Annotated in this window: 53 protein-coding genes and 1 tRNA gene (2 of these 54 cut by a window edge); 13 read left to right on the forward strand and 41 right to left on the reverse strand. The window is 65.2% G+C overall.

The window, feature by feature from the left end:
• The 9 genes from rpsC to QNO10_RS11305 form a co-directional block, all read right to left on the reverse strand.
• Positions 1–525, reverse strand: partial view of a 30S ribosomal protein S3 gene (gene rpsC / locus QNO10_RS11265; protein ID WP_229947292.1) — the 5' portion only. The gene continues 318 nt to the left of window position 1, outside the view; the window shows 525 of its 843 coding nt (coding positions 1–525); the start codon lies at positions 523–525; the stop codon falls past the left edge of the window.
• On the reverse strand, positions 526–891 hold the full coding sequence (gene rplV / locus QNO10_RS11270; RefSeq protein ID WP_229947291.1) for a 50S ribosomal protein L22: 366 nt from the start codon (positions 889–891) through the stop codon (positions 526–528).
• Between the two features lie 38 nt (positions 892–929).
• Positions 930–1,211, reverse strand: a complete 282-nt coding sequence (rpsS, locus tag QNO10_RS11275; protein ID WP_104052734.1) for a 30S ribosomal protein S19 — start codon at positions 1,209–1,211, stop codon at positions 930–932.
• 12 nt (positions 1,212–1,223) lie between these two features.
• A complete protein-coding gene (gene rplB, locus QNO10_RS11280) occupies positions 1,224–2,063 on the reverse strand; it encodes a 50S ribosomal protein L2 (protein ID WP_229947290.1) in 840 nt (279 codons plus the stop codon).
• Between the two features lie 30 nt (positions 2,064–2,093).
• Positions 2,094–2,399 carry a 50S ribosomal protein L23 gene (gene rplW, locus QNO10_RS11285; RefSeq protein WP_229947289.1) on the reverse strand — a complete coding sequence of 102 codons (306 nt, stop codon included), beginning with the start codon at positions 2,397–2,399 and terminating at the stop codon, positions 2,094–2,096.
• A complete protein-coding gene (gene rplD / locus QNO10_RS11290; protein ID WP_229947288.1) occupies positions 2,396–3,010 on the reverse strand; it encodes a 50S ribosomal protein L4 in 615 nt (204 codons plus the stop codon). The genes rplW and rplD overlap by 4 nt, the downstream gene beginning before the upstream one ends.
• Positions 3,011–3,014: 4 nt before the next feature.
• Positions 3,015–3,671 carry a 50S ribosomal protein L3 gene (rplC, locus tag QNO10_RS11295; protein WP_229947286.1) on the reverse strand — a complete coding sequence of 219 codons (657 nt, stop codon included), beginning with the start codon at positions 3,669–3,671 and terminating at the stop codon, positions 3,015–3,017.
• A 16-nt stretch (positions 3,672–3,687) separates the two neighbouring features.
• Positions 3,688–3,996, reverse strand: coding sequence for a 30S ribosomal protein S10 (rpsJ, locus tag QNO10_RS11300; RefSeq protein WP_146361073.1), 309 nt, complete (start codon positions 3,994–3,996; stop codon positions 3,688–3,690).
• Positions 3,997–4,515: 519 nt separating this feature from the next.
• Positions 4,516–4,647, reverse strand: coding sequence for a hypothetical protein (locus QNO10_RS11305; RefSeq protein WP_269437800.1), 132 nt, complete (start codon positions 4,645–4,647; stop codon positions 4,516–4,518).
• A gap of 178 nt (positions 4,648–4,825) precedes the next feature.
• On the opposite strand from QNO10_RS11305, the gene aroA reads away from it, so the two are divergent.
• From aroA to QNO10_RS11320, 3 genes are read left to right on the forward strand one after another with little or no spacing between them, the layout of a single operon-like run.
• Positions 4,826–7,918, forward strand: coding sequence for a 3-phosphoshikimate 1-carboxyvinyltransferase (gene aroA / locus QNO10_RS11310; protein ID WP_229947284.1), 3,093 nt, complete (start codon positions 4,826–4,828; stop codon positions 7,916–7,918).
• Positions 7,915–9,162 (forward strand): acyl-CoA dehydrogenase family protein, encoded by a 1,248-nt coding sequence (locus QNO10_RS11315; RefSeq protein WP_229947283.1) that lies wholly within the window; start codon positions 7,915–7,917, stop codon positions 9,160–9,162. Before aroA ends, QNO10_RS11315 begins: the two co-directional genes overlap by 4 nt.
• Positions 9,163–9,170: 8 nt before the next feature.
• Complete coding sequence (locus QNO10_RS11320) at positions 9,171–11,177, forward strand: oxidoreductase (RefSeq protein WP_229947281.1); 2,007 nt, start codon at positions 9,171–9,173, stop codon at positions 11,175–11,177.
• A gap of 103 nt (positions 11,178–11,280) precedes the next feature.
• On the opposite strand, the gene tuf is transcribed toward QNO10_RS11320, so the two are convergent.
• The 18 genes from tuf to rpoB all read right to left on the reverse strand — a co-directional run bounded on the left by tuf (position 11,281) and on the right by rpoB (position 34,972).
• Complete coding sequence (gene tuf, locus QNO10_RS11325) at positions 11,281–12,471, reverse strand: elongation factor Tu (protein ID WP_227918747.1); 1,191 nt, start codon at positions 12,469–12,471, stop codon at positions 11,281–11,283.
• A 219-nt stretch (positions 12,472–12,690) separates the two neighbouring features.
• Positions 12,691–14,805 carry an elongation factor G gene (gene fusA / locus QNO10_RS11330; protein WP_229947279.1) on the reverse strand — a complete coding sequence of 705 codons (2,115 nt, stop codon included), beginning with the start codon at positions 14,803–14,805 and terminating at the stop codon, positions 12,691–12,693.
• Between the two features lie 110 nt (positions 14,806–14,915).
• A complete protein-coding gene (rpsG, locus tag QNO10_RS11335) occupies positions 14,916–15,386 on the reverse strand; it encodes a 30S ribosomal protein S7 (RefSeq protein WP_146361062.1) in 471 nt (156 codons plus the stop codon).
• 1 nt (position 15,387) lies between these two features.
• Positions 15,388–15,762, reverse strand: coding sequence for a 30S ribosomal protein S12 (gene rpsL, locus QNO10_RS11340; protein WP_146361060.1), 375 nt, complete (start codon positions 15,760–15,762; stop codon positions 15,388–15,390).
• A 340-nt stretch (positions 15,763–16,102) separates the two neighbouring features.
• Entirely contained in the window at positions 16,103–16,906 is an 804-nt protein-coding gene (locus QNO10_RS11345; RefSeq protein WP_442860238.1) for an IclR family transcriptional regulator domain-containing protein, read from the reverse strand.
• An 8-nt stretch (positions 16,907–16,914) separates the two neighbouring features.
• Positions 16,915–17,580 (reverse strand): 3-oxoacid CoA-transferase subunit B, encoded by a 666-nt coding sequence (locus QNO10_RS11350; RefSeq protein ID WP_229947275.1) that lies wholly within the window; start codon positions 17,578–17,580, stop codon positions 16,915–16,917.
• Positions 17,577–18,260, reverse strand: a complete 684-nt coding sequence (locus tag QNO10_RS11355; RefSeq protein WP_229947274.1) for a 3-oxoacid CoA-transferase subunit A — start codon at positions 18,258–18,260, stop codon at positions 17,577–17,579. The genes QNO10_RS11350 and QNO10_RS11355 overlap by 4 nt, the downstream gene beginning before the upstream one ends.
• A 29-nt stretch (positions 18,261–18,289) precedes the next feature.
• The gene (locus QNO10_RS11360; protein ID WP_229947272.1) at positions 18,290–19,489 is read right to left on the reverse strand and encodes a thiolase family protein; all 1,200 of its coding nucleotides are present in this window, start codon (positions 19,487–19,489) and stop codon (positions 18,290–18,292) included.
• A 57-nt stretch (positions 19,490–19,546) separates the two neighbouring features.
• Entirely contained in the window at positions 19,547–19,948 is a 402-nt protein-coding gene (gene pcaC, locus QNO10_RS11365) for a 4-carboxymuconolactone decarboxylase (protein WP_283995864.1), read from the reverse strand.
• A gap of 4 nt (positions 19,949–19,952) precedes the next feature.
• The gene (locus tag QNO10_RS11370) at positions 19,953–20,765 is read right to left on the reverse strand and encodes an alpha/beta fold hydrolase (protein ID WP_229947270.1); all 813 of its coding nucleotides are present in this window, start codon (positions 20,763–20,765) and stop codon (positions 19,953–19,955) included.
• Positions 20,762–22,183: a lyase family protein gene (locus QNO10_RS11375; protein WP_229947269.1), complete on the reverse strand. Its 1,422-nt coding sequence runs from the start codon at positions 22,181–22,183 to the stop codon at positions 20,762–20,764. Before QNO10_RS11375 ends, QNO10_RS11370 begins: the two co-directional genes overlap by 4 nt.
• A gap of 3 nt (positions 22,184–22,186) precedes the next feature.
• On the reverse strand, positions 22,187–22,753 hold the full coding sequence (gene pcaG / locus QNO10_RS11380; RefSeq protein ID WP_229947267.1) for a protocatechuate 3,4-dioxygenase subunit alpha: 567 nt from the start codon (positions 22,751–22,753) through the stop codon (positions 22,187–22,189).
• Positions 22,753–23,577, reverse strand: coding sequence for a protocatechuate 3,4-dioxygenase subunit beta (gene pcaH, locus QNO10_RS11385; protein ID WP_442860237.1), 825 nt, complete (start codon positions 23,575–23,577; stop codon positions 22,753–22,755). The genes pcaG and pcaH overlap by 1 nt, the downstream gene beginning before the upstream one ends.
• Before the next feature lie 126 nt (positions 23,578–23,703).
• A complete protein-coding gene (locus QNO10_RS11390; RefSeq protein ID WP_229947265.1) occupies positions 23,704–24,900 on the reverse strand; it encodes a 4-hydroxybenzoate 3-monooxygenase in 1,197 nt (398 codons plus the stop codon).
• 144 nt (positions 24,901–25,044) lie between these two features.
• The gene (locus tag QNO10_RS11395) at positions 25,045–26,319 is read right to left on the reverse strand and encodes an MFS transporter (protein ID WP_229947263.1); all 1,275 of its coding nucleotides are present in this window, start codon (positions 26,317–26,319) and stop codon (positions 25,045–25,047) included.
• 184 nt (positions 26,320–26,503) lie between these two features.
• The gene (locus tag QNO10_RS11400) at positions 26,504–27,271 is read right to left on the reverse strand and encodes an IclR family transcriptional regulator (RefSeq protein WP_229947261.1); all 768 of its coding nucleotides are present in this window, start codon (positions 27,269–27,271) and stop codon (positions 26,504–26,506) included.
• Positions 27,272–27,389: 118 nt separating this feature from the next.
• Positions 27,390–31,280, reverse strand: coding sequence for a DNA-directed RNA polymerase subunit beta' (locus QNO10_RS11405; protein ID WP_229947259.1), 3,891 nt, complete (start codon positions 31,278–31,280; stop codon positions 27,390–27,392).
• Between the two features lie 191 nt (positions 31,281–31,471).
• On the reverse strand, positions 31,472–34,972 hold the full coding sequence (gene rpoB, locus QNO10_RS11410) for a DNA-directed RNA polymerase subunit beta (RefSeq protein ID WP_284162225.1): 3,501 nt from the start codon (positions 34,970–34,972) through the stop codon (positions 31,472–31,474).
• 553 nt (positions 34,973–35,525) lie between these two features.
• Between rpoB and QNO10_RS11415 the strand changes: the two genes are divergently transcribed.
• On the forward strand, positions 35,526–36,755 hold the full coding sequence (locus tag QNO10_RS11415) for an acetyl-CoA C-acetyltransferase (RefSeq protein WP_229947253.1): 1,230 nt from the start codon (positions 35,526–35,528) through the stop codon (positions 36,753–36,755).
• A gap of 116 nt (positions 36,756–36,871) precedes the next feature.
• Here the strand turns inward: QNO10_RS11415 and rplL are convergent, their stop codons facing one another.
• The 8 genes from rplL to QNO10_RS11455 all read right to left on the reverse strand — a co-directional run bounded on the left by rplL (position 36,872) and on the right by QNO10_RS11455 (position 42,103).
• On the reverse strand, positions 36,872–37,246 hold the full coding sequence (gene rplL, locus QNO10_RS11420) for a 50S ribosomal protein L7/L12 (protein WP_229947251.1): 375 nt from the start codon (positions 37,244–37,246) through the stop codon (positions 36,872–36,874).
• A 61-nt stretch (positions 37,247–37,307) separates the two neighbouring features.
• On the reverse strand, positions 37,308–37,877 hold the full coding sequence (rplJ, locus tag QNO10_RS11425; protein WP_229947248.1) for a 50S ribosomal protein L10: 570 nt from the start codon (positions 37,875–37,877) through the stop codon (positions 37,308–37,310).
• A 320-nt stretch (positions 37,878–38,197) separates the two neighbouring features.
• Complete coding sequence (locus tag QNO10_RS11430; RefSeq protein WP_229947246.1) at positions 38,198–39,271, reverse strand: GNAT family N-acetyltransferase; 1,074 nt, start codon at positions 39,269–39,271, stop codon at positions 38,198–38,200.
• A gap of 137 nt (positions 39,272–39,408) precedes the next feature.
• Entirely contained in the window at positions 39,409–40,116 is a 708-nt protein-coding gene (gene rplA, locus QNO10_RS11435; protein ID WP_229947245.1) for a 50S ribosomal protein L1, read from the reverse strand.
• Positions 40,117–40,229: 113 nt separating this feature from the next.
• A complete protein-coding gene (gene rplK / locus QNO10_RS11440; protein ID WP_227918781.1) occupies positions 40,230–40,661 on the reverse strand; it encodes a 50S ribosomal protein L11 in 432 nt (143 codons plus the stop codon).
• 129 nt (positions 40,662–40,790) lie between these two features.
• Entirely contained in the window at positions 40,791–41,567 is a 777-nt protein-coding gene (gene nusG, locus QNO10_RS11445) for a transcription termination/antitermination protein NusG (RefSeq protein ID WP_229947243.1), read from the reverse strand.
• A gap of 97 nt (positions 41,568–41,664) precedes the next feature.
• Positions 41,665–41,946, reverse strand: coding sequence for a preprotein translocase subunit SecE (gene secE, locus QNO10_RS11450; RefSeq protein WP_227918785.1), 282 nt, complete (start codon positions 41,944–41,946; stop codon positions 41,665–41,667).
• 84 nt (positions 41,947–42,030) lie between these two features.
• Positions 42,031–42,103 (reverse strand) — tRNA-Trp (locus tag QNO10_RS11455).
• Between the two features lie 310 nt (positions 42,104–42,413).
• Here QNO10_RS11455 and QNO10_RS11460 point away from each other — a divergent pair.
• On the forward strand, positions 42,414–43,643 hold the full coding sequence (locus QNO10_RS11460) for a pyridoxal phosphate-dependent aminotransferase (protein ID WP_229947240.1): 1,230 nt from the start codon (positions 42,414–42,416) through the stop codon (positions 43,641–43,643).
• 24 nt (positions 43,644–43,667) lie between these two features.
• Here the strand turns inward: QNO10_RS11460 and QNO10_RS11465 are convergent, their stop codons facing one another.
• Both QNO10_RS11465 and QNO10_RS11470 read right to left on the reverse strand, forming a co-directional pair.
• Positions 43,668–44,330 carry a LuxR C-terminal-related transcriptional regulator gene (locus QNO10_RS11465; protein ID WP_229947238.1) on the reverse strand — a complete coding sequence of 221 codons (663 nt, stop codon included), beginning with the start codon at positions 44,328–44,330 and terminating at the stop codon, positions 43,668–43,670.
• On the reverse strand, positions 44,327–45,793 hold the full coding sequence (locus QNO10_RS11470) for an ATP-binding protein (RefSeq protein ID WP_331460321.1): 1,467 nt from the start codon (positions 45,791–45,793) through the stop codon (positions 44,327–44,329). Before QNO10_RS11470 ends, QNO10_RS11465 begins: the two co-directional genes overlap by 4 nt.
• A 134-nt stretch (positions 45,794–45,927) precedes the next feature.
• Here QNO10_RS11470 and QNO10_RS11475 point away from each other — a divergent pair, with 134 nt between their 5' ends.
• The 5 genes from QNO10_RS11475 (at position 45,928) to QNO10_RS11495 (ending at position 50,455) form a co-directional block, all read left to right on the forward strand.
• Positions 45,928–47,508 carry a PspC domain-containing protein gene (locus QNO10_RS11475; RefSeq protein ID WP_229947235.1) on the forward strand — a complete coding sequence of 527 codons (1,581 nt, stop codon included), beginning with the start codon at positions 45,928–45,930 and terminating at the stop codon, positions 47,506–47,508.
• Between the two features lie 2 nt (positions 47,509–47,510).
• Complete coding sequence (locus tag QNO10_RS11480) at positions 47,511–47,945, forward strand: hypothetical protein (RefSeq protein WP_229947233.1); 435 nt, start codon at positions 47,511–47,513, stop codon at positions 47,943–47,945.
• Positions 47,946–48,149: 204 nt separating this feature from the next.
• A complete protein-coding gene (locus QNO10_RS11485) occupies positions 48,150–48,392 on the forward strand; it encodes a PspC domain-containing protein (RefSeq protein WP_229947231.1) in 243 nt (80 codons plus the stop codon).
• Positions 48,393–48,461: 69 nt separating this feature from the next.
• Positions 48,462–49,493 (forward strand): 6-phosphofructokinase, encoded by a 1,032-nt coding sequence (locus tag QNO10_RS11490; RefSeq protein WP_229947230.1) that lies wholly within the window; start codon positions 48,462–48,464, stop codon positions 49,491–49,493.
• A gap of 245 nt (positions 49,494–49,738) precedes the next feature.
• Positions 49,739–50,455, forward strand: coding sequence for a GNAT family N-acetyltransferase (locus QNO10_RS11495; protein ID WP_229947228.1), 717 nt, complete (start codon positions 49,739–49,741; stop codon positions 50,453–50,455).
• 27 nt (positions 50,456–50,482) lie between these two features.
• Here QNO10_RS11495 and QNO10_RS11500 read toward each other — a convergent pair whose 3' ends face one another.
• The 4 genes from QNO10_RS11500 to QNO10_RS11515 all read right to left on the reverse strand — a co-directional run bounded on the left by QNO10_RS11500 (position 50,483) and on the right by QNO10_RS11515 (position 53,729).
• On the reverse strand, positions 50,483–50,884 hold the full coding sequence (locus QNO10_RS11500; RefSeq protein WP_229947225.1) for an ankyrin repeat domain-containing protein: 402 nt from the start codon (positions 50,882–50,884) through the stop codon (positions 50,483–50,485).
• Between the two features lie 58 nt (positions 50,885–50,942).
• Positions 50,943–52,034, reverse strand: coding sequence for a CAF17-like 4Fe-4S cluster assembly/insertion protein YgfZ (ygfZ, locus tag QNO10_RS11505; protein ID WP_229947222.1), 1,092 nt, complete (start codon positions 52,032–52,034; stop codon positions 50,943–50,945).
• Between the two features lie 39 nt (positions 52,035–52,073).
• Positions 52,074–52,673 carry a nitrobindin family protein gene (locus QNO10_RS11510; RefSeq protein WP_229947221.1) on the reverse strand — a complete coding sequence of 200 codons (600 nt, stop codon included), beginning with the start codon at positions 52,671–52,673 and terminating at the stop codon, positions 52,074–52,076.
• Between the two features lie 363 nt (positions 52,674–53,036).
• Complete coding sequence (locus QNO10_RS11515; RefSeq protein WP_229947219.1) at positions 53,037–53,729, reverse strand: hypothetical protein; 693 nt, start codon at positions 53,727–53,729, stop codon at positions 53,037–53,039.
• Positions 53,730–53,921: 192 nt separating this feature from the next.
• Between QNO10_RS11515 and QNO10_RS11520 the strand changes: the two genes are divergently transcribed.
• The 3 genes from QNO10_RS11520 to QNO10_RS11530 all read left to right on the forward strand — a co-directional run.
• Positions 53,922–54,626: a winged helix-turn-helix transcriptional regulator gene (locus tag QNO10_RS11520; RefSeq protein ID WP_229947217.1), complete on the forward strand. Its 705-nt coding sequence runs from the start codon at positions 53,922–53,924 to the stop codon at positions 54,624–54,626.
• Between the two features lie 62 nt (positions 54,627–54,688).
• Entirely contained in the window at positions 54,689–55,666 is a 978-nt protein-coding gene (mshD, locus tag QNO10_RS11525; protein ID WP_229947215.1) for a mycothiol synthase, read from the forward strand.
• Between the two features lie 88 nt (positions 55,667–55,754).
• On the forward strand, positions 55,755–56,787 hold the 5' end (the start) of the coding sequence (locus QNO10_RS11530; RefSeq protein WP_229947213.1) for an RNA degradosome polyphosphate kinase. It continues 1,193 nt past the right edge of the window; the window shows 1,033 of its 2,226 coding nt (coding positions 1–1,033); it begins with the start codon at positions 55,755–55,757; its stop codon lies off the right edge, out of view.

Raw genomic sequence — 56,787 nt, forward strand, 5'->3', positions numbered from 1 at the left:
GCCTTCGCGGTAGAACTCCGAACGGCTCATTTCAGCGCCGCCCAGACGGCCGGAGCACTGGATACGGATACCCTTGGCGCCTGCACGCTGTGCGGACTGGATGGCCTTCTTCATCGCACGGCGGAAAGCCACGCGGGAAGAGAGCTGCTCAGCAACACCCTGGGCAACCAGCTGTGCTTCCATCTCGGGGTTCTTGACCTCGAGGATGTTCAGCTGGACCTGCTTGCCGGTGAGCTTTTCGAGCTCGCCGCGGATGCGGTCCGCTTCGGCGCCGCGGCGGCCGATCACGATGCCCGGACGTGCAGTGTGGATATCCACACGGACACGGTCGCGGGTGCGCTCGATCTCAACCTTGGCGATGCCGGCGCGGTCCATGCCGGTGGACATCAGCTGACGGATCTTGATGTCCTCGCGGACGAAGTCCTTGTAGCGCTGGCCCGGCTTGTTGCTGTCAGCAAACCAGTGCGATACGTGGTCAGTGGTGATGCCGAGTCGGAACCCGTGCGGGTTTACCTTCTGTCCCACTTAGCGTTCCTCCTCGTTCGTAGGGGTTGCGACTACCACGGTGACGTGGCTGGTGCGCTTGTTGATGCGGTACGCGCGGCCCTGGGCCCGCGGCTGGAACCGCTTCATGGTGGGTCCTTCATCAACAAATGCTTCGCTGATGAAGAGGTCACCTTCGTCGAAGGCCACGCCGTCACGGTCCGCGAGGACACGTGCATTGGCCATAGCCGACTGAACTACCTTAAGTACCGGCTCCGAAGCTGCCTGGGGGGCAAACTTCAGAATTGCCAGAGCCTCATTCGCTTGCTTGCCACGAACAAGGTTGACGACGCGCCGGGCCTTCATAGGCGTTACGCGGATATGACGCGCAATTGCCTTGGCTTCCATTGCTTTCCTTCTCTCGTCTTCTGCCGAAAGAGCAGCGCCTAGCGGCGCTTGCCCTTGCGGTCGTCCTTCACATGGCCGCGGAATGTCCGCGTCAGAGCGAATTCGCCGAGCTTGTGCCCGACCATCGACTCGGTGACAAACACCGGAATGTGCTTACGTCCGTCGTGTACGGCGATCGTGTGCCCGAGCATGTCGGGGATGATCATCGAACGGCGGGACCACGTCTTGATGACGTTCTTGGTGCCCTTTTCGTTTTCGGCCGCTACCTTGAGAAACAGGTGCTGGTCGACGAAGGGGCCTTTCTTCAGGCTGCGTGGCATGTTTCCAGGCTCCTATCGCTTGTTCTTGCCGGAACGACGGCGACGCACAATGAGGTTGTCGCTCTCTTTATTGGGACGGCGGGTACGGCCTTCGCGCTTACCGTTCGGGTTGACCGGGTGGCGTCCACCGGAGGTCTTACCTTCACCACCACCGTGCGGGTGGTCGACCGGGTTCATGGCGACACCGCGGACGGTCGGGCGAACGCCCTTCCAGCGCATACGGCCGGCCTTGCCCCAGTTGATGTTCGACTGCTCGGCGTTGCCGACCTCGCCGACCGTGGCGCGGCAGCGCACGTCAACGTTGCGGATTTCGCCGGAAGGCAGACGCAGCTGGGCGAAGCGGCCTTCCTTTGCAACGAGCTGAACGGATGCACCGGCGGAGCGGGCCATCTTGGCGCCGCCACCCGGACGCAGTTCAACGGCGTGGATGGTGGTACCCACGGGGATGTTACGCAGGGGCAGGTTGTTGCCGGGCTTGATATCAGCACCGGCACCGGCCTCTACGAAGTCGCCCTGCTTCAGCTTGTTCGGAGCAATGATGTAACGCTTGGTGCCATCAACGTAGTGCAGGAGCGCAATGCGGGCGGTGCGGTTCGGATCGTATTCGATCTCTGCAACGCGGGCGTTAACGCCGTCCTTGTCGTGGCGGCGGAAGTCGATCAGACGGTACTGACGCTTGTGTCCACCACCCTTGTGCCTGGTCGTGATCTTACCGGTGTTGTTACGGCCGCCCTTTTTGGGCAGCGGACGTACCAACGACTTTTCCGGCGTCGACCGCGTGATTTCGGTGAAGTCGGCTACGCTCGAGCCGCGACGGCCCGGGGTAGTCGGCTTGTATTTACGGATTCCCATTATTTATTCCTCGTTAAAGTGGTCTCCGCCCTAGCTGAGCGGACCGCCGAAGATGTCGATTGTGCCGTCCTTGAGGGTGACAATGGCGCGCTTGGTGTTCTTGCGCTGTCCCCATCCGAACTTGGTCCGCTTACGCTTACCGGCACGGTTGATGGTGTTGATCGAGTCGACCTTGACGGAGAAGATTTTCTCCACGGCCAGCTTGATCTCGGTCTTGTTCGAGCGGGGGTCGACCAGGAAGGTGTACTTACCTTCGTCGATCAGGCCGTAGCTCTTTTCCGAGACGACGGGTGCAAGCACTACGTCGCGCGGGTCCTTCACGGTGGTCGCACTCACTTGGCGTCCTCCTTGACTGTGTTCTTGCCGACGAACTCGTCGTAGGCAGCCTTGGTGAAGACCACGTCGTCGGAAACCAGCACGTCGTAGGTGTTCAGCTGATCTACGTAGATCACGTGAACTTCCGGGACGTTGCGCACGGACAGTGCAGCAACATCGTTGGCGCGCTCGATGACGACGAGCAGGTTCTTGCGGTCCGAAACCGAACGCAGGGCGCTCAGTGCATCCTTGGTGGACGGCGCAGTGCCGGCAACCAGGGTTTCGAGGACGTGGATACGGCCGTTGCGTGCCCGGTCCGACAGGGCGCCGCGCAGTGCAGCAGCCTTCATCTTCTTGGGGGTGCGCTGGCTGTAATCGCGGGGCGTCGGTCCGTGGACCACGCCGCCACCGGTCATGTGGGGAGCACGGATGGAGCCCTGACGAGCCCGGCCGGTGCCCTTCTGCTTGAACGGCTTGCGGCCTGCGCCGCTTACCTCGGCGCGCGTCTTCGTCTTGTGCGTACCCTGGCGGGCGGCTGCAAGCTGAGCAACTACCACCTGGTGGAGCAGCGGTACGTTCGTCTGAACGTCGAAGATCTCTGCGGGGAATTCAACAGTGGTTTCGTTAGCCATGAGACTAATCTCCCTTCACGGCGGTGCGTACGAGGACGACCTGGCCGCGGGCGCCGGGAACGGCACCCTTGATCAGCAGGAGCGACTTCTCGGCGTCCACACCGTGAACCGTGAGGTTCATGGTGGTGTGACGGACGCCGCCCATGCGGCCCGCCATCCGAACGCCCTTGAAGACGCGGCCCGGGGTGGATGCGCCACCGATGGAACCCGGCTTACGGTGGTTCTTGTGCGCGCCGTGGGAGGCACCGACGCCGTGGAAGCCGTGACGCTTCATGACGCCTGCGAAGCCCTTACCCTTGGAGGTTCCGGTGACGTCGACCTTCTGGCCGGCAGCGAACATCTCGACGGAGAGTTCCTGTCCCAGCTCGTAGGTGTCGGCATCGGCGGTACGCAGTTCAACTACGTGGCGGCGCGGCGTGACGCCGGCCTTTTCAAAGTGGCCAGCCAGCGGCTTGGTCACCTTGCGCGGATCGATCTGGCCGTAGCCGATCTGAACGGCGGTGTAGCCGTCCTTTTCCGCGTTGCGCAGCTGCGTGATGACGTTGGAGTCAGCCTGGACGACGGTTACGGGGATGAGCTTGTTGTTCTCGTCCCAGACCTGGGTCATGCCGAGCTTGGTGCCCAGCAGTCCCTTTACCTGGCGTGTAAGTGAAGTAGACATAAGTATCCGCTCTCCCCTACAGCTTGATTTCGATGTTCACGTCTGCAGGCAGGTCGAGACGCATGAGCGAGTCAACGGCCTTAGGCGTGGGGTCAATGATGTCGATCAGACGCTTGTGCGTGCGCATTTCAAAGTGCTCGCGGCTGTCCTTGTACTTGTGCGGCGAACGGATAACAACGTAAACGTTCTTTTCCGTGGGCAGCGGCACGGGGCCTACTACCGTTGCGCCTGCACGCGTGACCGTCTCAACGATCTTCCGTGCTGATACGTCGATGACCTCGTGGTCGTACGACTTCAGCCGGATGCGGATTTTTTGTCCCGCCATGGCGTCGTGCCTCTTTCTTCGAGTATTGCTCTCTGTACAGTTTTTGCACCGAACTGCCTTACGGCCTGGCGCCCCTCCAACAGACTGAATCCGGATAATTCCGGGTTCCTCACCCTGCCGAGGCTCCGACCCCCGCGCTCGGGCGTGTCGCGGTGTTGAGACCGACGACGCCGAGCAAGAATAGGGGCGGGTTATATATGGGCTCTTTCCCTGAAGGATCCGACCCTGCATCAGGCATTATCCTGACCGGGACGCAATCTCACCACTGCCTTGTTCCTGCTCATCGCAGGAACCTGGGCGCATGTGGGCACAAAAGCGCTTGAACAACTTCTCTAGTCTGCCAGACTCAGGCACGGATGGCTAATTGGCATCCGACCCGAAGGGGTTCCTGAATCCAGCGCACGCTGTCCCCTGTGGTTCCGTCTCCGGGGTGGAACCCTGGAGCTGGTCCGGGCCCCCATTGGATGGGCAGCGTGTTACTGCGACCAGTCTAACGCACCCCCGGCAGGGGCGGGAAAGTCAGGCCCTGTCGTCCCGGTTGGCCCGGCGGATGCGTTTCGCCCGGTCGATCTCGGGACGGAAGCGTTTCCGGGACCACGCCGTACCTGCGGCGACTGCAGCCACGATGACCAGGAGAATAAGGATTTCCATCCTCCGAGCCTAGCGGAGGTCCGGTGCGGCGTCAGCGGGAGCCCCCGCAGGAGACCGAATCCGGCCAGCCCGTATCCCTGTCTGCAGGAAGGCTGTTCCAGCCCGCATAGCGAACTGGTAGCGTCGGCCCACGACGGCTCAGCTGGAGGAGCCCGGACGACAGGAAGGCCTTGCGGCCATGTATCTTTCGGTCCTCGGAACGCACACAGGTATTTCCGGAACGGTGCAGGTTCCCAACTCCAAGTACCACGCCCACCGGGCACTCATCCTGGCTTCGCTCGCGCACGGAACCACCCGCATTTCCGGCCTGACGGACGCACGTCATGTGCAGTACACGGTGGCGATGCTGCGGCAGCTCGGCACGGTGGTCGAAGCGCAGGGTGACACCTTCGTGGTGCACGGCGGGCCGTATCAACCGCGGCGGGCCAGTGTTTCCGCCGGCAGCTCCGGAACCACCCTGTACTTTATGGCCGGGCTTGCGGCACTGGGGACGCGCGACGTCGTCGTGACCGGCCAGAAGTACTTCCAGCGCCGTCCCCTGGGACCATTGCTGGCTGCCCTCCGTGCCATGGGCGTGGACGTTACCTCGCCCGATGGCTGCCCTCCCCTCCGGGTGGCTCACGGACGGCCACAGGGCGGCGAGGTGCGGATAGCCGGGACGCTGTCGCAATGGATTTCGGGCCTGCTGCTGCTGGCACCGTTTGCCCGTTCCGAAACCACCGTGGTGGTGGAAGGAGAGCAGAACGAAAGCAGCTACATCGAACTCACGCTCGCCATGATGGCCCACTTCGGATTGCAGGTGGAAGCTTCTTCAGACTTCCGGCACTTCCGCGTCCAGCCGAACCAGCAGGCCGTTCCCGCCAATCTGCGGATGCCGCCGGATATCGGATCCGCGGCCTTCGGACTCGCCGCTGCAGCCCTGCACCCGGCCGACGTCTCCCTTGCCGGCCTGAGGTCCACCTCATCCGCAGGCTCGGACCATCCCGAGGCGGACTTCCTGGACCTGGCCGGTGACATGGGGGTGCCCATGACCTACGACCAGGCTGCGGACGCGGTGCGCGTCCGGCATTCCGGCCTGGACCTGCAGCCAATCGACGTGGATTGCCGGCGTGTGCCGGACATGCTTCCGGTCCTGGCGGTCATGGCGTCCTTCGCCCGGGGCCGCAGTGTGTTCCGGAACATTGACCACGTCCGGATGAAGGAGTCCGACCGGGTCGCTGCCATGCTGCAGCTTAACTCCATGGGTGCGGACCTGGCCGTGGAGGGGTCCACCCTGACGGTGCGCGGTGCCGGCAGCCTGGGCGGCGCCGATCTCTCCTCCTTTAACGACCACCGGGTGCTGATGTCCCTGGCCGTGGCCGCTTCCGCCGCGGAAGGACGGAGCACCCTGACCTACCCGAACGCGTACCGCATTTCCTACCCCGAGTATCTGCAGGCCATGACCACCTTCGGACTGCGGATGCAGGTGGTGGAGGGCACCATCCGCCGTCCCGGCCCCAGGCGCCCGGTCCGGACCGCGCGCGGAAGCCGCCTCCGGACCATTACCGGCCCGGCGGACGTGGACGCTGCGGCATCCGTGCCCGGGCCCGACTGGGTACGCCGGTGGGCGGCGGAGCGGCCCGGCGAAACGGCAGTGGTCGACGGCGGTGCACGCGCCTCCGGGCATCTCACCTGGGCGGAACTCGACCTGCAGGCCGACCGTGCCGCGGCGGCGCTGGGCCGGCTGGGGGTGCAGCCGGGCGAACAGGTGGCCTTCCAGCTGCCCAACCGCAGCGAGTTCGTTGTCCTCACCGTGGCCATCCTGCGCCTGGGCGCCGTCGCCGCCCCCATCATGCCGATCTTCCGCCAGCGGGAGGTCGCGCTTGCGCTGCACCGGGCCCGCGCCCGCGTCTTCGTGGTGATGCAGGAATACCGGGGGCGGCGGCCTGCTGACGAACTGGCGGGTCTGCTGCAGGGCGGTGACGGAACCGAAGCCACCCGGGACCTGTCCGTAGCGGAGATCCTTGTACTGCGCGATCCGGAAACACGCACTCCTCTCCCCCAGTCGACCGGAGGACGGCGGTTCACGGACTGGGACGCGGCACTGGAAGCGGCACCCGAAGCGGCACCCGAGGGATCCGGAGCCCTTCCCGGACCGGCCGCGGGAGGCCCGGCGGGCCCGGCCGCCGGCGATCCGGCCCAGCTGCTGTTTACCTCCGGAACCTCCGGGGAGCCCAAGGGCGTGGTGCACCGGCACGGAACCCTGAGCCGGGCCGCCGCCATGGAGGCCGCGCATCTGGGCCTGACCAGCGACGACGCGGTCTTCATCCCCTCACCGCTGGCCCACCAGACCGGTTTCCTTTACGGCATGTGGCTCGCGTTTGTGCTGGGCTGCCCGCAGGTCCTGCAGCCGGTGTGGGATGCCGAACACGCACTGAAACTGATGCGGGGCTGGCGGGTGACCTTCGTCCAGGCGGCCACCCCGTTCCTCACGGACCTGGTCCACGCGGTTGACGGCGGCGCGCCCGCACCTTCCAACCTGCGCATCTTCGTCGCCACGGGTGCAGCTGTTCCCAGGCACCTGTCCGAGCGGGCCACCCGGGTCCTGGGCGCCGCCGTCTGCGGTGCGTTCGGCACTACTGAAACCTGTCTGGGTACGTTGGCCTCGCCCCGGGATGAGGCCGTGAAGGTGTGGGGCACCGACGGCCGGGCACTCGAAGGAGTGCGGACCCGGATTGTCGACGACGACGGGCATCTCCTGCCGCCCGGGGTTGAGGGCAACTTCGAACTTCTCAGCCCGACCGTCTTCGACGGCTACCTTGACCGGCCGGACCTGACCAAGGAAGTGTTTACCGAAGACGGCTGGTACCGCACCGGCGACACGGCCGTCCTCGACGGCACCGGCTTCCTGCGGGTCACCGGGCGGGTACGCGACATCATCAACCGTGGAGGGGAGAAAATCCCAGTGGCGGAGATTGAGCAGCTGCTCTACCGGCATCCCTCGGTCCGGGATGTTGCACTCGCTGCCATGCCGGATGAACGGCTCGGTGAGCGGGCGTGCGCCTTCGTAGTCGCGGTACCGGGGGCGGCTCCGCAGCTGGCCGATCTCGCTGTCTTCCTCGACCGGCACCGGGTTTCCCGGCACTACTGGCCGGAGCGCCTGGTGCTGGTCGAGGCCCTCCCCCGCAACGCCGTCGGCAAGGTGCAGAAGTACCTGCTCCGGGAAGCGGCGCGGGGTTTTTCCGGCTCGAAGCCGGCAGGTGTGTTTCCCGTAGACAGGAGCAGCCTATGACCGCCACGGCCATGAGCGCCGACGGCCGGGGCAGCAGTATCCCGGAACCGGAATACCGCGCTCTGCTGGCAGCCGTGACGGCATGGGTGGAAGGTCCCGGTGAGGACTGGGCGACCCGCATTGAAGCCACCGGCTGCGTGCCCGATGCTCTCTGGAAGGAGCTGCGCGGGGCCGGTTTCCTCTCCCTGGCAGCCCCGGAGGTCCTCGGTGGCCGGGGGCTGAGCTTCCTCCAGTGGATGGGACTCATGGAGGTCTTCTCCCGGTCCCACGCCTCAATCCGCATGATTGTCCACGTGGTCAACGGCACCTGGCGGGCCATGAATCCGTATGCCGATGAGGTGCAGCGGGAAAAGTTCGTCCGTCCGTCCGTCACCGGGGACGTGGTGGTTGCGTTCACGTTGACCGAGCCGGACAACGGCACGGGTGCAGACATTACCTCCAGCGTGCGGCGGGAAGGCGCCATCTATTACCTCACGGGCCGCAAGCATCTGATCACCTTCGGTGTGCGCTGTGACTACTGGCTGCTTTTCGCCCGGCTCGCGGGGACCACGGGCAGCGACGGCACCGTGGCGCTGCTGGTGGACCGGCATGCGCCCGGCATCGAAGTGGAAGACACCTCGCAGACCATGGGGGTCCGCGGCACTGACCATGCCTCCCTCGCTTTCACGGAAACCCCCGTTCCCGTCACCAACCGCCTGGGCGCGGAGGGAGACGGCCTGGCGGTCGCCCTGGGCGGTTTCCTCACGCCCAGCCGCATCTCCGTCGCCATGAGCTGCGTCGGGCTGGCCCAGCGTGCCCAGCAGCTCGCCGTCGCCTATGCCCTGGAGCGCACCACGTTCGGGAAGCCGCTGGCCACCCGGCAGGCCGTTGCCTTTGCCCTGGCGGAAAACGCCGCCGACATCGAAGCGGCCCGCGCCCTGACCCTGCACGCGGCCTCCGCCTGGCAGGACGGTACCGCCGACGCCGGGGCGCTGTCCTCCATGGCCAAGCTCACCGCCGTCGACATGCTCACCCGGGTAACCGACAAGGCGCTTCAGGTCCATGGCGGCATTGGGTACTGGAAGACCACGCCCATCGAGCGCGTTTACCGCGACGCGCGGGCGCAGCGCTTCGAAGAAGGGACGAATGAGATCCAGAAAACGGTGATAGCCCGGAGCATCTTCAACCAGGCCCGGCTCCAGCCACCTCCATCCGGTGACGGCCTTATTTCCCGGCCCGCAGCGGCACCGGCTGCCCGCCCCTGACGGCGCAGATGCTGGACCGGGTCTTCTCCCCTGTTTCCCTCGGGCCGCTCAGGCTGGACCACCGGATCGTTATGGGGTCCATGCACCTGAACCGGGAGGAGGACCCGTTGGCCCTGGCGGCGTTCTACCGGGAACGGGCCGCAGGCGGTGCCGGGCTCATCGTGACCGGAGGTGCGGCGGTCAACCGCGCGGGTGCGGGCGGGGCAAACTACCTGCTGATTAACGAACCCGGCGCGGCAGCCCTGATGTCACCGGTTCTCGACGCCGTGCATGAAGCAGGCGGCAGGCTTGCCCTTCAGTTGTTCCACGCCGGGCGGTACGCGTGGGAGGCCACCTACGGCATCCGCCCCACAGCACCGTCGGAAATCTACTCGGACTTTTCCCGCTGCCTGCCCCGCGCCCTGACGTCTCGGGAGGTCGAGGACACAGTGGGCGATTTCGCTGCAGGTGCCGCCGCTGCACGCGCCTTGGGCTTCGACGCCGTGGAAATCATGGGTTCCGAAGGCTACCTGATCAACCAGTTCGCCTCTCCCCTGACCAACCGGCGGCAGGACCGCTGGGGCGGGGATCCACAGCGGCGGCAGTCCTTCCCGCTTGCCGTGCTGCAGGCTGTCCGCGAAGCCGTCGGAGCTGCCTATCCAGTCATTTACCGCACGTCCGGTGCCGACTTCGTGACGGGCTCCAGCACCAGGGAGGAGTCAAGGGACCTGGCTGTGGCGCTGGCCGTGGCAGGCGCTGATGCGCTGAATATCGGCATTGGCTGGCACGAGTCTCGGGTCCCTACTGTCCAGGGCCTCGTTCCGCACGGGCGGTGGATGGAAATTGCCGGCGGCATCCGGAACGCCCTGGCGGCCGCGGGACAGCCCGTCCCGGTCATCGGCAGCAACCGGATCAACTCGCTGGAGCTTGCGGAGCGTTCCCTGGCCGCCGGGCACGCGGACCTGGTTTCGATGGCACGCCCTTTCCTCGCCGACCCGGCTATCGTGGCCAAGACCCGGCGCGGAGAGTCGAACCTCGTCAACACCTGCATTGCCTGCAACGAGGCCTGCATCGACCGGTCGATGGGCGCCGAACCTGTCTCCTGCCTGGTCAACCCGCGGGCCGGCCGTGAAACGGAATTCCCGCTCCCGCCGCGGCCGGACCGGCGCCGCGTCAGTGCCCCGGTACGGGTTGCCGTGGTGGGAGCAGGTCCCGCGGGCATGCAGGCTGCCGCAACGCTGGCGCAGTGGGGACATCCGGTGGACCTCTATGAACGGGACAGCTCCATCGGCGGCCAGTTCCAGCTGGCCGGCCGGGTCCCGGGCAAAGAGGACTTCCTGCAGACCATCAGGTATTTCAGGAACGAACTGGCACGGCTGGGGGTGCGTGTGCTGACCGGCGCTCCTCCGGGCGCCGGGGACCTGGCCGGCTACGCCCACGTGGTCCTCGCGACCGGTGTGCTGCCCCGTCCCGTTCCGTTGCCGGGTGCCGGCCTGCTACCCGTGCTGGACTACCGGCAGGCCTTCGCAGATGTGGAGCGGCTGGGAGCGCGCGTGGTGATCGTGGGAGCCGGCGGCATAGGCGTGGACCTGTCCCGCCTGCTTTCCGACCCCCGGGTCCCGGGCGGTCCCCGGATCGTCACGATCCTGCGCCGCGGCATCCGGATCGGTGAAGGCATCGGCCCGTCCACCCGGTGGGCGGTGCTGCAGGACATCCGGGCGGCCGGAGTCCGTACGCTGTCCGGCACCGTGCCCCTGAGCGTCACCCCAAAAGGCCTCCGGGTCCGGGACCGCACGGGCGGGAGGATCCTGCCGGCCGACGCCGTCGTCCTCGCTGCCGGCCAGGTTCCGCATAATCCCCTGCAGGCACAGCTGGAGGACCGCGGCATGGCTTTCACGGTGGCGGGCGGTGCCCTGGATGCCACCGGGCTGAACGCTGTCCGTGCCTTCGAACAGGGACTCTCCGCCGGTACGACCGTGGCGCGGTTGCTGTCCGGCCGCACCCGCAGCCAGCGTGCGGGCACCGGCAGCGGCTAAGGAACGGACTTCAGCTGACAGAAGGGATAAAAGCAGCAGGGCCCCGCTGCCGAAGCAACGGGGCCCTGCTAAGAACCGAAACGGTTCAGGCTAAATCATCAAATTACTTGATGATCTTGGTGACGCGGCCTGATCCAACGGTGCGGCCGCCTTCGCGGATAGCGAAGCCGAGGCCCTCTTCCATAGCGATCGGCTGGATGAGCTCAACGGTCATCTCAGTGTTATCGCCGGGCATAACCATTTCAGTGCCCTCGGGGAGGGTGATGACGCCGGTTACGTCCGTGGTACGGAAGTAGAACTGCGGGCGGTAGTTCGAGTAGAACGGGTTGTGGCGTCCGCCTTCATCCTTGGACAGGATGTAGACGTTGGCTTCGAAGTCGGTGTGCGGGGTAATGGAACCCGGCTTTACGACAACCTGGCCACGCTCTACGTCTTCGCGCTTGATGCCGCGGAGCAGCAGGCCACAGTTCTCGCCGGCCCATGCTTCGTCAAGCTGCTTGTGGAACATCTCGATACCGGTAACCGTGGTCTTCTGGACCGGACGGATGCCGACGATCTCGACCTCGGAGTTGATGGCGAGGGTACCGCGCTCGGCGCGGCCCGTGACAACGGTTCCACGACCGGTGATCGTGAAGACGTCCTCGATCGGCATCAGGAACGGCTTGTCCTTGTCGCGAACCGGGTCCGGCACGTTGTTGTCAACGGCTTCCATGAGCTCTTCGACGGCTGCAACCCACTTGGGGTCGCCTTCGAGAGCCTTGAGGCCGGAAACGCGGACGACGGGAGCGTTGTCGCCGTCGAAGTCCTGGGAGCTCAGCAGTTCGCGAACTTCCATTTCCACGAGGTCGAGCAGTTCTTCGTCGTCAACCATGTCGGACTTGTTCAGTGCGACCAGCAGGTAGGGAACGCCAACCTGGCGGGCGAGCAGAACGTGCTCGCGGGTCTGGGCCATCGGACCGTCAGTAGCGGCAACCACGAGGATTGCGCCATCCATCTGAGCTGCACCAGTGATCATGTTCTTGATGTAGTCAGCGTGGCCGGGGGCGTCTACGTGTGCGTAGTGGCGCTTCTCGGTCTGGTACTCGATGTGCGAGATGTTGATGGTGATGCCGCGCTGGCGCTCTTCAGGTGCAGAGTCGATAGCAGCGAAATCGCGCTTTTCATTCAGATCAGGGTACTTGTCAGCAAGCACCTTCGAAATGGCAGCGGTCAACGTCGTCTTTCCATGGTCAACGTGACCAATGGTGCCGATGTTGACGTGCGGCTTAGTCCGCTCGAACTTTGCCTTCGCCACGGGTTCCTCCTAGAGAGTTAGAAGACTCAATCTCCAGCCGCGCTTTTCGCAACTGAAACTGATGTAAGTCTACTTGGGGCTGTTTATTTGATGAAATTGCCGATTTCCGCAGCAGCCTCGTAAGGCCGCTCAGTCTGGCTATGCGCCCGGTCCGGGCCGAAGCCCGGACCTGGCGCACACGGCGGGTTTCCCGGTCGGAACCGGTCCACCCTCCAAGTTTTACTCGCCGCGCGTCTTCTGGATGATCTCGTCGGCAACTGCCTTCGGGACCTCGGCGTAGCTGTTGAAGGACATGGAGTACACGGCGCGGCCCTGGGTCTTGGACCGCAGGTCGCCGATGTAACCGAACATGCCGGACAGCGGGACGTGTGCCCGGATGACCTTTACGCCGGCTGCATCTTCCATGGACTGCATCTGGCCGCGACGGGAGTTGATGTCACCGATAACTTCACCCATGTATTCCTCAGGGGTGCGGACTTCAACATCCATCAGCGGTTCGAGCAGGACAGGGCTCGCCATACGGGCGGCTTCCTTGAAAGCCTGCCGTCCGGCGATCTTGAACGCCATTTCCGAGGAGTCAACATCGTGGTAGGCGCCGTCAAGCAGCGTCGCCTTGATGCCGACAACCGGGTAACCGGCGAGCACACCGTCAGTGAGCGCGCTCTGGATACCCTGGTCAACGCTGGGGATGTATTCGCGGGGAACACGACCACCGGTGACCTTGTTCTCGAACTCGTAGAACGTGCCGTCGGAAGTATCCAGCGGCTCGATGGCGATCTGGATCTTTGCGAACTGACCCGAACCACCGGTCTGCTTCTTGTGCGTGTAGTCGTGCTTGGCGACTGCACGGCGGATCGTTTCGCGGTAGGCGACCTGGGGCTTGCCCACGTTTGCCTCGACGCGGAACTCGCGGCGCATGCGGTCCACCAGGATGTCCAGGTGGAGCTCGCCCATGCCGGCGATGATCGTCTGGCCGGTGTCTTCGTCGAGGGAGACCTGGAAGGTCGGATCCTCTTCGGAGAGCTTCTGGATGGCCGTGGAGAGCTTCTCCTGGTCACCCTTGGTCTTCGGCTCGATGGCCACGGAAATCACGGGCTCCGGGAAGCTCATGGATTCCAGCACGATCGGTTCCTGAAGGTCGCACAGGGTATCGCCCGTGGTGGTGTCCTTCAGGCCGATGGCGGCGTAAATGTGGCCCGTCGTGATTTCCTCGACCGGGTTTTCCTTGTTGGCGTGCATCTGGAAGAGCTTTCCGATGCGCTCCTTCTTCTGCTTGGTCGCGTTCATGACCTGGGCGCCGGAAGCAGCGTGACCGGAGTACACGCGGATGTAGGTCAGACGGCCGAAGAACGGGTGCGTCACAACCTTGAAGGCGAGAGCCGAGAACGGAGCCTTGGCATCAGCGGCGCGCTCGAGGATGACCTCTTCGTCGCGGATGTCGTGGCCCTTGATGTTCGGGACGTCAAGCGGGCTGGGCAGGTAGTCGACGACGGCGTCCAGCATCGGCTGCACACCGCGGTTCTTGAAGGCAGAGCCACAAAGAACCGGGTAGACCTCGGAGTTGATGGTCAGCTTACGGATGCCGGCCTTCAGCTCGGCAATGCTGATCTCTTCGCCTTCGAGGTACTTGTTCATCAGTTCGTCGCTGGCTTCAGCAACGGTCTCGACGAGCTGTGCGCGGTACGATTCGGCCTTTTCCTGCAGTTCTGCGGGGATCGGTTCGATTTCGTACTTGGCGCCCATGGTCACGTCACCCTTGGCGTCGCCGCGCCAGGTGAGTGCACGCATTTCGATGAGGTCAACGACGCCTTCGAATTCGCTTTCGGAGCCGATCGGCAGCTGGAGGACCAGCGGCTTGGCGCCGAGGCGGTTGATGATCGTGTCTACGGTGAAGTAGAAGTCAGCGCCGAGCTTGTCCATCTTGTTGACGAAGCAGATACGCGGAACGTCGTACTTGTCAGCCTGGCGCCAGACAGTCTCGGACTGCGGCTCCACGCCTTCCTTGCCGTCGAAGACAGCAACGGCGCCGTCGAGGACGCGCAGGGACCGCTCAACCTCGACAGTGAAGTCAACGTGACCCGGGGTGTCGATGATGTTGATCTGGTTGTTGTCCCAGTAACACGTGGTAGCTGCGGAGGTGATGGTGATGCCCCGCTCCTGCTCCTGTGCCATCCAGTCCATCGTGGACGCACCGTCGTGGGTCTCGCCGATCTTGTGGTTGACACCCGTGTAGAACAGGATGCGCTCAGTGGTAGTTGTCTTGCCGGCATCAATGTGGGCCATGATGCCGATGTTGCGGACCTTATTCAGGTCGGTAAGCACGTCAAGTGCCACGGTTTCTCCCTTTTTTGGTTGCTTCCGTCAACGGCGCTTATCCGGCTGAAGCCCTGCGGCCCGCAAATGCGGGCCACAGGGCCTTCAGCGGCTGCCGTCAGCTTGGCGTATTACCAGCGGTAGTGGGCGAAGGCCTTGTTGGACTCGGCCATCTTGTGGGTGTCCTCGCGGCGCTTCACAGCTGCACCAAGACCGTTGGAAGCGTCCAGGATTTCGTTGCGCAGACGCTCAGTCATCGTCTTCTCGCGGCGGGCCTTGGAGTAGCCGACCAGCCAACGCAGAGCCAGTGCGGTTGCACGGCCCGGCTTGACCTCGACGGGAACCTGGTAAGTGGCGCCGCCAACACGGCGGGACTTGACCTCAAGGCTCGGCTTGATGTTGTCCATTGCCTTCTTCAGGGCTGCAACCGGATCCTGTCCGGTCTTCTCCTGGGCGCCTGCAAGTGCACCGTAAACGATGCGCTCTGCGGTGGACTTCTTGCCGTCTACCAGAACCTTGTTGATCAGCTGCGTGACCAGCGGGGAGCCGTAGACGGGATCCAGTACGAGCGGCCGCTTGGGGGCCGGACCCTTGCGGGGCATATTACTTCTTCTCCATCTTCGCGCCGTAGCGGCTGCGAGCCTGCTTGCGGTTCTTGACACCCTGGGTATCGAGGGCACCGCGGACAATCTTGTAGCGGACACCGGGAAGGTCCTTCACACGACCGCCGCGCACCAGCACGATGGAGTGTTCCTGAAGGTTGTGACCCACACCGGGGATGTATGCAGTTACTTCGATGCCGCCGTTGAGGCGGACACGGGCAACCTTACGCAGAGCCGAGTTCGGCTTCTTCGGGGTGGTGGTGTAGACGCGGGTGCAGACACCACGGCGCATCGGGCTGCCCTTGAGGGCAGGAGCCTTGGTCTTCGAGACCTTGGGTGAGCGGCCCTTGCGGACCAGCTGCTGAATCGTAGGCACTTTCGTGTTCTCCGTTTTTTCTCGAGATAATTCTCTGGTTGCCTCGTCCCGCTGCCAGCTGAAAGCCGGACCGGGGCGACGCGCTTCAAGTCGTTGCCGCAATGCCCCGAGAAGTTCCGATATTCTCGCCGAAAGCGACCGTAGGCGTGCAAAAGTGTGGCATTCGTTGCGCAAGGACCCCGCAACCCGGAAACAGGCCCGCCCATTCCTTTCGGAATGCATTCCTCCGAGTATCTCTCCACGGAGGGCACGCGAGCGGCCTTCATCCACTGCCACACAAACAATTGGTTTTCAGTCTAGCAGACTTAACCGGTCCCCGCGGAAAGTGCCGGCGAGGTCACTAGCTGCGGGCAGCCAGCGCCTCGGTGATCCGGGCAGAAGCCCGCTGCAGGTGCGGCAGGACGCGGGCGGCCGCCTCGTCCAATGTTGGGGCATTCAGGCCCATGGCCGCCTGCATGGATGTGTTCAGGGCCGCCACTACCGATCCCTGCGGATCGCGCACGGGAACGGCGATGGACCGCAGGCCCAGCTCCAGCTCCTGGTCCACGACTGCCCAGCCCTGGTCCCGTGCCTGTGCCACCAGTGCACGCAGCCGGTCCGGATCGGTTACGGTCCGCTCCGTCAGCGGGAGCAGTTCCGCCGTCGCGACGTAGGCCTCGAAACGCTCCTCGGGGAGCCCGGCCAGCAGCACCCTGCCCATGGACGTGGCATAGGCGGGGAACCGGGTGCCCACGTTGATCCCCACGGTCATCAGGCGCCGCGTGTGGATGCGGGCAATGTAGACGATCTCGCCGCCGTCCAGCACCGACGCCGATGTGGACTCCGAAATTTCCCGGGAAAGGTCCTCCAGCACGGGCTGTGCCAGCCGTGGCAGGGACTGGCCGGATAGGTAGGAATACCCCAGCTGCAGCACCAGTGCGGTCAGCTCGAAGCCCCGGCCGTCGGTGCGGACGTAGCCCAGCTCCACCAGCGTGAGCAGGAAGCGGCGGGCGGTGGCCCTGGTCAGTCCGGTGCGGCGCGAGACCTCGCTCAGGGTCATCTGTACGTGGTCGGCGTCGAAGGCCCGGATCACCAGGAGCCCACGCGCCAGCGACTGCACGAACTGGTCGCTGGACTGTACCGTGTCGCCCACCTGTCCCCCCATATGTTTGGTTACTGCTGTTGGCCGGCTGCGGCGCGGATCAGCGGAATGTCCATCTTCGCAGCGAGTTCCTCGAACGTCGTCCCGAAGGTCTCGCGCACGTGGACGCCGCCGTCCTTCAGCAGGAAGACCGCCTCATTAGTGTAGACGCGGGTGACGCAGCCGACGCCCGTGAGGGGGTAGCTGCATTCCTTCACGAGCTTGCTGAGGCCGTCCTTGGTGAACAGGGACATCATGACGTAGACGTCCTTGGCGCCCGTGGCCAGGTCCATGGCGCCGCCCACCGCCGGGATGGCATCGGGGGCACCGGTGTGCCAGTTGGCCAGGTCACCCGAGGCGGAGACCTGGAAGGCACCCAGGACACAGACGTCAAGGTGTCCCCCGCGCATGATCGCGAAGGAGTCGGCGTGGTGGAAGTACGCGGCGCCCGGCAGTTCGGTGACCGGAATCTTGCCGGCGTTGATCAGGTCCGGGTCCACCTCGTCGCCGGTGGCTTCCGGCCCCATTCCCAGCATGCCGTTCTCGGTATGCAGGGTGACGTGCTGTTCGGGCCGGAGGTAGTTCGAGACCAGGGTCGGCTGGCCGATGCCCAGGTTCACGAAGGACCCGGGGGCGATGTCGGACGCCACCAGGGCGGCGAGTTCGTTCTTGCCCAGCTTCTCGGTTGTGGTGCTCATGCTGCGGCCGGTGCTTTCTCCTGGTCCACGCGGACCAGGCTGTTGACGTAGATTCCGGGGGTTACCACGGATTCGGGGTCCATTTCTCCGATGTCCACGATCTCGCGGACCTGCACAATCGCGGTCTTGGCCGCGGCGGCCATGATCGGACCGAAGTTGCGGGCGGTCTTCCGGTAGACGAGGTTGCCTGCCCGGTCGGCGCGCAGCGCCTTCACCAGGGCGAAGTCGGCATGGAGGGGCGTCTCGAAGACATAGCCGCGGCCGTCGATCATCCGGGTTTCCTTGCCTTCGGCCAGCGGGGTTCCGTAGGCGGTGGGCGTAAAGAACCCGCCGATGCCGGCACCGGCGGCCCGGATGCGTTCCGCCAGGTTGCCCTGGGGCACCAGTTCCAGTTCGATCTCGCCGGCCCGGTACCTGGCATCGAAGATCTGCGAATCGGACTGCCGGGGGAAGGAACAGATGATCTTCTTCACCCGGCCGGCGCCGATCAGGGCAGCCAGGCCCTGTTCGCCGTTCCCGGCATTGTTGTTCACGACTGTCAGGTCCTTGGCACCCTGGCGCAGCAGCGCCTCGATGAGTTCCACGGGCTGGCCGGCGCGTCCGAACCCGCCGATCATGACGGTGGCGCCGTCGTGGATGGGCGCAACGGCCTCATCGACGTCCTGCACAATGTTGAGCACGGTTTTTCCTTACGTCTAGGTGACGGTTCTCAGTTGGCGTTTTCGAGCACGACGGCGAGGCCCTGGCCGACGCCGATGCAGATCGCCGCCACCCCCCAGCGTTCACCCGATTCCTGCAGGCGGCGGGCCAGGGTGCCGAGGATACGCGTGCCGGAGGCTCCGAGCGGGTGGCCGATGGCTACCGCGCCGCCCCAGGCATTGACGATTCCGGGGTCGATGTCCCAGGCGTCGAGGCAGGCCAGGGACTGGGCGGCGAAGGCTTCGTTGAGTTCAACTGCCCCGACGTCGCTCCAGCTGATGCCGGCCCGCTTCAGCGCCGTGTTGGCTGCTTCCACCGGGGCGTAACCGAAGAACTGCGGCTCGTTGGCGGCCGCCCCGCGGCCGGCGATCCGGGCCAACGGCGCCAGCCCGAGGATTCCGGCCGCGTTCTCGCTGCCGAGCCAGGCTGCGGAGGCTCCGTCGTTCAGCGGCGAGGCGTTGCCGGCGGTCACGGTGCCGCCGGAGGCATCGTCCGAGACCGGGCGGAAGACGGTGCGCAGTGTGGCCAGCTTCTCCACCGTCGAGCCTGCACGGATGCTTTCATCCCGGGCCAGGTCCACACCGTCGACGGCGACCGTGAGGTTCGCGTATTTCCCGTCGTCCCAGGCCTTGGCGGCGAGGGCGTGCGAGGCGGCAGCGAATTCGTCCTGGCGCTCCCGCGTGATGCCGTACTTCTCGCGCAGCTGCTCGGTGGCCTCCCCCAGGGAGACGGTCCATTCCTTGGGCATGGCCGGATTGACCAGGCGCCAACCCAGCGTGGTGGAGGCCAGCGTCTGGTCTCCGGCCGGGTACGGCTTTTCGTTCTTGGGCAGCACCCAGGGGGCGCGGCTCATGGATTCCACGCCGCCGATGAGCATCAGGTCCGCTTCGCCGGTGTTGATCTGCCGCGAAGCGATCAGGGCCGCGTCCAGGGAGGAGCCGCAGAGGCGGTTGACCGTGGTGCCGGGGAGGGAGGTGGGCAGGCCGGCCAGCAGGGTGGCCATGCGGGCCACGTTGCGGTTCTCCTCGCCGGCGCCGTTGGCGTTGCCGAACACCACTTCGTCGATGCGCTCGGGATCGAGCCCCGGAGCACGGGACACGGAAGCCTTCAGGACCTGCGCGGCCAGGTCGTCCGGCCGGACTCCTGCCAGGGCCCCGCCGAACTTGCCGAAGGGGGTGCGGACTGCGTCGTAGATATAGGCCTGGTTCACCGGTGCTCCTTGAACTGGAAAGCGAAAACTCGAATGGCTGGAAGGGACCTGCGCGGCTTAGGCCGCGTCAATCTCCCGGAAGACGCCCTGGGCTACCTTGAAGGCGGAGTTGGCGGAAGGGACGCCGCAGTAAATCGCGGACTGCAGCACGATCTCCTTGATCTCGTCCCGGCTAAGCCCGTTGCGGAGCGCAGCGCGCACGTGCATGGCGAACTCCTCCAGGTGGCCGTGCGCAATCAGGGCGGTCAGCGTGATGGCGCTGCGCATGGTGCGCGGCAGCCCCGGCCGGGTCCAGATGGTGCCCCACGCGTACTGGGTGATCAGATCCTGGAAATCGGTGGTGAAGTCGTCCTTGCCGGCGTTGGCCCGGTCCACGTGCTCGCTGCCGAGGACCTCGCGGCGCACCGCCATGCCCTCGTCGTACACGTCCTGCCGGCTCTTGTTGGCATCTGCAATCACTGCGTTATTTCCCTTCCAGGTACTGGGCGCCGAAGAAATCCTTCAGCAGTTCCGCGGTCCGCTGCGGCTGCTCCACCGGGACCAGGTGGGCGGCGCCGTCAACGACGGCGGCGGTTCCGTTGGTGACGCGGTCCGCGATCAGCTGCGCGAACGACGGCGGGGTGACGACGTCGTCGGCGCCTGCGACGGCGAGGATGGGCACCGTGATGTCCGGCAGCCGGCGGCGGAGGTCAAAGGCTGCCAGCGCCTCGCAGCACAGGGCGTAGGAGAAGCGGTCCGCATCCTGCAGGGAGTGCAGGAGGGCGGCCGCTGCACCCGGTTCCCGGTCCATAAAGCCCGGCGCAAACCAGCGCTGCCCCGAGCCGACCACCTGTGTGGGAGTGCCCTGGGACCGTACGGTTTCCGCCCGCTCTTCCCAGCCTTCGGCCTCGCCGATCTTCGCACCGGAGCAGAGGACTGCGATGCCGTCGAACAGTGCCCCGTGGTCCAGTCCCAGCTGCAGCCCGACGGCGCCGCCCAGGGACACACCGGCATAGAACACCGGTGCGTCGGCGGCAATGTCTCCGGCGCTGCGGGCAGCGGTGACCAGGCCGGCGACACCGGCGGCCAGGTCCGCGACGCTGAAGGGTTCATGGGCGGCGGGGCTGACCCCGTGTCCGGGCAGGTCCCAGGCAATGACGGTGAAGGTGTCCAGTGCGGCAGCCGCGCGGCTCCACAGGGGGATGGACGCGGTGCCCAGGGACGGTCCGGCGATCAGGACCGGGGCTCCGGGGCCGGCGTCGGAGAGGCGCGAGGCCTTGATGACGGGGATGCTCATGCTGGGGTCTTTCCGGGGTAGGCGGCGGTGATCCGCTCGATGAGGGCGGTGGCCTCCCCTAGGTATTCGGCGGGGTCGAGGACGCTCTTGAGTTCCGCATCGGAGAGGGCCCCGGCGGGAACGGCGCGGCGCAGCAGTTCTTCGAAGGACTTCCCCGAGGAGAGGGACCGGGCGACCGTTTCGGTAATGATTTCCTTGCCGCGTCCTGGCACGCCGTCGTCCAGCAGCGGTGCCACTACGGCCATGATCTTTTCGCTGACCACAAGCGGTCCGGCGGCGTCCAGGTTCCGGGCCAGGGCGTCGGTGTGCACCTGCAGGCCTCCGGCCAGTTCGGCCAGCTTTTCCGCGGCTCCCCCGGCCAGGCGCAGCAGGGACCTCAGTGCCTGCCATTCCACGTGCCAGGAGCCGCTGGGGCGTTCATCATCCGCGGCGGCGGCAGCGGCGTTCAGCTGCATCCCGTAGCCGGGGGCGGCCAGGGCGGCGCTGCGGATCAGGACGGACAGGACGGGGTTCTGCTTCTGCGGCATGGCGGAGGACCCGCCGCGGCCGGCGGCACGGGGTTCGGACACCTCGCCGATTTCCGGGCGGCTCAGCAGCAGGACGTCGTTGGCGACCTTCCCGGCAGCGGCGGTGAAGTCCTGCAGGGCGGCTCCGAGGGCGGTCACGGGCAGCCGGTTGGTCTGCCACGGCGCAAGGGGTTCCACGAGGCCTAGCCCGTCGGCGAGGCGTGCGGTGAGGTCGAAGGCGGTGGGCCGTGCGCCGCCGCCGTCAGGGGAAGCGGACCCGGCGGCGAGGGTGAGGGCAGCGAGTGTGCCGGAGGCACCGCCCCACTGCAGCTGGAGGTTGTCGGCGGCGGTGCGCAGCCCCTGCGTGGCGGACCCGACGCCGTGCAGCCACTGGGCGGCACGGAGGCCGAAGGTGGAGGGCAGGGAGTGCTGGGTCAGGGTGCGGGCCACGCACAGCGTTGCGGCATGGCGGCGAGCCAGCTCGGCCAGGGCGGCGGCGGCCCTGTCTGCGTCTGCCAGGACCGCTTCCAGGGTTCGGCGGGCCAGCAGCATCAGGGCCGTGTCCATGATGTCCTGGCTGGTGGCACCGCGGTGGATTGCAGCGGCTGCCTTGGGATCCTGCGCCCGGGCCTGGGCCCGCAGGTCGGCCAGCAGGGGAATGACGGGATTGCCGCCGCCCTGCGCACGCTCGGCGAGGGACGCGGCGTCGTACCGGGAGGCATCGCTGACGGCGGCCACCGCGGCGGGTGCTTCCGGATCGGCCAGTCCGGCGCCGGCCAGCACCCGCACCCATTCGAGCTCAACATCCAGCAGTGCCTGGAGCAGCTGGCGGTCACCGGTCAGGTCTGCGGCGCGTGTACCCGCCCAGGCCGGGGAGAGCAGCCCGTAATCGGCACTGTCTGTGGCACCCACCGGTCAGGCTCCGGGGTAGGTGAGGAAAACGGTTTCGTCCTCGCCCTGCAGGCAGATGTTCCAGCGCAGGCCGCCGTCGGCCTCGCGGGTGGCGATCAGGGTGCGCCGGCGGTCTTCGGGCAGCGAGGAGAGCAGGGCGTCGCGGGCCAGTGCCTCTTCGTCGTCCGGCAGGTACATCCGGGTGTGCAGCTTGTTCAGCAGGCCGCGGGCGAAGATGACGAAGGAAATGAAGGGTGCCGATCCTTCCTCCGTGGGGCCCGGGTTGACCGTGGTGAAAGTGTAGTTTCCGGTGTTGTCGACGGCGGTGCGCCCCCAGCCGGTGAAGGTGTAGCCGTCACGCACCAGTGAGCCGGTGTGCTGCGGAATGTTGCCGTCTGCGTCAGCCTGCCAGATTTCCAGCAGGGCGTCCGGAATGGTGTCCCCGGCGCCGTCGGTCACGGTGCCCTGCAGGCGGATACTCCCGGGCAGGCCCGGGGTTGTCAGCTGGTTGTCCTTCTCGAAGGGGAGGGCGTAGCCGTAGAACGGTCCGATGGTCTGGCCGGGGGTGGCGGTTAGCTTCTGATCGCTCATTACTCTGCGTCCTCGTCTTCCATCCAGGTGCGGTTGCTGCCGGTGAGCACTATGTCCCAGTTGTAGCCGGTGGCCCATTCATGCGAGGTGATGTTGTGGTCGTACGTGGCCACGAGGCGGTCGCGTGCCTTCTGGTCCGTGATCGACTGGTAGATCGGGTCCAGGGCGAACAGCGGGTCACCCGGGAAATACATCTGGGTGATCATGCGCTGGGTGAAGTCGGTGCCGAAGAGCGAGAAGTGGATGTGCGCCGGGCGCCACGCGTTGTAGTGGTTCTTCCACGGGTACGGCCCCGGCTTGATGGTGGTGAACTCGTAGGAGCCGTCATCCGTGGTGATGCAGCGGCCGACGCCGGTGAAGTTCGGGTCCAGCGGAGCCGGATGCTGGTCGCGCTTGTGGATGTAGCGGCCGGCGGAGTTGGCCTGCCAGATTTCCACCAGCTGGTTGCGCACGGGGTGCCCGTCGCCGTCGAGGATGCGCCCGCGGACGATGATCCGCTCCCCCATCGGTTCGCCGTTGTGCTGGATGGTCAGGTTGCTCTCGAGGGCGTGGACGTCCTGGTGGCCGAAGGCCGGGGACCACAGTTCGATGGTTTCGGGGTCCACGTGGTGCGGATCCTTGGTGGGGTGGCGCAGGAGCGAGCTGCGGTAGGGAGAAAAGTCGATGCGCGGCTGCGTTTCCTCGGCGGCGCCGTCGTCCACTCCCTTGTCGTAGTCGGCGTGGACCGAAGCGATTTCAGCCGAGATCTGGTCCTGCGAGGCCTCGGCCGCATCCAGCTTCTCGATGACATGGCTGTTCTGGAAAAGATTGTCTTCCATTTCCATGGTTATTCCTTTCAATGAAGCGCACCCTCGCGCTCCGGCTTTCCAAGCATCCACGTGGTCCACACCACGTTACACCGCTTGTTCATTGGATGTACAAGTGTTCGATATACGCACACAAGGAGGGTTTCAGCTGTTGGGCCACCCCGTATAGGCCTCTGCCAGGTAGGCGCTGCCGTGGCGGGAGGCGACAACGCCGCTGAGCTCGCCGAGCGCGCGCTTGCGTTCGAAGGGGCTGGCATCGGCACGGGTATGCAGCATGGACGTCATCCAATAGGAGAAGTTCTGGGCACGCCAGACCCGCTGCAGCGCCTTGCTGCTGTAACCGTCCAAGAGGTCCGGAGACCTGGTGGCGTAGAACGAGTCGATGGCCTCGAACAGCACCTGGACATCCGCCAGGGCAAGATTCAGTCCCTTGGCACCGGTGGGCGGCACGGTGTGCCCGGCGTCTCCGGCGAGGAAGAGGTTGCCGTAGCGCATTGGTTCGCAGACATAGCTGCGGAACTTCAGGACCGTTTTCTCGAAGATCGGTCCGCGCTTGAGTTCAAGACCGTCCGGGCCGTCCACCCGGGCCTGGAGTTCGTCCCAGATCCGCTCCTCGCTCCAGGCGTCCGCGTCCTCGTTCGGATCCGCCTGGAAGTACATGCGCTGGATCTTGTCGTTGCGCTGGCTGATCAACGCAAAACCACGGTCCGAGTTGGCATAGATCAGTTCCGGCGCGCTGGGCGCGGCCTCGGTAAGGATCCCAAACCAGGCGAAGGGGTATTCGATGAAGTTGTCCGTGCGGGCTTCCCTGGGGATCGAGCGCTTGCAGATACCGCCGGACCCATCCGAGCCCACCAGGATCCCGCAGTGGATTTCAAAGTCCCGGCCCTCGCTGTCGGTGAAGAGGATCTTCGGAGTGTCCGTCGCCAGGTCGGTGACGGCAGTATCACTGACCCCGTACCGGACATCGCCATGGTCACGTTCTCGGGCCGCGGCGAGGTCCGTGAACACTTCGTTCTGCGGGTAGAGCCATACGGACTCCCCCACCAGGTCTTCAAAATCGATGCGGTGGCTTTCGCCGCCGAAGCGCAGGTCAATACCCTCATGCCGGTACCCGTCCGTCAGCACCCGGTCGCTGACTCCGGTTTCCGTGAGCATGCGGACGCTGCCGTGCTCGAGGATGCCGGCCCGGTGGGTCGTGCGGATGGTTTCGTGGTCCCGCTTTTCCACCACGATGTTGTCGATGCCCGATTTGGACAGCAAATGCGAAAGCATCAGCCCGGCAGGGCCGCCGCCCACGATGCCGACCTGCGTTGTGAGGATTGTGCGCTCTGCACCCATCTCGTACTCCCTTGGAAAGCTATGTAGCGGACACTACATCCAAGTGTGACTGCCGGCACACAGGGAGTTCCAAAGCCATTCTCATTGATTGGGAAAGCCGCTGCCACTGCCTGCCTGCCGTTCCGGCGCATCCAGTGCCCCGGTTCACGGTGCTGCCGGCAGCGGATCCGGTTCCGCCGGAAGTTCCGACGGCAGCGGTACGCCCCGCCGCGGAACCCCCATCCGCAGCAGGAACACGCACTGGCCCAGGGCCACCGCCACGGCCAGCCAAAGCGTCGGTACGGCGCCGATCCAGCCCAGCAGCAGCGCCCCGAGCACGCCGCCCAGCACCACCGCACCCTGGGTGAGCGTGCGGCGGGTGGACGAGACCCTGGCGAGGAGGTCATCCGGAATCAGCGCCGTGGTCAGGGCCGCGCTGTTCACCATCATCAGGCCAAGCGCCAGGCCGAAGAGGGTAAAGGACAGCCCGATGCCCGGCACTGCGAGATGCGGCCAGAGCGCGGTCAGCGGAATGAGTGCGAAGTTAACCGGCATCATCACCGCCGCGAGCAGCATGGCCCGGAGCGGACCCATTGCCCGTCCCACCCGCGGAGCCAGCACCGCACCGGCAATGCCGCCAACCGCGCTGACGGACCAGATGGCACCGAAGAGGGCCGGATCCATGGCCAGATCGTGAAGGATGAACCAGGTCTCAGCCGCCTGATAGATCCCGGCTGCAAAGTTGTTGGTTGCGGTCGTCAGAATCAGCGCCAGCAGCAGGCGGTGGCCGGCAATGAACCGGATCCCTGTCGCGATGGACTCACGTACGCCCGGCCGGTCCGGCTTTGGCAGGGCCGGGTTGTCCGGGGGCAGCCGGCTAAGTCCCGCGGCGGCAATCAGCTGCATGGCTGCGCTTACCGCCAGGACGGCCGGCGCCGGAAGGAACCGCACGAGGATGCCGCCTGCCGCTGGGCCGGCCAGGGACACCACCTGTTCGGCGACCATCACTGAAGACGAAGCATCAGCGATCCGGTGCCGGCCCACCAGCCGGGGCAATACCGAGGTGTACGCGGCCATGAAAAACACGTCCGCAATACCCACCACCAGGATCACCAGGAGCAGCTGCCATGCCTCCAGCCAGCCGCAGAAGAACAAGGCAACCGCACACGCATAGGCGGCAGCACGTAGCCAGGTCATGGCGAGCATGGTGCGCCGCTGACCCCACCTGTCGACCACCACTCCCGCCACCAGCCCGAAGAGGAGCGGCCCGGCGCTGCTGAGCGGGGCCGCGAGCCCGGCCTCGAACGGCGACGCTCCGAGCACGGTGATCATTCCCACCGACACGGCAAAAACTGCGATGTCACTGCCGGCATGCACCGCCGTCGTGGCGAGCCATAAACCACGGAATGCGGGCAGCGAGGCCACTCCTGATGCTGCCACTGCTTCCCCCTGCGTTGCCCGCCCTGTTCTGTTGGGCCCGGAACCGCTGCCGCCGGGGATGGTTCCCGTCCGGCCGTGCTGTGGACCCGGCACTACTATCGCCCGGGAGAGAGGCGCAGCCCTGCAGCGCCACGCTGCACTGCTTCGTTCCACTGGAGTCTGCCGCTGTGGATTGCGGCCAGGGTCAGCGCGTGTAGTGCGGACCCGCGGCGTCGGCCCGCACGCCAAGTCCGCGCGAGATACCGCGGGCAGCGGTCATCAGGGCCGGGACGGTCGCCGTAGTGTGCTCGCTGCCCGTGGGCACCACGACGCCGATGGCCGCAACGGCCGTGCCTGAGGCGCCGAAGACGGGCACGGCGATTCCGGTGGTGTCGGGCACGACGGCGCCGGGCAGGCTGGCGCTGCCCTCGAGGCGGATCCGGGTCCAGGACGCACGCAGGTCCTGCTCTTCTCGGTCTGCCAGGTTCCGCCGGAGCAGATAGGCCTCCTGCACGTGCCGCGGCGAGTGGGCCATCATCACCATCCCTGAAGAGGAGACGTGGACCGGCAGCCGGCCGGCGACCTTGGCGTGGTTCAGCACCGACCCATGGCTGGAAAGGCGCTCGATAAACAACACCTCGTCCTGCCGCAGGACGGACAACTGGGTGTGTTGCCGGACCACGGCCTGAATGTCCTCCATGTACGGCATCGCAATCTGCTTGAGCCCAAGGGCCGCCGAGCTGCGGTTGGCCAGTTCCCACAGGCGCAGGCCCAGCCGGACGCCGCCGTCGGGCTCCCGCTGCAGGAAACCGTGCCCGGCCAGGTCCTTCACCATCCGGTGCGTGGTGGACAGCGGCAGTTCCGCGCGCCGGGCCAGCACGGCCACCGGCATGGACTGGTGGGTTTCGTCGAAGGCGCTGATGATCCGGACGATCCGGCTCGTCATGGATTCGCCGCTTGGGGAATTCGCCATCCTTTAAGTCTGGCACAGCCGTTAAACGCGGCAGGTCCCGCACCCTGGGGTGCGGGACCTGCCGTTGATACCGGGCCGCCGGGAGTGCGCATGCGCACAGCCGGCGGTTCAGCCTTGGTTAGCGGAAGTCGCTGCCCATGTCGTAGTCATCCAGCGGGATGGCGTGGAACTCAGGGCTCAGACCGCCGTCAACGCCGGCGTAGTCGAAGTCGCTGAAGGCGCTGGGGCCGGTGAAGAGATTGGCCTTTGCTTCTTCGGTCGGCTCGACAGTGACCTCGGTGTAACGGGGCAGGCCCGTTCCGGCCGGGATCAGCTTACCGATGATGACGTTCTCCTTGAGGCCGAGCAGCGGATCGCTCTTGCCTTCCATGGCAGCCTGCGTCAGGACGCGGGTTGTCTCCTGGAAGGAAGCTGCGGACAGCCAGGACTCGGTGGCCAGGGAGGCCTTGGTGATGCCCATGAGTTCCGGACGGCCCGAAGCAGGCTTCTTGCCTTCCGAAACCACGCGGCGGTTCTCCTTCTCGAAGCGGCGGCGCTCGGTCAGCTCACCCGGGAGCAGATCGGAATCGCCGGACTCGATCACGGTCACGCGGCGCAGCATCTGGCGGACAATAACCTCGACGTGCTTGTCGTGGATGCCCACACCCTGGCTGCGGTACACGCGCTGGACTTCGTCCACCAGGAATTCCTGTGCCTTGCGCGGGCCGAGGATACGGAGGATCTGCTTGGGATCCACCGCACCGAAGACCAGCTGCTGGCCAACCTCTACGTGGTCGCCGTCGGCAACCAGCAGGCGGGCACGGCGCAGGACCGGGTAGGCGATTTCCTCGGAGCCGTCATCGGGAGTGACAACCAGACGCATCTGGCGGTCGGTCTCTTCGATGGTGACCCGGCCCGCGGTCTCGGAGATCGGAGCAACACCCTTAGGCGTACGTGCTTCGAAGAGCTCCTGGATACGGGGCAGACCCTGGGTGATGTCCTCAGCGGAAGCAACACCACCGGTGTGGAAGGTACGCATGGTCAGCTGGGTACCCGGCTCACCAATGGACTGTGCGGCAATGATGCCCACGGCCTCGCCGATGTCCACGGTCTTACCCGTGGCCAGGGAGCGGCCGTAGCAAAGTGCACAGGTACCGACGGCGGACTCACAGGTGAGTACGGAGCGGACCTTGATGTCGGTGACGCCGGCTTCGAACAGCTTGGCGATGAGGACGTCGCCCACATCGTCGCCGCCCTTTGCCAGGACATTGCCCTGGGCATCGGAGACGTCGGTGGCCAGCGTACGGGCGTACGCCGAGTTCTCGACCTCTTCGTGCAGCTGCAGCTCGCCGTTGGAATCCGGAACCGCGATGGTCACGTTCAGGCCGCGCTCGGTGCCGCAGTCTTCCTCGCGGACGATGACGTCCTGCGACACATCCACCAGACGACGGGTCAGGTAACCCGAGTTGGCGGTACGCAGAGCGGTATCGGCCAGACCCTTACGGGCACCGTGGGTGGCGATGAAGTATTCCAGCACCGACAGGCCCTCACGGTAGGAGGACTTGATCGGGCGCGGAATGATCTCACCCTTAGGGTTGGCCACCAGGCCACGGATACCGGCAATCTGGCGGACCTGCAGCCAGTTACCACGGGCACCGGAGGACACCATGCGGTTGATGTTGTTGAATTCGGGCATGTTCGCCCGCATTGCAGCAGCAACCTCGTTGGTGGCCTTGTTCCAGATGTCGATGAGTTCCTGGCGGCGCTCGTCTTCAGCGATCAGGCCCTTGCCGTACTGGCTTTCAACCTTGGCAGCCTGGGCTTCGTAGCCTTCCATAATGGCCGGCTTGTCGATCGGAGCCGCGATATCGGAAATGGCGACGGTAACGCCCGAGCGGGTGGCCCAGTAGAAACCGGCGTCCTTCAGGTTGTCCAGCGTTGCTGCCGTGACGACCTTCGGGTACCGCTCAGCGAGATCGTTGACGATAGCGGAGAGCTGGCCCTTGTCGGCAACTTCCTTGACCCACGGGTAGTCCGCAGGCAGCGTCTGGTTGAAGATGACCTGTCCGAGGGAGGTTTCGATGAGGGCAGGAGTGCCCTCTTCCCAACCTTCCGGAGCGGGCTGGCCTGCGCTGGGGACGAAGCCGTCCACGCGCATCTTCACCAGGGCGTTCAGGTGCAGCTCGCCCATGTCGAAGGCCATGATGGCTTCGGCCATGGAGCCGAACACGCGGCCTTCACCGGCAGCACCGTCACGCTTGGTGGTGAGGTGGTGCAGGCCGATGATCATATCCTGCGAGGGCAGGGTGACCGGGCGGCCGTCGGACGGCTTCAGGATGTTGTTCGAGGACAGCATCAGGATGCGTGCTTCAGCCTGGGCTTCGGGGCTCAGCGGCAGGTGGACTGCCATCTGGTCACCGTCGAAGTCAGCGTTGAAGGCGCCACAGACCAGCGGGTGCAGCTGAAGGGCCTTACCTTCAACGAGCTGCGGCTCGAAGGCCTGGATGCCGAGGCGGTGCAGGGTGGGTGCACGGTTGAGCAGCACCGGGTGTTCGGTGATGATCTCTTCCAGCACGTCCCAGACCTGCGGGCGGAAACGCTCGACCATGCGCTTGGCGCTCTTGATGTTCTGTGCGTGGTTGAGGTCAACCAGGCGCTTCATCACGAACGGCTTGAAGAGCTCCAGGGCCATCTGCTTGGGCAGACCACACTGGTGCAGCTTCAGCTGCGGGCCGACAACGATCACGGAACGGCCGGAGTAGTCAACGCGCTTACCCAGAAGGTTCTGGCGGAAGCGGCCCTGCTTGCCCTTGAGCATGTCGGAAAGCGACTTCAGCGGGCGGTTGCCCGGTCCGGTGACCGGACGGCCGCGGCGGCCGTTGTCGAACAGGGAGTCAACAGCTTCCTGGAGCATCCGCTTTTCGTTGTTCACGATGATCTCGGGGGCACCGAGATCCAGCAGGCGCTTCAGGCGGTTGTTGCGGTTGATCACGCGGCGGTACAGGTCATTAAGGTCCGACGTCGCGAAACGGCCGCCGTCGAGCTGGACCATCGGGCGCAGTTCCGGCGGGATGACCGGAACGGCGTCGAGGACCATGCCCAGCGGGCTGTTCGTGGTGGTCAGGAACGCGTTGACAACCTTCAGGCGCTTCAGGGCACGCGTCTTGCGCTGGCCCTTGCCGTTCTGGATGATGTCGCGCAGGTTCTCGGACTCTGCCTGCATGTCGAAGTCTTCAAGACGCTTCTTGATGGCTTCGGCACCCATGGAGCCTTCGAAGTACAGGCCGTAGCGGTCGCGCAGTTCGCGGTAGAGACCCTCGTCGCCCTCAAGGTCGCCGACCTTGAGGTTCTTGAAACGGTCCCAGACCTGCTCGAGGCGCTCGATGTTGTTGTCGGCGTCGCGGCGGACCTTGGCCATCTGGCGGTCGGCGGAGTCGCGGGCCTTCTTCTTATCGGCAGCCTTGGCGCCTTCGCCCTCGAGGCGGGCAAGCTCGCCTTCGAGGTCCTTGGCGATCGCGGCAATGTCGGAGTCACGCTGGTCGACGAGGTGCTTGCGCTCCAGGTCGTGCTCGGCCTGCAGGTTCGGCAGTTCGGCGTGGCGGTTCTCTTCGTCGACCGAAGTGATCATGTAGGCAGCGAAGTAGATGACCTTCTCGAGGTCCTTCGGAGCCAGGTCCAGCAGGTAGCCCAGACGGGACGGAACACCCTTGAAGTACCAGATGTGGGTAACCGGAGCGGCGAGCTCAATGTGGCCCATGCGTTCGCGGCGCACCTTGGCACGGGTGACCTCGACGCCGCAGCGCTCACAGATGATGCCCTTGAAGCGGACGCGCTTGTACTTACCGCAGTAGCATTCCCAGTCGCGGGAAGGACCGAAGATCTTTTCGCAGAAAAGACCGTCCTTCTCCGGCTTCAGGGTTCGGTAGTTGATGGTTTCCGGCTTCTTCACTTCGCCGTAAGACCAACCGCGGATTTCATCCGCGGTGGCAAGGCCGATTCGCATGAGGCCGAACGTGGAATCGTTGGACATGGGTCCCTGTTCTCTCTTGTTCTCTAAATCTGAATGTCTCGGGTGCGGAAAAGATTGAAGGTGACCATCGGGGCCGGCGCCAGGCGGTCCGGGTTAGGCGGCTTTAATATTCCGTGCGAGCTCTGCGAGCTGCGGAATTTCGTTGCCGCCGTTCCGGACCGTCCTGGCACCGACCGGGACGGATCTACCAGCTAAACCTCTTCGACGGAGCTGGGCTCTGCACGGGACAGATCGATACCCAGTTCCTCCGCGGCCCGGAAGACTTCTTCATCCGAGTCACGCATTTCAATCGTGTTGCCTTCGGTGGAGAGGACTTCCACATTCAGGCAGAGCGACTGCATTTCCTTGATCAGGACCTTGAACGATTCCGGAACGCCGGGCTCCGGGATGTTCTCGCCCTTGACGATGGCTTCGTAGACCTTCACGCGGCCATGGATGTCATCAGACTTGATCGTGAGCAGTTCCTGCAGGGTGTAGGCGGCGCCGTACGCTTCCAGGGCCCAGACTTCCATCTCACCGAAGCGCTGTCCGCCGAACTGTGCCTTACCACCCAGCGGCTGCTGCGTGATCATGGAGTACGGTCCGGTGGAGCGTGCGTGGATCTTGTCGTCCACCAGGTGGTGCAGCTTCAGGATGTACATGTAGCCGACCGAGATCGGGTCCGGGAACGGCTGGCCGGAGCGGCCGTCGTACATCCGGGCCTTGCCCGAGGCACCGATCAGGCGGTTGCCGTCACGGGTCACGTTGGTGGAGTCGAGCAGGTTGGTGATCTCGTCCTCGCTGGCACCGTCGAACACCGGGGTGGCGACCGTGGTGGGGCCGGTCTCGCGGGGCAGGTTCGGCAGGTCCTTGACCCAGTCCGGCTCGCCCTCGATCTTCCAGCCCTGCTTGGCAGCCCAGCCCAGGTGGATTTCCAGGACCTGTCCGACGTTCATTCGGCCCGGAACACCCAGCGGGTTCAGGATGATGTCGACGGGGGTTCCGTCTTCCATGAACGGCATGTCTTCGATCGGGAGGATCTTGGAGATGACGCCCTTGTTGCCGTGGCGGCCGGCCAGCTTGTCGCCGTCCGTGATCTTGCGCTTGTGCGCCACGTAGACGCGGACCAGCTGGTTGACGCCCGGGGGCAGCTCGTCGTCGTTGTCGCGGTCGAAGATACGCACGCCAATGACGGTGCCGGACTCGCCGTGGGGAACCTTCAGGGAAGTGTCGCGGACTTCGCGGCTCTTCTCACCGAAGATTGCGCGCAGCAGGCGCTCTTCCGGGGTCAGTTCCGTTTCACCCTTCGGGGTGACACGGCCAACCAGGATGTCCCCTGCTTCAACCTCGGCACCGATGTGGATGATGCCGCGCTCGTCGAGCTGCGAGAGCACCTCTTCGGAGACGTTGGGGATGTCACGGGTGATTTCCTCGGCACCAAGCTTGGTGTCGCGGGCGTCAACCTCGTGCTCCTCAATGTGGATGGAGGTCAGGACGTCGTCGGAGACCATCCGCTGGGACAGGATGATGGCATCTTCGTAGTTGTGGCCTTCCCATGACATGAATGCCACGAGCAGGTTCTTACCAAGGGCCAGTTCACCCTGGTCCGTTGCGGGACCGTCGGCGATGATGCTGTTGACCTCAACCCGGGCACCTTCGGAAACCAGCACGCGCTGGTTGTAGGCGTTGCCCTGGTTGGAGCGCTCGAACTTCATGATCGGGTAGCTGGTCTCGGTGCCGTCGTCGTTCATGACGGTGACGAGGTCAGCCGAAACCTCGGTGACAACACCGGGCTTCTTGGCGGTCACGGAGTCGCCGGCGTCAACGGCGGTGTACTTCTCCATGCCAGTGCCCACCACGGGGCGCTCGGAACGGAGCAGCGGCACAGCCTGGCGCTGCATGTTCGCACCCATGAGGGCACGGTTGGCATCGTCATGCTCGAGGAACGGAATCAGGGCCGTAGCCACCGACACCATCTGGCGCGGGGAGACGTCCATGTACTCGACCTCGTTGGGCTCAACGAGGACGGGCTCACCGGAACCGCCGCGGGCACGGACGAGGACGAGGTCCTCGGCGAAGTGCTGATCGGCCTGCAGCGGAGCGTTTGCCTGGGCAATGGTGCGCTCTACTTCGTCGTCGGCGGTGAGGTAGTCGACCTTGTCGGTGACGACACCCTGCTCGACCTTGCGGTACGGGGTCTCGATGAAGCCGAAGGCGTTGATGCGGCCGTACGAAGCCAGCGAACCGATCAGGCCAATGTTCGGGCCTTCAGGGGTTTCGATGGGGCACATACGTCCGTAGTGGGACGGGTGCACATCTCGTACTTCCATGCCTACGCGGTCACGGGACAGACCGCCCGGGCCCAGCGCGGACAGGCGGCGCTTGTGCGTCAGGCCGGCCAGCGGGTTGTTCTGGTCCATGAACTGCGAGAGCTGGGAGGTTCCGAAGAACTCCTTGATCGCAGCAACAACGGGACGGATGTTGATCAGGGTCTGCGGCGTGATGGCCTCGACGTCCTGGGTGGTCATCCGTTCGCGGACCACGCGCTCCATACGGGACAGGCCCGTGCGGATCTGGTTTTCGATCAGTTCGCCCACGGCGCGGATGCGGCGGTTGCCGAAGTGGTCGATGTCATCGACCTCGACGCGGATGTCCACGTCGTCGCCGTTGCGCTTGCCCGGAACCGTCTTCTCGCCGGCGTGCAGTGCTACGAGGAACTTGATCATGGCGACGATGTCGTCATTGTTCAGCACGGAGGCATCGGAATCCGTCAGCGGCTTGTCGATGCCCAGCTTGCGGTTGATCTTGTAACGGCCAACCTTGGCCAGGTCGTAGCGCTTCGGGTTGAAGTACAGGTTGTCCAGCAGGGTCTGGGCAGCCTCAACCGTGGGCGGCTCGCCCGGACGGAGCTTGCGGTAGATGTCCAGCAGGGCATCTTCGCGGGTTTCCGTGGGGTCCTTTTCCAGGGTGGCCCGGATGGAGTCGTACTCACCGAAGGTCTCGAGGATCTGGCCTTCGGTCCAGCCGAGTGCCTTGAGGAGCACGGTGACCGACTGCTTGCGCTTGCGGTCCAGGCGGACGCCCACCTGGTCGCGCTTGTCGATTTCAAGTTCAAACCATGCACCGCGGGAAGGAATGATCTTCGCGGTGTAGATGTCCTTGTCACTGGTCTTGTCAGCGGTGCGCTCGAAGTACGCGCCCGGGGAGCGGACCAGCTGGGAAACAACAACACGCTCGGTGCCGTTGATGACGAACGTTCCCTTATCCGTCATGAGGGGGAAGTCGCCCATGAACACGGTCTGCTGCTTGATTTCACCCGTGTTGTTGTTCATGAATTCGGCTTTAACGTACAACGGGGCCGAGTACGTAGCGTCCCGGTCCTTGCACTCCGCCATGGTGTACTTCGGGTCGGCAAACTCCGGCTCCGAGAAGCTCAGGGACATGGTGCCCTGGAAGTCTTCGATCGGGGAGATTTCCTCGAAGATGTCAGCCAGGCCGGAAGTGGTGGCAATACCCTGTTCGCCGGTCTCCCGCGCCTTTTCAACGCGCGCCTTCCAGCGCTCGTTGCCGACGAGCCAGTCGAAGCTGTCTGTCTGCAGGGCAAGAAGATTGGGAACGTCAAGCGGTTCGTGAATCTTTGCGAATGAAATCCGGGAAGCTGCGTTCTCCGGATTAGTAGCGGTTTCGTTATTAGAGGTGCTCGAGGCGACCAAGAGGGATCCTTCCACAGACCTTCAGGCGTGTTTCACGCCTCCTCCCCTGCACGATGCGGACCGAGTCCGTGTGCGTCCCAGTGTCCGGCGTAGGGCACATCCACAGGTTGCGGATACTGCCCGGCACGGAACGAAGCCCACCGCTATATGAAGGCTGAAGGTTAACAGGAGGAAGCAAATATCCACTATAGGGCATTATGGGCAGACAAGTCTAGCCGGTAATTGGACCCTGCTTCGCTCAACCCCTCCGAAAGGAGGTCCCGGGTGGGATCCGGATCGACATCCAGCAGTCGAATCCAGTATCGGACCCAATATCGAATTCAGGCCCGGAACCAGGCGATCGAATCCCGGTCTGAGGGGGAGCTACAGGCAACACCGGCGCACCGTTCACGCATCGGATACAGATACCTTACCGCATAAGGGCGGTTCTCCGCTCGTAGTGCGGTGGGCGGGGCCGCAGGCGCCTGTGACGGCGCTCTCCCCCGGCCCTGCGGGTTGGCGTAGCCTTATCCCTGTCTTCAATGACGAATACAACGACGAAAGCGACCCACGAGTGACTAACGCACCCATAAACACCTCCGCCGCCCGCGCAGCCGTTCCCGAAGTGGTCATTGTCGGGGGCGCACGGACGCCCCAGGGACGGTTGAACGGCCAGCTGTCCACTTTCACAGCTGTCGAGCTTGGAGCCTTTGCCATCAAGGGGGCCCTGGATAAGTCCCGCGTAGCCGCCGCAGATGTCGACGCCGTCATCATGGGGCATGTGGTGCAGGCAGGCTGCGGACAGAATCCCGCCCGGCAGGCTTCCATCAAGGCCGGGATCGGCTGGGAGGTTCCCACCGTCACCGTTAACAAGGTCTGCCTGTCCGGCCTGGCAGCGGTCATCGACGCCGCCCGGCTGATCCGCGGCGGCGAGGCGACCGTGGTGGTGGCCGGCGGCCAGGAATCAATGAGCCGCGGGCCGCACCTGCTTCCGGGCTCCCGCCAGGGCTGGAACTACGGGAATATCTCCGCCCTCGATTCGGTGGCCCACGACGGACTGACCGACGCCTTCGACAACGACTCCATGGGCATTTCCACCGAACGCGGCAACACCAAGCTGGCCATCAAGCGGCTGGAACAGGACGAAGTAGCGGCAGCCTCGCACCAGCGTGCGGCTGCGGCCATGGCGTCGGGCGTCTTCGACGCGGAAATCGTTCCCGTGACGGTACCCCAGCGCCGCGGCGAGCCCGTGGTCCTGACCGAGGACGAGGGTGTGCGGCCCAACACCACCGTGGAGACCCTGGCGGGTCTGCGGCCTGCCTTTGATACGGATGGAACCATCACTGCCGGCAACTCCTCTCCATTGTCCGACGGCGCTGCAGCCCTGATCCTCACGACCCGGGAGTATGCCGACGCGAAGGGGCTGGAGATCCTCGCCGCAGTCGGTATGCCCGGCCAGGTGGCCGGCCCGGACAACACACTGCATTCCCAGCCCTCCAACGCACTGTTCGCCGCGCTGGGGCGGGCCGGCTGGAGCACCTCGGACCTGGACTTCATCGAGATCAACGAAGCCTTCGGCGCCGTCGCCGTGCAGTCCCTGAATGAACTTGGTATGGACCTGGAGCAGTGCAACCTCCACGGCGGGGCGATCGCGCTGGGGCACCCCATTGGTGCCTCCGGTGCCCGGCTTGCCCTTACTGCGGCACATGAACTCGCCCGGCGCGGTTCGGGCCGGGCGGGCGTCTCCCTCTGCGGCGGCGGCGGGCAGGGCGAGGCCCTGCTGCTTTACCGCGAAGACGCATAGCAGAGCGCAACAGGGCGCAGCAGGCTTCCCAGCACGAGCCCGAACACACAAAAGCCCCCGTTCCTTGCGGAACGGGGGCTTTTGTCAGCGTTTTTTATGCTGTGAGGCAGTAAAAACTACTTGACGGTGACGGTGGCGCCGGCAGCTTCGAGAGCTTCCTTGGCCTTGTCAGCGGCTTCCTTGTTGGCGCCTTCGAGGACGGCCTTCGGAGCGCTGTCAACCAGGTCCTTGGCTTCCTTCAGACCCAGGGAAGTCAGGGCACGGACTTCCTTGATCACTGCGATCTTCTTGTCGCCGGCTGCTTCGAGGATGACGTCGAATTCAGTCTTCTCTTCAGCGGCTTCAGCGGCACCGGCAGCGGGGCCGGCAACTGCAACAGCAGCAGCGGTGACGTCGAACGTCTCCTCGAAGAGCTTCACGAAATCGGAGAGCTCGATGATGGACAGTTCCTTGAAAGCTTCAATGAGCTCTTCGTTGGTGAGCTTCGCCATGGTGTGGCGTCCTTCCTATAGTTGGTGCACGCAGGCACCGGAGATTGGTGGAGAAGAGGTTTTACTCTTCGGTGGCTGCTTCTGCTGCCGGAGCTTCTTCTGCAGCGGCCGGAGCCTCTTCTGCAGCCGAGGCAGCGGGGGCGCCGCTTTCCTCTTCGAGCTTCGTGCGCAGTGCATCAGCCGTGCGGGCGAGCATGGACATCGGTGCCTTGAGGACACCGGCGACGCGTGCAAGCTGGAACTCACGGGACTCAAGGGCAGCCAGTGCGGCTACACCGGAGGCATCCAGGGCATTGCCCTCGAAGACACCGGTCTTGATGATGAGCTGCGGGTTGGTCTTGGCAAAATCCGTCAGGCTCTTTGCAGCTGCAACTGCGTCACCCTTGATGAAGGCAATTGCAGTAGGTCCGGCAAGCTGGCCTTCGAACGCGTCGATGCCGGCTTCCTTGGCTGCAATGCCAGTCAGGGTGTTCTTTACGACCGAGTACTTGGTGTCCTGGCCGAGCGAACGACGCAGCTCCTTGAGCTGTGCAACGGTGAGCCCGCGGTATTCGGTTAGGACAGCAGCGGTCGATTCCTTGAAATCGGTAGTGATCTCCTCGACTGCTGACACCTTTGTTGGCGTTGCCATAACCCTCCTTCCGGGGAAATAGTGCCGGTGGATCGGGTCCCGAACATAAAAAACGCCCCGGGCAGATGCACGGGGCTTCACTCTACGGACACACTAAGTTCCGGAGTGCAGTTCGTTCACCTGCGCAGGCCGCCCTATCAAGGGACTTTCGGATGTATCTCCAACCGGGTTCCACACGTGGAGGGCTGAAGGTTCAGCCTTACGGTGGGATTGAATGCACATCGACCGACGGTCTTTGGTAGTTCAAGAGTACGGGAGATTCCGGCGGGGAACAAATCCCGGCGGCGGGGCCTGCACCGGGCAACCCCCGCACGCCCCCGCTACCCCGCGGACAGCTCCTTCTGCCATTCCCCGGAGTACCCAACGGCCCGGAATCCCAGCTGTTCGTTGATCGACAGCATGTAGCGGTTCTCCTCGGCGTTCCAGGTATAGACCCGGCGCGCTTCCGGAATGGCCTGCCGCAGCTGCACCAGGTTCGCGGCCTTGAGGAGCATGCCCAGCCGGTTGCCGCGGTGGCTGCCCAGGACCAGTGTGTCGTCCTGGAAAACCACCGCAGGATTGTTCCGGAAGACCTCCAGGACGGTGTGCCCTGCCAGCTCGCCGGAGGCAACGTGCCGTACCGCCGCAACCAGCACCTCGGCGTCCATGTCGCGGGCCTTCCCTTCCGCCTCACGCACCCGCGCCCCGTCCCACGCTTCTTCCGCCAGGTCCAGTCCGCCAAGCGGCGCGTCCGTGCTCATTTTCTGCCGCAGCTGCGCGTAGGCGTCCACCAGGTGATCCGGACACGTCCCCTGCCAGAACAGCAGTTCATAGCCGGCACCCGCGGCCGACGCCGCCTGCTGCAGCGTTGCCTGCCCGGCGTCGTTGTCCGCGAGATCCAGCCGGCTCACCCGGTCCACCAGCTCCAGCCGGAAACCCAGCGCGGCCGCGAAGGCGGCTGCTGCGTCGTCCGGGATGAACGACGCCGGACCGGCTCCGGATACAGCGTCCCCGGCCAGCAGGTGGTCCGTCTCCGCCAGCAGCAGCCGGCGGTTCCCTGCTGCTGCCAGCTGTTCGGCAGCCGCATAAAGCCGGGTTCCCACACCACTGCGGCGTGCAGCCGGGGACACCACCACGTTGACGGTTGCACTGTGGAGGTTATCGGTCAGTGGAGAGTTCACCTGGGCCACTCCCACGATGCTGCCCCCGGCCCTGGCAGCCAGGAGTTCTCGGCGCCTCGTTGGAGTGCTGCGGCGGCCGGCAAGCTGCGCCTGCGGCGGACCGTAAAAGTCGTTGTTGCCCCAGAATTCCTGCTGCTGGTCGTTGAGCAGTTCGGCAACGGCCATGAAGTCCGCAGCACCCGGCGCCTCCAGGCTTGAAGGAACTTCCAGGACCTCAATGTCGATGTGTGCCATGGCACACATCCTGCCCGATGACGCGGGGATGCCGAAACGGCGGGTATTCCGCACTCCCCGGGAAACACCAAAGGGCGGCCGCAGCAAAATGCTGCGGCCGCCCTTCGAGGGAAGGCTCCCCCGGGTGCTACTGCTGACTATGCGTCGGCGAGAACCTTGGTGACGCTGGGGTCAACGCTGATGCTCGGGCCGAACGTGGTGGACACGGTCGCCTTGGAGATGTAGCGGCCCTTGGATGCCGACGGCTTGAGGCGAAGGACCTCTTCCAGAGCTGCTGCGTAGTTCTCAGCCAGCTTCTGGGCGTCGAAGGACACCTTGCCGATGATGAAGTGCAGGTTGGAGTGCTTGTCGACGCGGAAGTCGATCTTGCCACCCTTGATGTCCGTGACGGCCTTGGCCACGTTCGGGGTAACCGTACCGGTCTTCGGGTTCGGCATGAGGTTACGCGGGCCGAGCACGCGGCCCAGGCGGCCGACCTTGCCCATCATGTCCGGGGTAGCCACTGCGGCGTCGAAGTCGGTCCAGCCTGCTGCAACCTTTTCGATCATGTCGTCGGAACCAACGAAGTCGGCGCCGGCGGCGATTGCCGCTTCAGCCTTCTCGCCCGTTGCGAAAACGAGGACGCGGGCCGTCTTGCCGGTGCCGTGGGGCAGGTTGACCGTGCCGCGGACCATCTGGTCAGCCTTACGGGGGTCAACGCCCAGGCGGAATGCGACCTCAACGGTTGCGTCGAACTTGGAAGGATTGGTGTCCTTCGCCAGCTCTACAGCCTCGACCGGTGCGTACAGCTTGTCCGCATCGATCTTGGCTGCAGCTGCTTCATATGCTTTGCTGCGCTTTGCCATCTGCTTTTTCTCCTTGTGCAGTTGTGGTCTGTCGGACCGCGCCGGGCCCTGCCACGCGCCGTCGCCCGTCAGGGGCGGCGGCAGTTATGTGAATGTGAAACGAGTACGGGGACTTAGCCCTGTACCGTGATGCCCATCGAACGGGCGGTGCCGGCGATGATCTTGGCAGCTGCCTGGACATCGTTGGCGTTGAGGTCTTCCATCTTCATGGTGGCGATCTCTTCGACCTGGGCCTGGGTCAGGTTGGCAACCTTGGTGGTGTGCGGGGTTGCGGAACCCTTGGCAACACCGGCAGCCTTCTTGATCAGCTGTGCAGCCGGAGGAGTCTTCGTGATGAAGGTGAAGGAACGGTCTTCGTAGACGGTGATTTCCACCGGGATAACGTTGCCGCGCTGGGATTCCGTTGCAGCGTTGTACGCCTTGCAGAATTCCATGATGTTGACACCGTGCTGGCCAAGTGCCGGACCAATCGGAGGAGCCGGGTTGGCGGCACCTGCGTTGATCTGCAGCTTGATGAGGCCGGTGACCTTTTTCTTGGGGGCCATGAAAGGGTCCTTCTCTAAATTATGTTCCCGAGGGACAGGAGCGTCCGTCCGGGGTGGTGGCCGCCATGGCTTGGCGGCCGGACGCTGGCTGCAGGTTAAAGCGGACCTGCAGACAGCGAAATCTAAAAGCTACTGGAGCTTGGTGACCTGGCCGAAGCCGAGGGTCACAGGCGTTTCGCGCTCGAAGATGGTCACGAGGACCACCAGCTGCTGCGATTCGGGCTTGATCTCGGAGATCGTGGCCTGGAGCGTTTCGAACGGGCCTTCGTTGACCGTGACGGGCTCGCCGATCTCGAAGTCAACGGCAATGTTCGATGCCTGCTGCTGGGCGGGCTTGCCGGCCTCGGTCTTCGGGGAAACGATGGTGTGCTCGAGCATCGAGTACACCTCGGTCAGGCTCAGCGGAGTCGGGTTGTGCGCATTGCCGACGAAGCCGGTGACGCCGGGAGTGTGCCGGACAACGCCCCAGGACTCGTCGGTGAGGTTCATGCGCACCAGGACGTAGCCGGGGATGCGGACGCGGTTGACGATCTTCCGCGCGGTGTTCTTGATCTCGACGACTTCCTCCATCGGGACCTGGATTTCGAAGATATCCTCTTCCATGTCCAGCGTCTGGATGCGGGTCTCAAGGTTGGACTTCACGCGGTTTTCGTAGCCGGCGTAGGAGTGGATGACGTACCAGTCACCCTCCTGGCGGCGCAGCTTGGCCTTGAAGGCAACAGCCGGATCTTCTTCTTCGGGCTCAGCGTCTTCTGCGGAATCGGCGGCCTCTTCGGCTGCGTTTTCTTCGTCGGCCGATGCATCAACAGCAGCGGGCGCCTCGTCGACGTCGGCTGCGGCCATCTGATCCTCGGTATCCAGATCAGCGTTGTCATTGATCTGTGATTCGAGTTCTTGCTCGGACACGTAGATTCCTGCTTTCTTCTTCAGAGCACTATCGGGTTTGTCACTAGCTCATGGTCTCGGGTTCCCCTCCCCAGCGGGCGGAACCTTAGGTCTGTGGCTAGCTTTCGCCGCCGCCCGATCCGAAGATCCACAGCGCGCCCCTGCCGAAGGCAAAGTCGAGAGCCGTGACGATAAGCATCATCACCATCACAAACGCGAGGACAACGAGCGTGTACCTCAGCAGTTCCTTGCGGGTGGGGGTGACCACCTTTTTCAGCTCGGCAATCACCTGGCGCAGGAAGAGAGCGATCCCGGCGAAGAACCCGCGCTTCTTGGGCCCGCTGGAGGGGTGTCCCTTGGAGCTGCTGGCAGCTGTCTCGGTCACCTTCGCCTCACTCATCTGTGTCGGTTCACAATCGCAGCACGCGCTGGGACTGCTCATTCCATGAAGGACTGCTGAGCTGCCGGAAATGACAGTTCTGCGCAGGGCAGACAGGACTCGAACCTGCAACCTGCGGTTTTGGAGACCGCTGCGCTACCAATTGCGCCACTACCCTATGGAGGAAAATTCCCCTACCGCACCATTGTAGCCACAGCGGACGGAAGATTATTTCGCAAATCATTCCGATCGACAGGCGCAAAACAGTGTGGTGAGGTCAACCACCGAAGAACCAGTCTACGCAAACTTTGGCGTCCCGTCGAACCGGTGCCCACCGGCCCTGACGCCACCCTGGCCTGCGGGGCGGATTGGAAGCGCCTAAACTGGGGTACGCCGCCGTCGTCCGGCAGGACAGACCTTCACGGGCCCTGTCAGACCAGGACAGACGAGAGCACGTTAGCCGCCGCCACACACCAGACGGGAATCCCATGTCTTCCACCGGCCGTATTTCAGAGCGCATTGCTTCCATTGCCGAGTCCGCAACACTCGCAGTGGACGCCAAGGCCAAAGCACTCAAGGCCGCAGGACGCCCGGTCATCGGTTTCGGCGCCGGCGAACCGGACTTCCCCACCCCGGACTACATTGTCGAGGCAGCCGTGGAAGCCGCCCGCCAGCCGCGCTTCCACCGGTACTCCCCCGCAGGTGGCCTGCCCGAGCTGAAGCAGGCCATCGCGGCCAAGACCCTGCGTGATTCGGGCTACGCCGTGGATCCCGCCCAGGTCCTGGTGACCAACGGCGGCAAGCAGGCCGTGTACGAATCCTTTGCCACGCTCCTGAACCCGGGCGACGAAGTCCTTGTCCCCACCCCGTACTGGACCACGTACCCGGAGGCTATCCGGCTGGCCGGCGGTGTTCCGGTGGAGGTCTTCGCCGGGCCGGAACAGGGCTACCTGGTCACCGTCGGGCAGCTCGAGGCCGCCCGCACGGAGAGCACCAAGGTGCTGCTGTTCGTCTCGCCGTCCAACCCCACGGGCGCTGTGTACCCGCCGGAGCAGGTGGCGGAGATTGGCCGGTGGGCTGCGGAACACGGGCTCTGGGTCATCACCGATGAGATTTACGAGCACCTGACGTACGACGGCGTGCCGTTCACGTCGATTGCCACGGCCGCGCCGGAACTCGGCGACAAGGTGGTTGTGCTCAACGGCGTCGCCAAAACCTACGCCATGACCGGCTGGCGGGTGGGCTGGATGATTGCCGCGCCGGACGTCATCAAGGCAGCGACCAACCTGCAGTCCCACCTGTCGTCCAACGTGTCCAACGTGTCGCAGATGGCTGCACTGGCTGCCGTGTCGGGACCGCTCACGGCCGTGGATGACATGAAACTGGCCTTCGACCGGCGCCGCCGTGCCATGGTCACTGCCCTGAACTCCATCGACGGCATCGAATGCCCCATGCCCGAAGGTGCGTTCTACGCCTATGCCGATGTCCGGGGACTGCTCGGACGCGAATTCCCGGGCAAGGACGGTCCGGTCCGTCCGCAGACTTCCGCCGAGCTGGCTGCGCTGATCCTGGACACCGTCGAGGTTGCGGTGGTGCCGGGTGAGGCGTTCGGCCCCTCGGGCTACCTCCGCCTGTCCTACGCACTGGGCGACGAAGACCTCGCCACCGGCATGGAGCGGCTGCAGGACTTCCTCGGTAAGGGCGTGCAGGGCTCCTAGCTCCTGGCACCTGGCTACTAGTTCCTAGAGCAGGCGGCGGTCCGCGGCCCAGCGGGTGAGTTCATGGCGTGAGGAGAGCTGGAGCTTGCGCAGCACCGAGGAAACGTGGGTTTCCACTGTCTTCACCGAGATGAAGAGCTCGCGGGCCACCTCCTTGTAGCTGTAGCCGCGGGCAATCAGCCGCATGACCTCCAGCTCGCGCGCCGAGAGGCGGTCCAGCTCGTCGTCGACCGCCGCCACGCTCACTGTCCCGAAGGCGTCAAGCACGAATCCCGCCAGGCGCGGAGAGAACACCGCGTCGCCGCCGGCCACACGCAGGACGGCGTCGGAAATTTCCGGCCCGGAGATGGTCTTGGTGACGTACCCCCGGGCACCGGCCCGGATCACGGTGACGACGTCTTCGGCGGCATCCGAGACGCTCAACGCCAGGAAGCGGGTTGCCCCGAGCAGCCCTGCGCACCCTGCCAGCACCTCTGCGCCCCCGCCTCCGTTGCCGCCCGGCAGGTGGACGTCGAGGAGGACGACGGCGGGCCGCCGCGCAGTAATCGCCGCGACTGCCGTTTCCACGCTGTCCGCTTCCGCGACGACGTTGATCCGGGCATCCAGGTCCGCGCGCAGTCCGGAACGGAAAATGGCATGGTCATCGACCACGACGACGTCGATGGGCGCCAAGGGGGCAGCCGTCATTGTGCTTGTGCTCCGTTTCTCGATGCGGCAGTGCCCGGCAGGGATTTTTCATGGACTGCGCCGGTGGCTGCCGCGGCACCGGTTTTTTCGGTGGCATGGGTTTCTGCTGTGGGGCTTTCTGCTGTGGAGTTTACTGCTGTGGCGCCCGTTGCTGGCGTGCCGTTATGGCTTGCTGCCGTGCCGTTGCGGCCGGGTCCCGCGGAGCTTTCGCCGTACCCGTTGTCGGCACCCTTGAGCACCGGCAGGACCAGGCGGACCTCGGTGCCGTCCGCGGTGCTGCGGATGGCGGCATTTCCCCCGGCACGCTGCATGCGCCCGATGATCGATCCCCTCACCCCAATCCGGTCCGGCGGCACTGCGTCCAGATCGAATCCGGAACCACGGTCCCGCACAAAGACTTCCAGCTGCTCGGGCCTGCATTCGACGTAGACCGAAACCGTGCCGCCGGCATGCTGGGCTGCGTTCAGCACTGCCGCCCTGGTGGCCGAGGCGAGGGCTTCCGTCCGCTCGTCCAACTCAGCGTCCGAGACGGCCACCAGCTCAATCGGGTGCCCATAGGCGTCCTCAATTTCAGCAGCGATCCGGCGCAGGCATTCCACCAGATGGTCTTCCGCCCGTGCACGGTCGGAGTACAGCCACTGCCGCAGTTCCCGTTCCTGCGCCCGGGCGAGCCGGATCACGTCCTGCTCGGAACCTGCACGTTTCTGGATCAGGGCCAGGGTCTGCAGAACGGAATCATGCAGGTGTGCGGCAATTTCCGCGCGTTCAGTCTGCCGGATCCGTCCCGACCTCTCGGCCTCCAGATCCCGCCAGTGCTTCACCGCCCAGGGGGTAAACACCAGCGCCACACCGGCCAGCACGGCACCGGAGGCCAACAGCCCGGAGACCAGGATGTCCCAGCTCACCGCGCCGGAGACCACCACGAGCACCCCGGCGACTACGAGCAGCAGGCCTGCCGCCACACGGATCAGGCCGGAGGTACGGTCCGCGCCCGCGCTGTTCACCAACCCGGCGCGACGGCCGGCGTCGAGCTGGCTCCATGCCAGCACCGCACCGCAGGCAATTGCGGCGATCGGAAGGAACAGTCCCCAGTTCAGCTCGGCTCCCAGCCGCTGGGCAATGAATGCTGCAGCCACCAGCAGCAGCACCAGGCCCGCCGCTATCTCCCGCTGGCCGGCCTTTCCCAGCGCCCGGGCGGGGGTTGTCCCTTCCCGGAGCTGCCGCGCGTAGTTTTCGGCGATGCTGCGGGGGTTCGCCTGGACCTGCTCCTTCTTTTCCTGCTCTTCCTGTGTGGGGACCAGGATCCACAACCAGCCATAGAGTACGAGCCCGCTGCCGGCGCCAAGCACCAGCGCGGCCATGACTATCCGGGTCAGCTTCACGGGCCAGCCGAGGTGCGCGGCCAATCCGGCGCAGACGCCGGCAATCATCCGATCGCGGGGACGCACCAAGGGTTCTCTCATGGACCTATCCAAACACGTGGAAGCTTCGCCGCACCGGCCCTGACTGCAATATTTGCTGATCTTCAGGGGACGTTCAGGGGCGGGTCAGGGTAGTCCCTGATGCGGCGCGGATGCGCCGGGGGAAGACTGGATACATGAATCCTTCCCCATCCTCCGGCTCGGCATCAGACGGCCCCGCGCCTGAGGGCACCGCACCGCAGCCGTCCCCCCGTCCGGCCCCGGCAGGCAGCCATCCGGCTGGCAGCGGGCCGGCAGGCACCGGTTCCGCAGGCGGTTCCAGCAATGGCCCGCCCAGCACTGGACCGGCAGCACCCGGCGAACCCGGCACCTCCCCCACCGCTGCCCCCGGCTCCGGCGGATTCCACAGCGGCTTCCATCATTGGGTCCGCTCCCTCGGCATTGTGCGCGGCGAGGACCGCTGGTTTGGCGGAGTCGCCACGGGCCTGGCTGCCCGGACCGGACTGGATCCCGTCCTGGTCCGCGGCCTGTTTGTTGTCCTGGGTATCTTCGGCGTCGGCTTTCTGGTCTACGGCGTCGCCTGGGCCCTGCTCCCGGAACCGGACGGCAGGATCCACCTGGAAGAGGCTGCACGCGGAACCTGGACATCCGGGATGACCGGGGCACTCATTTTCGCCATCCTGGGCGTGGGCGGCCCCGGCATTCCGTTCCTCGGCTCGGAGAGCTGGTTCGGGGGCGTCATCTGGACCCTGCTCTGGATCGGCTCAGGCATCGCCTTCATCTACTGGTTCTCCACGGCGAAGGGGCGGCAGCATCTCTCCGCCCACCAACCCGCGGCGGACGGATCAGGTGCTCCCGGCACATCGCCGGGCGTACCCGGCACGGTTCCGGAAACCAGCCGAGGAGTGTCTCTTGCCAAGCCCGGCACACCCGCTGCCGGAACCGGCCCCTCTCCTGCAGGCCCGGATACTGCAGGGGCCGAGCCGGCTCCCGGAGCCGTTCCCCCCGTGGCCGCACCGGGAGCCGTACCCGCCGGGATGGTTCCCCCGCTTCCCACAGCACAGCAGCTGACCGTGCCTGCCGGGAACAAGCAGCACCCAAGTGCGGCCAAGAAGGTTCCCGGCGCGCCGGGATCCTACACAGCGGCGCTGTTCGGGGCCGCCCTGCTGGTGGGCGGCGCCATCCTGGCGCTGGACTACACCAATCTCCTTCCCCTGGGCAACCCGGTTTCCGTGGCCCTGGCAGGCGCCGCCGCAGTGTTCGGCGTCGGCATCGTCATCCTGGGCCTGGCCGGCCGGCATTCCGGCGGGATCGGCACGGCGGCGGCAGCGGCGCTTGTGGCGTCCCTCCTGACGCAGGGCAATATGGCGAACGCCAATCTGGTGGTGGCCAGCGACTCCGGCTGGACACCACAGAACGCCGCCCAAGCCAGCGGTGGATACACAGCAGTCGCCGCGAACGGGACGGTCGACCTGCGCGGGACCGAAACCTCCGGCGACTTGGAAGTGCCCGCGAGCGTAGCGGCAGGCAACCTCGCCATCCTGGTTCCCGACGATGTACCCGTGACGGTGCTCTACAGCATGGCCGCAGGAAACGTGGAAGTGAACGACGGGCTGGACCGCCAGGAGTACAGCGGACTGTGGCAGCCGGCGTCGGAACGCACCCTGAACGACGACGCCGACGGCGACCGCATCACGATCGACATCCGCGGCCTCGCGGGAAACGTACTCGTTACTACTGAAGAAAGCGATCTCTAGTCATGGAGCAGGACAGCGAGAGGGACTTCCTGGGCCGGCAATACGGCCCCGCAAGCTCCGAATCATCCGGCCAGTATGTGCCCCCGGAAACAACGGTTGCAGGTAGCGGCAGCGGGAACGGGGCATCGGGACCGCAGGACCCGAACATCGCCGGCCCGAACGTCACCGGCCCGCATGGCCGGGACCCGGTGGACAGCGGGGCGATGCCTGCGGTGGGTACCGCGGAGACGCCGGACGCTCCGGTCCGGCAGCTGCAGGTGGGTACCGTCGTGTGGGGGTTGGTCCTGACCACCCTTGCCGTCCTCCTGCTGCTGGTGAATACCGTGAACCTGTCCGTGGATCCGGTCCTGCTGGTCCTCGGCGTTACCCTGGGTGCCGGACTGGCACTGCTTGTGGGCGGGCTGGTGTCCGGAGCGCAGCGGGGCCGTTCCCACTGAGGTCCGTTCCCACTGAGTTCCCAATGAGGTTCCGCTGAGATCCGTTCCCCGCCGGGGTCCCACTGAGGTCAGTGCCCAATGGGTTCCGTTCCCACTGGCATCCGGCCCTACATCCGGGCCGCACCGGGCCGCATCCCCCTTCGGGGGGATTGCCCTGCTTCTCCACCATTAGTTATTTCGACACCAGTAGATAAGGCTTAGACCATGGAAAAATTCTTCAGCATCCTGCGCTCATCACCCGTCAAAAGGCAGCGTGGCTGGGTAGGCGGCGTCTGCGCCGGCCTGGCAGCAACTTACGGCTGGGATGTGTCCCTGGTCCGGATCGGGGTGCTCCTCAGCTTCCTTCTACCGTTCGTGGGCCTGGGCACTTACCTCGTCGCCTGGCTGCTGCTGCCGAAGTCCGACGGAACCATCCTCCTGCAGAGCCTGGTGGGCATCCGAGCTTAGCCGGGGGCGATTGGCTGGCTAGAATCAAACGCAGGACCATCCACCGCCAGCAGATCCAGGGGTAATGTCATGAAAATCGGTATCCTCACCAGTGGAGGCGACTGCCCCGGGCTGAACGCCGTCATCCGCGGTGCCGTCCTGAAAGGCATCAAAGAATACGAGGACATCGAATTTGTGGGGTTCCGCGACGGTTGGCGCGGCGTGGTCGACGGCGACATCATGGACCTTCCCCGCTCGAGCGTCCGCGGCATCTCCAAGCAGGGTGGAACGATCCTTGGGACATCCCGGACCAACCCGTTTGACGGTCCGAACGGTGGGCCGGAGAAAATCAAGGCCACACTCGAGCGTCTCGGCATCGACGCGGTGATCGCTATCGGCGGCGAGGGAACCCTGGCTGCTGCGCAGCGGCTCACGGACGCCGGGCTGAAAATCGTAGGTGTGCCCAAGACCGTGGACAACGATCTCGATGCCACCGACTACACCTTCGGCTTTGACACAGCGGTGGAGATTGCCACCGAAGCCTGCGACCGGCTGCGCACCACCGGTGAATCCCACCACCGCTGCATGGTGGCCGAAGTGATGGGCCGGCATGTCGGCTGGATTGCCCTGCATACAGGTATGGCGGCCGGCGCCCACGCCGTCCTGATTCCCGAGCACCCCGTCAGCATTGACCAGATATCCCAGTGGGTCAGCGAGGCCCGTGACCGTGGACGTGCACCGCTGGTCGTGGTGGCCGAAGGATTTGTCACCACCGACATGGAGATGCCGCATTCGGAGCGCGGCCTCGACAGTTTTGGCCGTCCGCGGCTGGGCGGGATCGGCGAACTGCTGGCCCCGGAAATCGAGGCACGGACCGGCATCGAAACCCGGGCCACGGTGCTGGGCCATATCCAGCGCGGCGGCGTGCCCACGGCCTTCGACCGGGTCCTGGCCACCCGGCTGGGCATGGCGGCAGTCGATTCGGTGGTGGACAGCCTGTGGGGAACCATGGTGGCGCTGCACGGTACGGACATAGTCCGCGTCGGCTTCGAAAAGGCCCTGGGCAACCTCAAGACCGTCCCTGAGCACCGTTACGACGAGGCAGCCATCCTCTTCGGCTAGACCGCTTTTGCGGGCAGCAGCCAGCCCCGGGAGGCAGCACAGCCGGTGGGGTTATGTCCACCTGCTGGGGTCCCATCGGCCACGACAGCACCACCGGGTGGGACCCTGTGCGGGCGGCGGCCTGGAGTCCTCACGAACCCGGTCCGTTGCCTATACCGCGGGCGTTCCTGTGCATTCACTGAGATTGTGCGGGCATCGGCAATGCGTTTGCATGGACACCCATACCGCGGTGTAGGTTGAAATGCATGAATCTGGACTCGGGAACCATCGCGATTATCCAGCTGGCCTGGTCCCGCCATCTCGGCCTGGCGGATAATGCCCTGGCGGAGAATGATGCCGGCGAACGCATCTACAGTGTCCGCGACCAGGCCGAGACAGCATACTTCCTGCGGCTTTTCGGTGCCGAGGTGTTCAGCGGCCCCGAGTGGGCTGCGGACCGTGCGCGTTCGCAAAGCGCCACCCAGCTGACCCGCCACTCCGGACTCATCCAGATGTCCATGGAACACGGAGGAAGGGCACTGGGCGCCGAGCAGCTGTTTTTCGCCGATGCGCTTCCCAGTGTGATTCCGCTGGAGGAGCTTGCAGTCTCCAACGCACCCGACCTCGCGGTAGCCCTGGAGCGGCTCTGCCCGCCGGACGACGCCGCCGAGGCGGGCCTTGCAGGCAAGGAGGAAGTTTTCATCCTGGTGGACGACTCCCTTGAGGAGCCGAAGCCCGTAGCGGGTGCCGGATACAGCATTACCGACGGAATCCTGGCGGACATGGGCGTGCTGACTGCCCCGGGCTACCGGCTGCGCGGACTCGGCAGTTACGTCAGCTCCGTGGCTTTGGAGGACGCCATGGCCGCGGGCCTGATTCCCCAGTGGCGGGCACGCCTGGACAATGTCGGAGCCGCACGAACCGCAGTGGGATCCGGTTTTATCCCCGCCGGGGTCCGTACTTCGGTGGCCCTGTCGGCCTAGCCCCTGCCCGTTAGAGCGGCCCAGGCCCTAGCCGAGCAGATCCAGCATTTCCTGCCGCTTGAAGAATCCGGCGGTGTCCCGCCCGGTGGGCGATCCGGCGTCCGGGTCCGCACCTGCTTCTGCCAGGATGCGGAAGATCTCGACATATCCCTTGAACGCGGCACCGGCCAGCGGTGTCTGGCCACGGTCATTCTGGGTGTTGACGTCTGCGCCGCGCTCCACCAGAAGTGCGGTCAGCTCCGCGTGTCCGTGGTACGAGGCGAGCATCAGGAGGTTATCCCCCGAACCGTTCGTCAGGTTTACCGGCACACCCGCGTCGAGGTAGCTGCGGATCCCCTCTGTGTCGCCTGCCCGCGCGGCATCAAACACTCTGCCGGCAAGCTCAATGACGTCGTCGTCGATCTCGGGACGGGATTCGGGGGTGCTCATGGCGCTCCTAGGTACTGTTTTTCTGGCTGTTGATCTGGAAGGAAACTGGCCTGGAAGGCTACCGCCGCGGCGTCTTCAGGAAACCGGAGGCACGTCCCACGACGGCCCCGGCGTCGGGCGCCACGATCGGTTCCTGGGCAGCGGCGTACGGTTCGCCGTCGTCGACGACGACCAGCTGCACGGACGGGTCGACGGACCGCTTCACCACAGCCAGGCCCACCGGGCCCATTTCATAGTGTGCACCGACGGAGGTCAGCGTTCCCACCTGACGCTCCCCCAGCATCACCGGACTCCCGGCCGCCGGCAGGGTGTGCTGCGAACCGTCCAGCTGCAGGAACACCAGGCGGCGGGGCGGGTGCCCCAGGTTGTGCACCCGGGCAACGGTTTCCTGGCCCTTGTAGCAGCCCTTGGCCAGGTGCACGGCGGTACGGATCAGGTCCAGCTCATGCGGAATGGTTTTTTCATCCGTTTCCGCTCCCAGCCGCGGCCGCCACGCGGCAATGCGCAGGGCTTCGGAAGCCATGGAACCGGCCAGGGTCCGTCCTGAGGCTTCGATGGCGTCCGCAAACCCGGCACGCGGAATCAGATACTCGAACCAGGGCCGCTCTAGGCCGGGGTGCGCGTCCTCGGGCACTGCGGTGTAGGCAAATCCGCCGGGCCCGATGTGCGGCCACGGGTCGGTCCAGCGCAGGTACTGCTCCCACTGCGGGACCTCGGTGGTGGCACCGGCAACAGCCCACTGATCGGTGACGTCGGCAATGTCGACCCGGAGCATAAACTTCATCCGGTTCAGCCATTCGGTCAGGCCGGGCGCTTCGGCGGACTCCACGAGCAGCCATGCGGTGCTGCCGTCGTCGATGATCCGGGCGTCGTAGTCGATCCTGCCCTGCACGCTGAGGAGCAGCAGTTCGGAACTCACGCCGGGCTGCAGATCCGCAACCTGCTGGGAGGACAGGGTGTTCAGCCAGCTGAGCCGGTCCGGCCCGCTGACCGTGACGACACCCCGGAAGGAAAGGTCGACGACGGCGGTTCCGCGGGCCAGGGCACGCTGTTCACGCAGGGGGTCACCGTAGTGGGAGGCCGTGCCGGCGTCGAGTCCACCGGCTTCAACTGCGCCGTGGCGGGAAAGCAGGGGGCTGGAATACGTCATAACAGGTGCAACGTCCTAGCGGCGCGGGCCTATTCCGCTCTAAACGGTCTTTTTCAGGATGGCGGAGGCGTGGGCCTTGAGCGCTTCGCCCTCGGAGGCAACATCCCAGCGCCAGTAAAGATCACCGTTGACCAGCCCGTAGATGCGGGTGGCTGCGGAGTATTCCTTGGAGTTCACGCCGCGCATCACCAGATCGGTGGTGAGCTGGATCTGTGGTCCCTTGATCTGGCCGTAGTAGAGCTCCGCGATGCCGCCGGGATGCACAATCGTGGCGGTGATGTCGAAGCCGCCGGCATCGTTGCGCAGGTCTTCGACCTCGTCGGCGCTGCGCAGTGCCGGCACAATGTCCGCCGGGACCAGACCGGGACCGCCGTCGGCGTCGTTGAGGGGGCGGTCAAGGGCCCAGAAGCCCGTTTCCACGGCCAACGGCCGAAGCCTGGTGCCCTGCTCATCGGTGAGCCAGCTTTCCGCGGTGTACTGCAGGTAGGGCAGGCCGTTCTGGGTGAACGTGACCTTCTGGGTGAAGTACTCCGAGTCCGCCTCGCCTTCACCCAGCCGTCCGGAACCTTCCCAGGTGCCGAGCAGCCAGGACAGGGGTACCAGTTCCGGGGTCAGATCGGTGGGGATCTCCATTGGCATGGTGGAACCTGTCCTTCGGTATGACGGGGGCTGGTACTGGAGGCGGTGCCGCTGACTCCCGGCCGGTGCGTTTCCGGCCTGGATGACTAGGCCTGGGTTACTTCTGGCCCTTGTACAGGCGGGAGATGACCAGGGCAGCGAATCCGGCCATCGCCAGGCCGGTGATACCCAGCAGGGCAATAAAGAAAATTTCGAGAGCAACCATGGCTACATCCTAACGCGCGGGAGGAACAGTTTCCTTCCCGCCATTCGATCACGACAGGCACCCGCAGACAAAAAATGATTTCGGGTAAACCACCCGGAACAACGCAGCGGACCGCTGGAAGGCGGTGAAGTCCGGTGAAGTCCGGTGAGGCGGTGAACTCAGGAAACGAGGAGCCGTCCGAGGAAGTAGATCACGGAGCCCAGCACAAGGACCGGGGCCAGGCCCAGGGCAAGCCGTCCCGCAGCATTGGAATTGTCGGCCCGGGAGAGCGCCAGCCTGCGGAAGGCCATTACGACGGCGGCAACCACCACGCCGCTGAAGGCCGCTGCCAGCCAGGGCACGCCGGCCGACGCCAGGGCAACCAGCGCTGCGGTCAGCCCGCCGGCGAACAGACCCAGGGGGGCTGCCATCCGGTCCGGAAGCGGGATCAGTGACACGGCAACGGCTGCGAGCGCGGCACTGCCCGTCATCGTCAGCAGTGCGGGATCGCCGTCGGTGCCGGCCAAACGGTCTGCCGCCACCCAGCCGGAGCCCAGGGCGGCGACAAGCACGCCGGAGATGATGCCGACGATGGATTCGAGCCGGTGTGCCTGCCCGGTGCCGCGGAGCAGCTGGATCAGGAACACGGCCCCCACGCCGACGGCGACGGCTGCAGGCAGCCAGGTCAGCATTGCGGCGGCGGGCGCGAAGTAGGCTGCCGCCACGGCGGCTGCGCCCACCAGTGCCAGGACCCCGCCCTGTGTCTTACGGGCGGGCACCCCTATCAGGTGCGGCCAGCACACGCCGCCCAGGACGGCGGCCACACCGCTTATTACGGCCACGACAGGTACGGACACGTACGAAGCGGTCACGATACCGATAATGGCAAGCGCCGCCGGCACCGCTAAGCTCCAAAGTTTCACCCTAGTTATCCTGCCTTATTACGGCGTCCAGAAGAAAAGCGACAGGCCTGAAACGTGGATGGGTATACTTTCGATCACTTCAAGCCAAGCAGATCGGCGAAGATTGTGCCCAATGGTGTGCGCCCAACATTCGGAGGACCTATGTCGCACATATTGCTGCTTACCAACAGTTCCGGTTCTTCTATTAACGTCCTGCCGGCCTTGGAGCTCCTGAACCACAAGGTCCATGTGGTTCCAGCGGAGCCCACTGCCCTGCTGGATACCGACCCCAGTGACGTCATCCTGGTGGATGCCCGCAAGGACCTCGTTGGTGCCCGCTCCCTGACCCAGCTGCTGAAGGCCACCGGACTGGACACCCCGCTCCTGCTCATCCTGACCGAGGGCGGCATGGCCGCCGTCGCCCCCAACTGGCTGGCTGATGACGTCATCCTGGATTCCGCCGGCCCCGCCGAGCTGGAAGCACGCCTGCGCCTGGCATCTGCCCGGGGCGCCGGCGCGGCGGAGGCTCCGTCCACCGAGATCAGGGCCTCCGGCGTTGTCATTGACGAGGCCAGCTACACCGCCCGCGTGAACGGCACGGCACTGAATCTGACCTATAAGGAATTCGAACTGCTTAAATACCTGGCCCAGCATCCGGGCCGGGTATTCACACGGGACCAGCTGCTCCACGAAGTATGGGGCTACGACTACTACGGCGGCACCCGGACCGTGGACGTGCACGTGCGGCGGCTGCGGGCCAAGCTGGGGCCGGACCACGAGACGCTCATCGGCACAGTGCGCAACGTCGGCTACCGGTTCACCAGGTCCCGTGCCGAAAGTACCGCTCCCGCCGGCCAGGACGCCTGACGCCGGACCTGCTTCCGGCGCCCTGCCCTGCGTAGCGGCACCAGCCGCGCTAGGCTTTCGGAATGAGTGAAGAACCGCAGACAGCCTGGCCCGTAGTCGAGACCCGTGGGACGCCGGAGCCCGCAGCCCTCGCCGACATCCTGCAACTGGTCTCCGCTGCGCAGGATGCGGACGGCAATCCGCCCCTGTCCGAGCAGACGCTCGTGGACCTGCGCTCCCCCGATGCTGATCCGGACATGCTCTCCGTCTTCACCACGTATGCCAATGACACTGACACCGACAGCGGGCAGTGGCTGGCCGGCGTTGCCGTCGTGGTTTCCGCATCTCCGCAGGATCCGGGGGTGCTGGAACTGGTAGTGCATCCGAACTACCGCAGCCAGGGAGTGGGCACCGCCCTCGCCGCAGCTGTCCAGGATGCGGTTCGGGAGTCCCCGTCCGACGGCGCCCGCAGGCCCTCCGCCTGGTCGCACGGCAACCATGAAGCCGCCGTGGAGCTGGCTTCCCGCTTTGGCTACCGCCCGGTCCGTGACCTGTGGAAAATGCGCCTCAGCCGGTCCAATGCCTCCCTCCCCGAAGCACAGTTCCCCGCCGGCGTGTCGCTGCGCGCCTTTGAACCCGGCCGTGACGAGCGTGCCTGGCTGGACGTCAATGCCGCCGCTTTCGCCCACCACCCGGAACAGGGCTCCATGAGCCTTTCCGACCTGCAGGCCCGCATGGCCGAGGACTGGTTTGATCCGGCCGGCTTCCTCCTGGCCGTGGATGAAGAGGGGAAGATCCTCGGGTTCCACTGGACCAAGGTCCACCCCGGCACCGGTGGCCATCCCGGCATCGGCGAGGTCTACGTGGTGGGTGTCAGCCCTGAAGCGCAGGGCAAGGGGCTGGGCAAGGCCCTGACCGTCGCCGGCATCGAGCACCTTCATGGCGCCGGTCTTGACGCGGTGATGCTGTACGTCGACGCGGATAATTCCGCCGCCGTCGCCCTGTACCGCAGGCTCGGGTTCGTCCGCTGGGACCAGGACGTGATGTACGCACCCGCATAGGGTACGCAGCTTGTAATGTTGTTTGCAGGGCCAGGCGGCCCGCCCGTACCGCCTGCCCTGATCCGCCGCCAGCACCTCAGGAGACACTATGAGTTTCGATACCGACGCCGAGCCCCGGTCGACCTTTGGGTCTGCGGAGGCCATGTCGGCGCCTCGGGCCACGCAGGACCGCATCGACATCCCGGACTTCGGTCCGGCGTTGGTTCCCAGCGGAGACATTTCCCCGGAACGGTTCCTGGACCGGGAGATCAGCTGGCTGCACTTCAATGCCAGGGTCCTGGAGCTTGCTGAAGACCCGGAGCTGTACCTGCTGGAGCGGGTGAGCTTCCTGTCCATCTTCGCTTCCAACCTCGATGAGTTCTTTATGGTCCGGGTTGCCGGACTCAAGCGCCGCATCGCCACCGGACTGGCGGTGCCCTCCGCCGCGGGCATGAGCCCGATCGAGCAACTCGAAGAAATCGTTGCCGCCGGCTACCAGCTGCAGCAGCGCCATGCGGACGTCTTCGCCCGCCAGATCCGGCCCGCCCTGGCGGAAGAGCAGATTTACCTGGTCAGCTGGGACGAGCTCGACGATGCCGCCAAGGCAAGCCTGCACAAGCAGTTCGCGGCGAAGGTCTTCCCCATCCTGACTCCCCTGGCCGTGGACCCGGCCCACCCCTTCCCCTACATTTCCGGGCTTTCCCTCAACCTCGCCGTCGTGGTGCGGAACCCGGTCAGCGGTAAGGAATTCTTTGCCCGCGTCAAGGTTCCGGACCAGCTCCCCCGGCTGATTTCCGTGGACGGTCCCCGCGCCGGCAACGTCGCCGGCCGCACCGCACGGTTCATTACGCTCGAAGACGTGATTGCCCAGCACCTGGACCAGCTCTTCCCCGGCATGGATGTCATTGAGCATTACACCTTCCGCGTCACCCGTAACGAAGACCTCGAGGTGGAGGAGGACGACGCCGAGAACCTCCTGCAGGCCCTGGAAAAGGAGCTGCTGCGCCGCCGGTTCGGACCGCCCGTCAGGCTCGAGGTCACCCCGGAAATGAACCCGAACATCCGGGAGCTCCTCGAACGCGAACTCGGGGTGGAATCGGACGAGGTCTACGTCCTGCCCGCACCGCTGGACCTGCGCGGCC

The sequence above is a fragment of the Arthrobacter sp. zg-Y919 genome (assembly GCF_030142045.1).
GTDB lineage: Bacteria > Actinomycetota > Actinomycetes > Actinomycetales > Micrococcaceae > Arthrobacter_B.

What these genes read in the sequence shown, in the direction of transcription:
- rplD (WP_229947288.1), bottom strand. Translation starts at nt 3,010, where the DNA reads ATGGCTAACGAAACCACTGTTGAATTCCCCGCAGAGATCTTCGACGTT.
- QNO10_RS11305 (WP_269437800.1), bottom strand. Translation starts at nt 4,647, where the DNA reads ATGGAAATCCTTATTCTCCTGGTCATCGTGGCTGCAGTCGCCGCAGGT.
- QNO10_RS11485 (WP_229947231.1), top strand. Translation starts at nt 48,150, where the DNA reads ATGGAAAAATTCTTCAGCATCCTGCGCTCATCACCCGTCAAAAGGCAG.
- QNO10_RS11495 (WP_229947228.1), top strand. Translation starts at nt 49,739, where the DNA reads ATGAATCTGGACTCGGGAACCATCGCGATTATCCAGCTGGCCTGGTCC.
- pcaH (WP_442860237.1), bottom strand. Translation starts at nt 23,577, where the DNA reads ATGGAAATGGAAGACAATCTTTTCCAGAACAGCCATGTCATCGAGAAG.
- QNO10_RS11480 (WP_229947233.1), top strand. Translation starts at nt 47,511, where the DNA reads ATGGAGCAGGACAGCGAGAGGGACTTCCTGGGCCGGCAATACGGCCCC.
- QNO10_RS11350 (WP_229947275.1), bottom strand. Translation starts at nt 17,580, where the DNA reads ATGAGCACCACAACCGAGAAGCTGGGCAAGAACGAACTCGCCGCCCTG.
- QNO10_RS11315 (WP_229947283.1), top strand. Translation starts at nt 7,915, where the DNA reads ATGACCGCCACGGCCATGAGCGCCGACGGCCGGGGCAGCAGTATCCCG.
- ygfZ (WP_229947222.1), bottom strand. Translation starts at nt 52,034, where the DNA reads ATGACGTATTCCAGCCCCCTGCTTTCCCGCCACGGCGCAGTTGAAGCC.
- rplJ (WP_229947248.1), bottom strand. Translation starts at nt 37,877, where the DNA reads ATGGCAACGCCAACAAAGGTGTCAGCAGTCGAGGAGATCACTACCGAT.
- rpsG (WP_146361062.1), bottom strand. Translation starts at nt 15,386, where the DNA reads ATGCCCCGCAAGGGTCCGGCCCCCAAGCGGCCGCTCGTACTGGATCCC.
- QNO10_RS11470 (WP_331460321.1), bottom strand. Translation starts at nt 45,793, where the DNA reads ATGAGAGAACCCTTGGTGCGTCCCCGCGATCGGATGATTGCCGGCGTC.
- rplV (WP_229947291.1), bottom strand. Translation starts at nt 891, where the DNA reads ATGGAAGCCAAGGCAATTGCGCGTCATATCCGCGTAACGCCTATGAAG.
- QNO10_RS11500 (WP_229947225.1), bottom strand. Translation starts at nt 50,884, where the DNA reads ATGAGCACCCCCGAATCCCGTCCCGAGATCGACGACGACGTCATTGAG.
- QNO10_RS11345 (WP_442860238.1), bottom strand. Translation starts at nt 16,906, where the DNA reads ATGGGGGGACAGGTGGGCGACACGGTACAGTCCAGCGACCAGTTCGTG.
- rpsS (WP_104052734.1), bottom strand. Translation starts at nt 1,211, where the DNA reads ATGCCACGCAGCCTGAAGAAAGGCCCCTTCGTCGACCAGCACCTGTTT.
- QNO10_RS11520 (WP_229947217.1), top strand. Translation starts at nt 53,922, where the DNA reads ATGTCGCACATATTGCTGCTTACCAACAGTTCCGGTTCTTCTATTAAC.
- QNO10_RS11370 (WP_229947270.1), bottom strand. Translation starts at nt 20,765, where the DNA reads ATGAGCATCCCCGTCATCAAGGCCTCGCGCCTCTCCGACGCCGGCCCC.
- QNO10_RS11405 (WP_229947259.1), bottom strand. Translation starts at nt 31,280, where the DNA reads ATGTCCAACGATTCCACGTTCGGCCTCATGCGAATCGGCCTTGCCACC.
- rplL (WP_229947251.1), bottom strand. Translation starts at nt 37,246, where the DNA reads ATGGCGAAGCTCACCAACGAAGAGCTCATTGAAGCTTTCAAGGAACTG.
- rplK (WP_227918781.1), bottom strand. Translation starts at nt 40,661, where the DNA reads ATGGCCCCCAAGAAAAAGGTCACCGGCCTCATCAAGCTGCAGATCAAC.
- QNO10_RS11390 (WP_229947265.1), bottom strand. Translation starts at nt 24,900, where the DNA reads ATGGGTGCAGAGCGCACAATCCTCACAACGCAGGTCGGCATCGTGGGC.
- rplB (WP_229947290.1), bottom strand. Translation starts at nt 2,063, where the DNA reads ATGGGAATCCGTAAATACAAGCCGACTACCCCGGGCCGTCGCGGCTCG.
- QNO10_RS11320 (WP_229947281.1), top strand. Translation starts at nt 9,171, where the DNA reads ATGCTGGACCGGGTCTTCTCCCCTGTTTCCCTCGGGCCGCTCAGGCTG.
- rpsJ (WP_146361073.1), bottom strand. Translation starts at nt 3,996, where the DNA reads ATGGCGGGACAAAAAATCCGCATCCGGCTGAAGTCGTACGACCACGAG.
- QNO10_RS11510 (WP_229947221.1), bottom strand. Translation starts at nt 52,673, where the DNA reads ATGCCAATGGAGATCCCCACCGATCTGACCCCGGAACTGGTACCCCTG.
- QNO10_RS11475 (WP_229947235.1), top strand. Translation starts at nt 45,928, where the DNA reads ATGAATCCTTCCCCATCCTCCGGCTCGGCATCAGACGGCCCCGCGCCT.
- QNO10_RS11460 (WP_229947240.1), top strand. Translation starts at nt 42,414, where the DNA reads ATGTCTTCCACCGGCCGTATTTCAGAGCGCATTGCTTCCATTGCCGAG.
- rplA (WP_229947245.1), bottom strand. Translation starts at nt 40,116, where the DNA reads ATGGCAAAGCGCAGCAAAGCATATGAAGCAGCTGCAGCCAAGATCGAT.
- rplC (WP_229947286.1), bottom strand. Translation starts at nt 3,671, where the DNA reads ATGTCTACTTCACTTACACGCCAGGTAAAGGGACTGCTGGGCACCAAG.
- QNO10_RS11490 (WP_229947230.1), top strand. Translation starts at nt 48,462, where the DNA reads ATGAAAATCGGTATCCTCACCAGTGGAGGCGACTGCCCCGGGCTGAAC.
- QNO10_RS11400 (WP_229947261.1), bottom strand. Translation starts at nt 27,271, where the DNA reads ATGGCGAATTCCCCAAGCGGCGAATCCATGACGAGCCGGATCGTCCGG.
- aroA (WP_229947284.1), top strand. Translation starts at nt 4,826, where the DNA reads ATGTATCTTTCGGTCCTCGGAACGCACACAGGTATTTCCGGAACGGTG.
- secE (WP_227918785.1), bottom strand. Translation starts at nt 41,946, where the DNA reads ATGAGTGAGGCGAAGGTGACCGAGACAGCTGCCAGCAGCTCCAAGGGA.
- QNO10_RS11430 (WP_229947246.1), bottom strand. Translation starts at nt 39,271, where the DNA reads ATGGCACACATCGACATTGAGGTCCTGGAAGTTCCTTCAAGCCTGGAG.
- QNO10_RS11465 (WP_229947238.1), bottom strand. Translation starts at nt 44,330, where the DNA reads ATGACGGCTGCCCCCTTGGCGCCCATCGACGTCGTCGTGGTCGATGAC.
- pcaG (WP_229947267.1), bottom strand. Translation starts at nt 22,753, where the DNA reads ATGAGCGATCAGAAGCTAACCGCCACCCCCGGCCAGACCATCGGACCG.
- mshD (WP_229947215.1), top strand. Translation starts at nt 54,689, where the DNA reads ATGAGTGAAGAACCGCAGACAGCCTGGCCCGTAGTCGAGACCCGTGGG.